This is a genomic window from Martinezella sp. CNPSo 3795 (assembly GCF_057784475.1).
On record NZ_JBXSOQ010000009.1, the window covers coordinates 57,672 to 114,664 of the forward strand.

Sequence of the window (56,993 nt, forward strand, 5' to 3'; positions counted from 1 at the left end):
GGCGTCGTCGGACATGCCCTTCGGCGCTGCCGGAGCAGCAGCGGCAGCCGGCTGAGCAGCCGGTGCTGCTGCAGGCGCAGCTTTGGCCGTGCCGCCGGAAACCGCAGCTTCGATGTCCTTCTTCACCACGCGGCCATGCGGGCCGGTGCCGGAAACGGCCGCCACATCGATGCCGGCTTCCTTGGCAAGACGGCGAGCGAGCGGCGAAGCGAAGGTGCGATGACCGTCGTTCGCTGCCGGAGCCGATGCAACGGGAGCCGGAGCGGGTGCGGCAGGAGCAGAAGCGCTTGCCGGAGCCGGGGCCGCAGCAGGTGCTGCTTCCGCCTTCGGAGCTTCCTTCGCGGCCGGAGCAGCAGCGGCACCAGCGCCGGACGCTGCAGCAGCGACATCTTCGCCATCGGCGGCAAGCACAGCGATCAGGGCGTTTACCTTCACGCCTTCGGTGCCGGCAGGAACGACGATCTTGGCGACGGTGCCCTCATCGACAGCCTCGACTTCCATCGTTGCCTTGTCAGTCTCGATCTCGGCGATGACATCGCCGGACTTGATCTTGTCGCCTTCCTTGACCAGCCACTTGGCGAGGTTGCCCTCTTCCATGGTCGGCGAGAGGGCAGGCATGGTGATGTTGATAGGCATCGATGAGCCCTCCCCTTATTTGTAGCAAACGGCCTTCACCGCATCGACCACTTCGGCGACGCTCGGAAGCGCCAGCTTTTCGAGGTTGGCGGCGTATGGCATGGGTACGTCCTTGCCAGCGATCGTCAGGATCGGCGCATCGAGATAATCGAAAGCCTGCTGCATGACGCGGGTGGCGATTTCCGTGCCGACGGAGGACTGCGGATAGCCTTCCTCGACGGTGACCAGGCGGCCGGTCTTCTTGACCGATTCGATGATCGTCGGAAGATCCATCGGGCGTATGGTGCGCAGATCGATGAGTTCGACATCGATGCCCTGGGCTTCCAGCTCGGCGACGGCCTTGGTGGCATAGGTCATGCCGATGCCGAAGGAGACGACGGTAACATCCTTGCCCGGACGGTGGATGCGGGCCTTGCCGATCGGCAGTACGAAATTATCCAGCTTCGGCACATCGAAATGCTGACCGTAGAGAATTTCGTTTTCAAGGAAGATGACCGGGTTCGGATCGCGGATGGCAGCCTTGAGCAGGCCTTTGGCGTCGGCTGCCGTGTAGGGCATGACGACCTTAAGGCCCGGAATGTGGCTATACCAAGCGGCATAATCCTGGCTGTGCTGAGCGCCGACGCGGGCAGCAGCACCGTTCGGACCGCGGAAGACGATCGGGGCGCCCATCTGGCCACCGGACATGTAGAGCGTCTTGGCGGCGGAGTTGATGATCTGGTCGATCGCCTGCATGGCGAAGTTGAAGGTCATGAACTCGACGATCGGGCGGAGGCCGGCCATCGCAGCACCGACACCGATACCGGCAAAGCCGTGCTCGGTGATCGGGGTGTCGATCACACGGCGTGCGCCGAATTCCTGAAGCAGACCCTGGGTCACCTTGTAGGCGCCCTGATATTCGGCGACTTCTTCACCCATGACGAAGACGTCCGGGTTGGCGCGCATTTCTTCGGCCATGGCATCGCGCAGCGCTTCACGCACCGTCATCGACACCATTTCGGTGCCGGCCGGAATTTCCGGGTCAGCAGGAGCAGCGGTCTTCGGCTGAGCCGGAACCGGTGCAGCAGGTGCCGGAGCAGCAGCGGCAGGCGCCTCGGTCTTTGCCGGTTCGGCGGCAGGTGCAGCCTTGGCGGACGAAATGGCGTCAGCGGATTCGCCGTCCTGCAAGAGGATGGCGATCTTGGTGTTGACCTTGACGCCTTCGGTGCCGGCGTCGATCAGCAGCTTGCCGATCGTGCCTTCGTCGACGGCTTCCACTTCCATGGTGGCCTTGTCGGTTTCGATTTCGGCAATGACGTCACCGGAAACGACCTTATCGCCTTCCTTCTTGAGCCATTTCGAAAGGGTACCCTCTTCCATCGTCGGAGAAAGGGCGGGCATGAGAATGTCGATGGGCATAGTGTCCCTCCCCGATTTAGAGCAGAATGTCGGTGTAGAGCTCGGATGCATCCGGCTCTGGATCGTTCTGGGCGAAATCGGCGCTGTCGGCGACGATGTCGCGGACATCCTTGTCGATATCCTTCAGATCGTCTTCGGTTGCCCAGCCCTTTTCGAGCAGGCGGATACGGACCTGCTCGATCGGGTCGTGCTCGGAGCGCATTTTCTGCACTTCATCCTTGGAACGGTACTTCGCCGGGTCGGACATGGAGTGACCGCGGTAGCGGTAGGTCAGCATTTCCAGAATGATCGGGCCCTTGCCGGAGCGGCAATGCGCAACGGCTTCGTCAGCCGCAGCCTTGACGGCGCGAACATCCATGCCGTCGACCTGGATGCCGGGAATGCCAAAGGACGCACCGCGCTTGGAGAAATCGGCCTGCGCGGTGGCGCGAGCCGTCGAGGTGCCCATGGCGTAGCGGTTGTTTTCGATCACGAAGATCACGGGCAGCTTCCAGAGCTGCGCCATGTTGAAGCTTTCGTAGACCTGGCCCTGGTTGGCGGCGCCGTCACCGAAATAGGCGACGCTGACATTGTCATTGCCGCGGTACCAATTGGCAAAGCCGAGACCGGTGCCAAGCGAAACCTGGGCGCCGACGATGCCGTGGCCGCCGTAGAAATTCTTTTCCTTGGAGAACATGTGCATGGAGCCGCCCTTCCCTCGGGAATAGCCGCCCTGGCGTCCGGTGAGCTCGGCCATGACGCCACGGGCGCTCATGCCGGTCGCCAGCATATGGCCGTGGTCGCGATAGCCGGTGATGACCTGATCGCCATCCTTCAGCGCCATCTGCATGCCGACGACGACAGCTTCCTGGCCGATGTAAAGGTGACAGAAGCCGCCGATGAAGCCCATGCCGTAAAGCTGGCCGGCCTTCTCTTCAAAGCGGCGGATCAGGAGCATCTCACGATAAGCCTTGAGCTCCGCATCACGATCGAAATCTGCGATCGGGCCGCCATTGGTTTCCTTGGCAGGCCTTGATGCTGTCTTACGGCTGGAAACGGTCGCGTTTTTTCGCGGCGCCATTCAACCCTCCCTGTGTGAGTAGCCTCGTTTTATGGTGAGGCGTAACATAGGGAAGATTGCCCGCCACAGCAATGCTATAATTGCATGGCTCATATTCTTCGCAAGTCATTGATATAACTTACAAAAACGCGATTAACCGAAATTCGGTTAATTATGGCTATTTGTTGAAGATGACGATCTCGTTCGCTTTGGAATAGGTCAACTGATAGCGTGCATACTGATCGAGCATATCCTTATCCAGAGAGCCGTCACTCAACAGCGCGACCTCCTTTTCAAGGTGTTCGCGTTTGGCGACGAGATCAGCCAATTCCTTGGCGCGGTCGAGGCGACGCTGCTCGAAAACTTCGGTCGCCTTCAGGCCGTAATCACCATGAATGCAATGATAACCGAAGTAGCTCACGAAAGCGATGGTGATGGCGGGAAGGATGAGACGGCCGAACCTTCTCTTCTTATGATACTTTGTCCACATACTCGCTCGTCACGCTCTGGCTTTACGCGATCTCCCCAAAGCCAATGCGCTTCGAACAAGATCACATCAAATCAAACACCTAGAACTAATTTAACCCGCAGAGATTAACCGTCCGTTGACTCTAACAGTCGGGACCAACAAAAAACCGCGCCCGAAGGCGCGGTTCAATCCAAGTAATAATTTTGCCGTGGATCCGGATGGATCCGACAGGTCAGATATCAGCCACGAAGGATGGAGCGGCCGGCATATTTTGCCTGTGGGCCGAGCGCTTCCTCGATGCGGATGAGCTGGTTGTACTTGGCAAGACGGTCGGAACGCGACAGCGAGCCGGTCTTGATCTGGCCGCAGTTGGTGGCAACGGCGAGATCGGCGATCGTGGAATCTTCCGTTTCGCCCGAGCGGTGCGACATGACGGCGGTGTAGTTGGCCTTGTGTGCGGTTTCGACGGCGTCGAGAGTTTCGGTCAGCGAGCCGATCTGGTTGACCTTGACGAGGATCGAGTTGGCAACGCCCATGCGGATACCGTCGCGCAGGCGAGCGGAGTTGGTGACGAACAGGTCGTCGCCGACGAGCTGGGTCTTCTTGCCGATCAGGTCAGTCAGGGTCTTCCAGCCTTCCCAGTCGTCTTCAGCCATGCCGTCTTCGATCGAAACAATCGGGTACTTGGCTGCGAGTTCTGCGAGGTATTCAGCCATGGCGCCGGATTCCAGCGTGCGGCCTTCGCCTTCGAGAACGTACTTGCCGTCCTTGAAGAATTCGGTCGAGGCGCAATCAAGGCCGAGAGCGATTTCGTCGCCCGGCTTGTAGCCGGCCTTTTCGATTGATTTCATGATGAAGTCGAGAGCTGCCGGCGCGCTGGAAAGGCCGGGTGCGAAACCGCCTTCGTCACCGACGTTGGTGTTATGGCCCTGCGATGCCAGTTCCTTCTTAAGCACATGGAAAACTTCCGAACCCATGCGGACAGCTTCGCGGATCGAGTCAGCGCCGATCGGCAGGATCATGAATTCCTGGAAGTCGATCGGGTTATCGGCATGGGCGCCGCCGTTGATGATGTTCATCATCGGAACCGGCAGCAGGCGGGCATGAGCGCCGCCGACATAGCGGTAGAGCGGCAGGTTGGCGCTCTGGGCAGCAGCCTTGGCGACGGCCAGCGAGACGCCGAGGATAGCGTTTGCACCAAGGCGCGACTTGTTCGGCGTGCCGTCAAGCTCGATCATGATGTTGTCGAGCTGGATCTGGTTTTCGGCGTCCATGCCGCCGATGGCGTCGAAGATTTCCGAATTGACGGCTTCGACGGCCTTCTCGACACCCTTGCCATGGTAGCGCTTGCCGCCGTCGCGAAGCTCGACGGCTTCATGCGCGCCGGTCGATGCGCCCGACGGAACCGCCGCGCGGCCCAAGCTGCCATCTTCGAGGTAGACATCGACTTCGACAGTCGGATTGCCACGGCTGTCGAGTATCTCGCGGGCGATAATGTCGGTGATTGCGGTCATGATAGCTTCCTGCTCGCTGGTTTATAAATCGATTTAAATCGTCTTAATCGAAGGCGCGGAAATTACAATGGCGATCCGCGCCGCGATTTGGCACTCCTGCAGGCCCGTAACGTAAATTCATGTCAGCCTGTTGAATGCCGGCTACGTTTCAAGCCTTGGCGATGGCGTCGAAGGCCAGCAGCTTCTCCAGAAGCCGTGGCATATCCTTCAAATAGACCATGTTTGGGCCGTCGGACGGTGCATTGTCGGGATCCTCATGCGTCTCCACGAAGAGACCGGCAACGCCGACAGCGACGGCCGCGCGCGCCAGCGTCTCGACGAAGCGGCGGTCGCCGCCGGTCGAGCCGCCCTGCCCGCCAGGCTGCTGCACGGAATGGGTCGCATCGAAGATGACGGGCGCGCCCATCGCCGCCATGATCGGCAGCGAGCGCATATCCGAGACCAGCGTGTTGTAGCCGAAGGAGGCACCGCGCTCGCAGAGAAGAATATTCGGGTTGCCGCTGTCGTTCAGCTTGGCAAGCACGTTCTTCATGTCCCACGGCGCCAAGAACTGGCCTTTCTTGACGTTGACCACGCGGCCGGTCTTGGCGGCTGCAACCAAAAGATCGGTCTGGCGCGACAGAAAAGCAGGGATCTGCAGGATATCGACCGTCTTGGAAACGATGGCGCACTGCTCTTCCGTATGGATATCGGTCAGAACCGGAAAGCCATATTCCTTCTTCAGGTCTTCAAAGACTTCCAGCGCCTTTTCCAGGCCGATGCCACGCTTGCCTGACAGCGATGTGCGGTTCGCCTTGTCGAAGGAGGACTTGTAGACAAGGCCGATGCCCAGCTTGCCGCAGAGTTCCTTCAGGACGCCGGCAACCATGAACGCATGGTCGCGGCTTTCCATCTGGCAGGGGCCGGCAATCAGCGACAGCTTTGCAGTATTGGAAAAGAGGACCTTGGAGGCACCCTCGCCGACGGTGACTTCCGAATTCGTGCTCATATTATCTCCTCAAAGGCGAACAATGCGCCCTGACCGGGTGCCAACCTCGCCAATAGACGATTGTTCTTACGCGTATAGGTGACGCCGTTAGCAGTGAAATGCGACGATGTCACGGAAAGATCGCGCGTTTTGAAAAGGATTGCACGTGCTCTGAGCCCCGGATCATTCGTGCGAACAGGTAGATCATAGAATGCCTCCATTCCTTCCGGCGTCAAAATCTCCAGATCGGCATTGGCAGCCTTGATCGTCAGGCCAAAGGAATGCTCCATAATGCGCGGGCCACCGACAAGCTCCTCGAAGAAGCCGCGATAGGCCGCCGGCTTCGGCGCGCAAAGCGCTACCCGCGCGATACCAGTCACGCCGTTTTCGTGACGCTCGAGCACGCTGCGGTCAGCCGGCAGCGGATTGATGCGCTGACAGCAGAAAGCGAGAAAATCCGGCGCGCGCAGATCGGCGGCGAAGGCAAGACGAAAGCCGGCCGTGGTTTCCGTCCCATCCGGCATCTTCATGGGACGGGAGAAATCCAGCATCTGCCCCGCAGAAATCGCAGCTGCTTTGAAGCGCTCGTCATCCGCCACCGCATCATCCGTACCGAATACCACGGCCGAAAAGCCATTTTCGCCGACCCGGAAGCGATAAGCCTGGTCACGAGCAACGAAAACGTTGCCATCTAAGATGCTCTTTTCGCACTGCTCCGTCGATGCCACGCCCAGAGGCTCTAAATAGGTTTTATCGGCAAGAAAGACGCAGGCATTCTGTGTGCCAAAGGGATGGCGCGCATCCGGAGCCACCGTAAAGCCGAGCTTGCCGAGGCGCTCGCGCGCCAAGGCGATGTCGACGGTTGGCAGCACGAGGTGATCCAGCGGATGCGGAGACGAAATCATGGCTTCTCCTGTTTGCTTGCCGAAGCAGATTTGCGCCCATCGCCCGCGCAATTCAAGATGGAAGCATGAACACCCGGAGTACACGACATGGATCGAAGGCAATCTCGCAAACGTGATTGCTGATTCTCTGCCATGGCCGGCTCATGCAGCCGCGCGGCACGTTCATCCAAATGCTCGGCACACGGGCTGAACGACAAAGTCGCGGAAGCGAGTAGAACGACATTTTTCTTATTTTTCTGGAAGTTAACGTAGATATAGCGCGCCGATGTTCCGAGCCGGTCCATTCGTAAATCGTAATTATTTAACTGACCCTACAAGGCTTTACCGAAATTTAAGCACTTGCGGAACACATATGGAACATATAGTGTCCGTTCTGGATTTGTTTCACAGCTTTTCTTGATTCTGGGGTTCCAAGACGATGTTGACGCGCAAGCAGCAGGAACTGCTTCTCTTCATTCACGAACGCATGAAGGAATCCGGTGTTCCGCCATCTTTCGACGAGATGAAGGATGCACTGGATCTGGCATCGAAATCCGGTATTCATCGCCTGATCACGGCGCTGGAGGAGCGGGGCTTCATCCGCCGGCTGCCGAACCGGGCCAGAGCGCTCGAAGTCATCAAGCTTCCCGACGCCTATAATCCCAGCCTGCAGCAGCGCCGCGGCTTTTCGCCGAGCGTTATCGAGGGCAGCCTTGGCAAGCCGCAGCCCGTTGCCCCGCCCGCTCCGTCGAAGGTGGCAAATGACGATCACAATGGCTCGGCGTCGGTGCCCGTAATGGGCCGGATCGCTGCCGGTGTTCCGATCTCGGCCATCCAGAACAATACGCACGACATCACTGTTCCCGCCGACATGCTCGGCTCCGGTGAACATTATGCGCTTGAAGTTCGTGGGGATTCGATGATCGATGCCGGCATCTTCGACGGCGATACGGTCATCATCCGCAATTCGACGACGGCCAATCCAGGCGATATCGTCGTTGCACTCGTCGATGACGAAGAGGCGACACTGAAGCGCTTCCGTCGCAAGGGTGCTTCCATCGCGCTTGAGGCCGCAAACCCGGCATACGAAACCCGCATCTTCGGACCGGATCGCGTGAAGGTCCAAGGCAAGCTCGTTGGCCTTATTCGTCGCTATCACTGAACGGTGAATTGTCGATGGCGGGTGACGTGGGCGCAATTGGCGCGTCGAATTTGCCGGTGCGCCAATCATAGGTTCGATGCCTGGTCCAGGGACGCTGCGGGTTCTCGAATGCGGTTGAGAGGATGGGCTTGTCTCCGGTGAGCACCATTTCGATGGAGCCTGTTTTGCGCAATGTCGCACCGGTTATGAGCATCGCTCCGGAACGGCAATGGTCGAGCCGTAGCCGGATTGGCGTCACGATAATGTTCCCCGTGTCGCAAGCCGCAGGCAGGTAGGCCGCGTTTTCGATAGTGACCAATATCGCGCCGTTTTCAAGCATGGCCGCGCACCATGCTCCTTTCTGGCAGGCAAAACTGCCCTGCATGGTACGGTCCAAGGCCTCCTCCATTGCCGTGCGGACCGCCTTCTGTTCTTCACTGTTCAATCGCTTATAACGATCTGCCTTGCCGATTTGTGGAAGTCGGCTGTCAGCCGGGAGCATGGTCGGAGGCTGATGGTCCGTCGCAACCAGTGCCTTTTGCCATTGTTCGAAAATGAAGGCCTGCGGTTTCTCGCGATTGGTCGCGAGTATATCGTCCTGGCGCAACGCGACCAGGACGCCATCTTCGGAGATCATCAGGTCGGGTTTCGGTACGCCAGATCCGAATGCCGCCAAGCCCATGGACAAGAGCGATAATAGCAGGCCCAGATGGCGAAGCCGGGTTCGCAATATGCTCATGATCAGGAAGCCGATAATGAATGTGGGCATCAGCCAGGCCGGCTGGCGACCGAAGGTAATGTCACCTCCCCAACCAGCTACGGTTCTTGCGATCATGATAACGAGTTCCAGTCCCTCTCCGGTGACTTTCCAGAAAGGCCCGTCGAGACCGAGCGGCATGAGCAGCATCGCCATCATCCCGAACGGCATAACGATGAAAGAAACGACGGGCATTGCCGCAAGGTTGGCGGCGAGCCCATATGTCGCCAACCGGTGAAAATGCTCGATCGAGAAGATAGCGGTCGATGCGCCACCGATGAACGAGGTCGACGTCACGCCTGCGAAGAAACGTGTGACGAACAATAGCGGACTTAGTACACGAAGGCGCGGCAGGATGTTTTCACGATGCCGCCGCCGTTTCCAGAGCGAATAGCCCGACACCAGCGCCAGCGTTGCGGCATAGGACATCTGGAAGCTCGGGCCGAGCACTTGCGACGGCGACAGTACAAGAATGACAATGGCAGAAAGTGCGACGTTGCGCAGACTGATGGATGGTCGATCAAAAAGCACGGCCACGAGCATGATCGCCATCATGATGAAGGCACGCTCGGCGGATACACCGAAGCCGGAGATGAGATAATAGGCCGTTACAGTGAGAAGCGCGCCGAGGGCTGCGAACTTCTTGGTCGGCCAAGCCTGCGCGACACCGGGAAACAGGCTGAACAAGTAGCGTAGGCCGATGTAGAAAATGCCGGCCGACAACGCCATGTTCAGACCGGAAATTGCAATGATATGGGTCAGGCCGGCAATTCTCAGCGCTTCCGTCGTATCCTTGGAGATTGCGCGTCTCTCATCGGTGACAAGGGCGGCGGCAAAGGCGCCGGTATCTCCCGGCAAGGTTTGCCTGATCCGGTCACCTATGCTGTTGCGCAGGCCAGCGAGCCAGATATCGGCCGCATCCAATAACGAGCCGGCAGCATTGTCACCGGACGGCGACAGCAATTCCGGGGTTCCGTAGGCAAAGCCGTTCGCACCGATACCGTTGAAATAAGAACTGAAGGCGAAATCATTGAGACCGGTCAACGCTGGTCCTGCCGGAGGAGTCAGGCGCGCCCTACCCCGGACCCGATCACCCAAATCGAACGGCTCCGCCTGCTTGCGCACGAAAATCGTGACCCGTTGGGGCGCACGGCGAATAGAAGGCTTTTCCGTTGCCTCGACGCGAACGACATAGCGCCAGCGTCCATTGTCATAGGATTCCCGTCGTTCGATCTGACCGGTCACGGTCGTGGTCACGGCCGAATCGAGCATGACGGTAGAAACCCGCCAGCTCTCGCATTGCGCCAGCGCCATGCCCAGGCAAAGGAGCATGCCTGCAAAAAGCAGATGGCGAAACAGCCTGCCTGCTTCCCGCATGAGCGCAAAGCCACAGGTAAAGACCAACAGGCCTGCAAGAACAGCCTGTGGAGGCGGATCGCTGCCAGCCTTGAACCAGAAAATTGCACCAAGGCCCATATAGATCGGCGCAAGCAGGATCGCGCGACCATGGGCCGCCTCCTCTTCGATCAATCTGAAGGTGCCAAGCCGAATGCGGCTTGATATCCGCAGCAGCCGGGATGTCAGCCGCGTCTGGTCCTGCGTCCGTTCCCGTCGCTGCACTTCGGCGGGCAAGATATTCGTGGCAACAACAGGGCGAGGCTGCGAGAGCGCAGCAACGTCCCCACCCTCTTTCCGCTGCTCGGATGCCTCCAAATTAGGCACTCGCCGCCGTCCTCACGCAAAACTACAGCTTTCACGCGATTTTTGCCGTCAGCAGGCGGTGAATTCAACCAAAATCGACGCAAGCAGGGCTCAATTGGGCCGGTTTCGCCGCCTAGCATAATTAAAGGCGCTTCTGCAGTGCCCAAAAGTTGATACTGCATCGCACAATTCAGCGTTAGGATAACTTGGCATTAGGCTCGGGATCATATAGCTAGTCGGTAGTCGCTTAACCTTTTGGCGCTTTTTATGGCGTCAATCCCGCCAAATCTTGGAGGATCAGCATGACGGAACAAAGCGCGAAACTAACTTGGGGTGAAAAGACGGTGGACCTGCCGGTCAAGACCGGAACCATCGGCCCGAGTGTCATTGATATTGGTGCCCTTTATAAGAACACCTCCACTTTCACTTACGATCCTGGTTTCACCTCCACCGCGTCGTGCGAGTCGAGCATTACCTACATCGATGGCGACGAAGGCGTTCTGCTGCACCGCGGCTATCCGATCGATCAGCTGGCCGAACACGGCGATTTCCTCGAAGTTTGCTACCTCCTTCTCTACGGTGAACTGCCGACGGCAGCGCAGAAGAAGGACTTCGACTATCGCGTGACCCACCATACGATGGTGCACGAGCAGATGTCGCGCTTCTTCACCGGCTTCCGCCGCGACGCGCATCCGATGGCCGTCATGTGCGGCTGTGTCGGCGCGCTCTCCGCCTTCTATCACGACTCCACCGATATCACCGATCCGCATCAGCGTATGGTCGCAAGCCTGCGCATGATCGCCAAGATGCCGACGCTCGCCGCCATGGCCTACAAGTACCATATCGGCCAGCCCTTCGTTTATCCAAAGAACGACCTCGACTACGCGTCGAACTTCCTGCGTATGTGCTTTGCGGTTCCGTGCGAAGAATACGTCGTCAATCCGGTGCTGGCCCGCGCCATGGACCGCATCTTTATCCTGCATGCCGATCACGAGCAGAACGCTTCGACGTCGACGGTTCGTCTGGCAGGCTCTTCCGGCGCCAATCCGTTTGCCTGTATCGCTGCAGGCATTGCCTGCCTCTGGGGACCGGCTCACGGTGGCGCCAACGAAGCTGCGTTGAACATGCTGAACGAAATCGGCACGGTCGACCGCATTCCGGAATTCATCGCCCGCGCCAAGGACAAGAACGATCCGTTCCGCCTGATGGGTTTCGGCCACCGCGTCTACAAGAACTACGACCCGCGCGCCAAGATCATGCAGAAGACGGCGCACGAGGTTCTCGGCGAACTCGGCATCAAGGACGATCCGCTGCTCGACATCGCGATCGAACTGGAGCGTATCGCTCTGACCGATGAATATTTCATCGAGAAGAAGCTGTATCCGAACGTCGACTTCTATTCCGGCATCACGCTGAAGGCTCTCGGCTTCCCCACGACCATGTTCACCGTTCTGTTCGCTCTTGCCCGCACCGTCGGCTGGATCGCTCAGTGGAACGAAATGATCGAGGATCCGCATCAGCGCATCGGCCGTCCGCGCCAGCTCTACACCGGCGCTCCGCTGCGCGAATATGTGCCTGTTTCCAAGCGCTAAGCTTCGGTATTGAAACAAAAAAACCGGTCAGAGATGACCGGTTTTTTTATGGGCTAGAACGTCCAGAACAATCTGCGCAGCCTTGTCGCCAGGCGGCTCCTCCGTCTGCATCCGTTCCCAGACCAGATCGTAGCCAGCAAGCATCGCCGCACGCTCCGGTGTGTCGCTCGACAGGCGCTCCATATAACGTGCCAGCATGCCCGGCCGCAGAACATCGTTGATGAGCTCAGGCAGTACAGCATAGTCGGCGATGAGGTTCGGCAAGGCGGCCGTCCAGATCTTGATGCGCGACAGCACGAATTTCGCCAGCCATTCCGTCTTATAGGTCGAGACGACCGGAACGCCCGCAAGCCCCAGCTCCAGGATCACCGTTCCGGAGGCTGCCATGGCGGCATCCGCCTTGGCAAAGGCACTCCATTTGGCATCTTGGCCGACGAGTATATCCGGCTTGACCTGCCAATTGGCGGTCAAAGAGCGAACCACCGCCTCCTGCCGCGGCACGGTCGGCAGCAGAAAACGAACATTATCATTTCTCCGGCTAAGTTCTTCGGTAGCCCGCTCAAAAACCGGAAGGAGTTGCCGGATCTCCGATGCACGCGATCCGGGCAAAAGCAGGATCGTCTTCGCCACATCGGCGCCGGCCAGACCGCGCAAGGCGCGCTGACGTCGCGTCTCCGCAAGATTGGCGTCGACCGTCAGGCGGTGGCCGACATAAGTGGTTGCCGGACCGCCCAGGCGCTTCATGGCAGCAGGCTCGAACGGCAAGACGGCCAGCACATGGTCGACATAGGCAAGCATCTGCTGTGCGCGATATTCTTTCCACGCCCAGACGCTGGGGCAGACGTAATCGATAACAGGCAGATCGGGCAAAGCCTTGCGCACCCGCTTGGCAACGCGATGCGTGAAATCGGGGCTGTCGATGATCACAAGCACGTCCGGCTTTGCAGCAATAATCGCATCCGCCGTCTGCCGGATGCGGGCCAGCAGCTTCGGCAATCGCTTGATGACCTGGATGAAACCCATGATTGAGAGTTCGGAATAATCGAAGAGCGAGCGCAGACCTTGCGCCTCCAGCGCCTCGCCGCCTACCCCGACCAGCTCGACCGGACCATCATGGCGTCGCTTCAGGGCCGCGACGAGATCGCCGCCCAGCAGATCGCCGGAGACTTCGCCGGCAACGACGGCAAGCTTCAAGGGCGCTGCGCTCACATGAAGCCCTCCGCGCTCAGGCCACGATCGATGCCGCAGACAAAAATACCGGCCTCGTCGGCAGCGGCGATCACAGCCTGGCGATCGAGGATCAAAGCTCGGCCAGCTTCGACGGCGACACCAGCTAACCCTGCCTTCTTGGCATTCAACATCGTGGAGACGCCGATTGACGGCAAGTCGGCCCGGATATCCTGCTGCGGCTTGCAGAGCTTGACGAGTACACCGCGCCGACGGGTGGAAATGCGCCCAGCCGCGCGCAGTTCGGCAACCCGCTCGATCATCTTGTCCGTGCCTTCGGCACCTTCAAGCGCAACGACACGGCCGCCGACGCTGACCGCGCCCTGCCCCACATCCAGAAATCCCAGCGCATCGGCCGCCTTCGCACCCTGTGCAATATCGCGCAGATCCTCTTCCGCTGGCGAGAATTTTCCAAGCGGCCCGGTCGTCGCCAAAAGGTCGGGCGCGATTTCATGCGCGCCAACGACGCGAACGCCACCGGCTTCGATCAGGCGAATGACCATCTGCAGGACGGCATTGTCGCCGCCCGAAAGAAGCGTGCGGATGGTCGAGGGCAATTCCCTGATGACGCGCCAGGTCGGATGCACCTGCCGCCAGGAGGGGCGCCGCGCCACGCCGCCCGACATGACGACGCGATCGACGCCATGTCGGCGGAACATTGCTTCGAGACCGGCAAAATTGCCGACACCGAGATTGGCATGATCGAAGGCGGACCAATCGCGGTCCGCCTCGTCAGTCAAAGCGATGATGACGGGGTTTTCACCGGCCTGCCGAGCGGCGTCGGCGACGTAAACCGGCAAAAGCCCGCTGCCTGCGATGATCGCCAGTCTACCCTTGCCGTTTTCGCTGGTCGAAACCACCCTCAGCTCTTGCCGCGATTCGGCGATGAAAGCGCGCGATCGCTATCGGCAGCAATGAAATCGAGAATTTCCATCACTTCCTTGCAATCGGCATATTCCTCGCGGATAGCCGCTGCATTGTCGCGGATGGAACCTTCGCCTTCGAAGATGCTCTTGTAGGCGCGGCGAACGCGGTGGATGACGGCACGATCAATCCCTGCGCGGCTCATCCCGACGACATTCAGCCCGGAGAGCACGCCCGGATTTCCGTTCAGCATGCCATAGGGAATGACATCGTAGCTCGCAGCCGTAAGACCACCAATGAAGGCCTGGCGGCCGATACGGGTGAACTGGTGCACCGCGCAGCCGCCGCCAAGAATGGCGCGATCTTCGATGGTGACATGTCCGGCCAACATGACGTTATTCGACATGATGACATTGTTTCCGACGCGGCAGTCGTGAGCGACATGCGAGTTGGCAAGGAACAGGTTGTTGTTGCCGACAATCGTCCTGCCGCCGTAATCGGCCGTACCGGTATTGATCGTCACGCCTTCGCGGATCGTGCAGTTCTCGCCGACATCAAGCGTCGTTTCCTCGCCGTGATGATGGACGCTCTGCGGATCGCCACCGACAACAGCCATCGGAAAGATCTTCGTTCCCTTGCCGATTGTCGTACGACCGGTCACAACGGCATTATTGAGCAACTGAATATCGTCATGCAGCACGACCTTGGGACCGACATAGCAGAACGGGCCGACAACAACATTCTCGCCGATGACCGCGCCGTCTTCGACAACCGCCAGCTTATGAATGCGGGCGCTCTTTGCGATGCTGCTCATGCCTGTTCCTGATCCTTCCGTACGATCATCGCACCGATATCGGCCTCGGCGACCAGAGAACCGTCGACCTTGGCATCGCAATGGAACTTCCAGATGGTCCCACGCTGCTTCTGCTTGACGACGTGGAATTCGACACGGTCGCCCGGAACGACCGGCCTGCGGAAGCGGGCGTTGTCGATCGTCATGAAGTAAACGAGGTTACCGCCGATGCCGTCCTTGCGGGCGCAGATCGCGCCGGCTGTCTGCGCCATTCCCTCGATGAGCAACACGCCCGGCATGATCGGCGATTCCGGGAAATGTCCGGTGAATTGCGGCTCGTTCGCCGTCACGTTCTTGATGCCGATCGCGGAATTATCGCTATCGATCTCGATGATCTTGTCGACCATCAAGAAGGGGTAGCGATGCGGCAAAAGCTTCATAATTTCAATGATGTCAGCCGACGACAGCGACGTCTTGGCTTCCTCAGTCATGCTCCGCACTCCCGTCTTTCTTGTCTCTGGCTCCTGACCGCTTCGCGATCTCCGCCGATTCCCTTAGAAAATCCCATAGCGGCCGCGCAGGTAGACCCGCATAGCGCTCGCCCGCCGGGATGCTGTTCATCACGCCGCTCTTGGCACCGATCTGCACGCCGTCGCCAATGTGGATATGCCCGTTGAGGCCCGCCTGCCCGCCGATCTGCACGCCATCGCCGATCACCGTGCTGCCGGCAATGCCGACCTGGCTGACGATAGCACAATGGCGACCGATGCGGACGTTATGTCCGATCTGGACCTGATTGTCGATCTTCGTACCTTCGCCGATCACGGTATCATCCATGGTGCCGCGATCGATCGTTGTATTGGCGCCGATCTCGACATTGTCCTGGATGATCACGCGGCCGATCTGCACGATCTTGACCATGCCGCGCGGTCCCGGCGCATAGCCAAAACCGTCCTGGCCGATGCGCGTGCCATTGTGGATGATGACGCCATTGCCGAGATAGGCACAGAGCACACTCGCACCGCCGCCGATGCTGCAATTACGCCCAATCTTGACACCCGGCCCGATGAGGGCATTAGGGCCGATATAGGTCCCCTCGCCGATCTCCGCACCAGGGCCGACGATCGCACCGGGCTCGATGCCGATATTGGCCTCTAGCTTAGCGGTCGCATCGATGGTCGCAGCGGGGGAAATCACGAGCGGATTCGCCGTGAACGTAACCGGCCGCATGGCTTGAGGATGCAGCAGCGCACCGGCAATGGCGAAATCCGTATGCGGCTTCTTCGACAGAAGGACCGGGATGTGATCGGGAACGAAAGACTTCAGTGCCGGAAGGCAAATGATGGCTGAAGCCTTGCAAGTCTCCAGCTCGGCGCGATTCTTTCGGGAAAGGATATAACAAACGTCACCCTCGCCTGCCCGATAGACGGGAGCGATAGATCTGATGACGACCTCGGAAGAGGCCGTATCAGCCAGTTCCGCCCCAAGATGCTCAGCCAGTTGTTTCAAGCTGACGCCACCATGGGGCGGGAAAAAACCAGTATGTTCCATAAGCACCAGCTCCAGAACGGTGTTCAAGCCCGCAGTTCTGGACTGCCGATATCAGAACTGGTTGGCGATGCCAAACCGGAAATTCTCGGTCTTGTCGTAATCTTCCTTCAAGACCGGCACGGCGTAGTCAACACGGATGACACCGAACGGCGACGACCAGATCAGACCGGCACCGAGCGATGCACGGATCGAGCTGTCGTTATGAAGCGTATCGCCAAAGAGATTCGCCTTGTTGCCGTAGAGCGTGCCTGCATCAGCGAAGGCTGCGATACGCAGGCCGATATCCTGGGGAACGCCCGGCATCGGCATGCTCGCTTCAGCCGAAGCGGTGAAGTAGGTCGTACCACCGAGCGGATCGCCATGCGACGAACGCGGACCGATACCAGCATTCTCGAAGCCGCGGATTTCACGGCCGCCGAGCGTAAACTGATCGAAGACGTTCAGCTTGCCATTCGTCGGCATCACGTAGCCGGCACCCACCGTCAGCGAGCCGATGATATCGGCTTCGTCGCTGATCATCTGGTAGTAACGAGCCTTACCGCTCAACTTGTAGAAGTCAGAATCGCCGCCGAGGCCCGCAAATTCATGCGTGAACTTGGCGATGATGCCTTCACGCGGAAGGTTCTGATCATCAAGTGTGTTGTAGGTGAAGGTCTGCGAAACCGTCGACTGTACCCACGGACCGTTCTCAACAAGGTTGAGATACGGAGCCGAAAGGTTGTTCTGCCAATCGTTCGTGCCGTCGTAAGTCAAGCGCTTGTAGTTGTAGCGCAGTGTCGTTGCCAGGTTCTCGGTAATCGGCGCGGTGACGCGCAGCGAGAAGCCTTCTTCCGAATAGTCGTAGTAATCGTCGCTCGACGTCTGGTTCTTGAAGATATCGAAACCGGCAGCCAGACGATAACCGAGGAAATAAGGCTCAGTGAACGAGATGTTGTAGGTACGATTACCTTCCGTACCGGCACCTGCGGCGAGGCGGATATACTGACCGCGACCGAGGAAGTTCTTTTCTTCAACTGAAGCTTCCAGAAGCAAGCCGCCATTGTTGCCAACGGCGTAACCGGCGCCGATACCGAAGGAGCCCGTCGGCTGGTCTTCGACGTTGACGATGACGACGACGCGGTCCGGAGCACTGCCCTGAGCCGTCGAGATATCGACCTTAGTGAAATAGCCGAGCGCGTCGAGGCGGCGCTTCGCGCGCGTGATCATTTCCTGGTTGAAGGCATCGCCTTCGTTCAGGTCGAACTCGCGGCGGATGACGTAGTCGCGCGTGCGTGTGTTGCCGCGGATTTCGATACGCTCAACATAGGCGCGCTCGCCCTGGTCGACCAGATATTCGATGCCGATCGTATGACCGGACAGATCGCGGTTGCCGCGCGGCGTGATGCGGGCGAACGGATAGCCGGCAGCCGCGACACGCTTGGAAATGTTCTCGATCGAGGTCTGGATATCCTTGGCGCTGTAGACATCGCCCTTGTGGGTGATGACAAGGCCCTTCAGCTCGTCGGCATTGATACCTTCGACGGTCGAGATGACGTTGATATCGCCGTAGGTATAACGCGGACCTTCGTCGACGTTGAAATTCAGCGTGTATTCGTTGCTCTGCTCGTTCAGCGTCGCATCGGCACTGACGACGCGGAAGTCGGCATAACCGTGATTGTAGTAGAACTGACGCAGCTGATCCTGGTCAGCCTGCAAACGCTCGGGGCTGTAGACGTCCTTACGCGTCAGGAACGACAGGAAGTTGCTCTTCTTCGTGCCGATGACCGAAGCAAGGCGACCGCTGCCATAGGCCTGGTTGCCCGAGAAATTGATCTTGTCGATCTTGGTACGCTCGCCCTCGTTGATGACGAAAGCCACGTTCAGACGACCCGGCGCGACTTCGGCGGTCTGCGTCGTCACCTGCACATCGTTACGACCGATGGATGCATAGGCATCCTTGATGGTCTTGACGTCAGCCTGAATGGTCGCCTCGTTATACGGGCCGGCAGCGTGCGTCTGGACGATGCCCTGAAGCTTGTCGTCCTTGATCTTGCGGTTGCCGTTGAAGACCACGGCGTTGATGAGCTTGTTTTCGCTGACCGATACAACCAGCGTGCTACCCGAAACGGTAATGTGGACATCGGAGAAATATCCGGTGGCATAGAGCTGCTTCACCGAAGCATCAATGTCACTGGCGGAGAAGCTCTTGCCGGGCTTGATCGTGATATTATCCCGAACGGCTGTCTCGCCGACGCGTCCAGCACCGCGAACGTCAACCCGCTGAATAACAGCTGCTTCAGCGACAGAAGCAGAGGCAAGGGTGATCACACCAGCGCCCGACGCAACAACACCTGCAGACAGCGCTACCGCCGACACTGCGTTCAAAAATTTTGAACCAGCCTTCATTTCACTTCTTACCTTTTTTCAATCGTCCCCAGCCCCGAGCGAACCCGATTCCGGCCACGTGTGTCGTTTTACCCGCTTTTGACATACAAGCAAGGGAGCACGTTAATTTCTGTTTACTTCATTTCAAAGCGTGGCTCATTCGCCACTACGGCTTTGAAACATCGTAAATAAATCGTAATTTTCCTCTCGTCGCCCCACTAGCCTATTCTGGAACTAATATCGTTCCAGGTTGCAAACACCATGAGTGAGAGCACCATCGCAAATCCAATCCGGAAAGCGATATCCTGCGCTCGTGCACCCAGAGGTTTTCCCCTTACGGCTTCAATCGCATAGAACATCAGATGGCCGCCATCAAGTACCGGGACGGGCATCAAATTTAATAACCCTATTGAAACAGAAAGTATGGCGGCGAATTGGAGCACCGCGGCAAAACCCAGAGTTGCCATTTGCCCGGAGAGTTGCGCAACCCGGATCGGCCCGCCGAGCTGATCGGCCTTCATATATCCGCCGATGACGTTGCCGAGATATTCGAAAGTACCGGAAACGATACTGCCGGTCTGCTTCACACCTTCGCTAAGCGCCTGCAGCGGCCCATAAGCCTCGTAACGCAGCCTGATCGGCTTCTGACCATCGCCGATTCCGATCGTGGCAATCTCCGTCCGTGCGCCGAAGACATCGGTCTCCTCCGACTTTCTCGGCGTCACCGATACGTCGCGGGTCTGGCCATTACGCTCGATCGACAGTGCCATGGGCTTGTCGGCATGGGCAGCTGCATAACGCTGCACTTCGCCGATAGAGCCGATCTCCCGTCCATCCACAGAAAGAATGCGGTCACCAAGTTCCAAGCCCGCCGTCTGAGCCGGACTGTCAGCCCCAATCGACGCGATCAACGGATCGATCGGGGCGATGCCGATGCTGCCGACATCCTTCTTGTTTCCGGATGCGTCCGTATCCGTCAATGTTGCGGTCACGATCGGCAAATCGCGGATCACGCCATCGCGCTGGATGGTCAGCACGATGCTCTTGCCGGGGCGCTCGGCGATATAACGGCCGATATCGTAATAAGTAGCGGCATTATTGCCATCGACAGCAATCAGACGGTCTCCCGCCTGCACACCGGCCTTTGCCGCCGGTCCGGCCGGTTCCACCGCAGTCACCAACGGATCGACGAGCGCGATACCGATACGACCCATTTCCATCTTGTTGCCGAACTGATCGGTGTCCTCGACCAGTTTCGGAACGATCCGGAAATCGCGATTCTGGCCGTCGCGGTCGACGGTCAGTACGATAGTGCGGCCCGGGCGCAGGCCGACATAGCGCTGCACTTCATCGAAAGTCGTCACCTTGTTGCCATCGACGGCGATCAGGCGGTCGCCTGGCTCGATGCCAGCCTCCGCGGCAGCACCGTCGCGCGTCACCATGGCCACGACCGGATCGGCAACCGTGCGGCCGTAAACGCTGAAAAGGACTGCGAAGATTACAATGGCGAGCAGGAAATTGGCGATCGGTCCGGCCGCAACGGTTGCAGCCCGCTTCCAGAGCCTGGCTCCGGCGAAGGATTGGGCGCGCTCCTCCTCCGTCATGGCCGAGAGCTGATCCACATCGGCCTTGCTGGAGGCGTCCTCGTCGCCGAAGAATCGCACATAACCGCCGAGCGGAATGAGGGAGAGCTTCCAGCGCGTACCGTGTCTATCGGTAAATCCGGCAATCTCCGGCCCGAAGCCGATCGAAAAAGCCATGATGCGAATGCCCGACCAACGACCGACCAGATAGTGGCCCATCTCGTGCACAAAAACGAGCAACGACAGCACAAAGACAAATGTGATGACGTTGTTCGTCAAGAAACCGATGAAGCCAGCCGCGCTACCCATGCAACGATCCTGTTCGTATTAGAGCGGTTCAGCTTTCACGGAAGCTCCGAACCGTTCCATCTTTCTGTTTTCTCGCAATTCCAGACGGAAAACCGCTGCGCACTTTTCCTGGAATTGCTCCAGTATCAGACCCCGAGCAGAACGCCGCCCAATGAAAAGGTCTCGCCGCTCATTGTCAGCGTTATTACGATAGCCAACAAAAACGCTGCAAAACAAGCAAAAATTAGTCCATCGACCCGATCCATGACGCCGCCATGTCCGGGAATCAGATGGCTCGAGTCTTTCACACCAAACTTGCGCTTGACAAACGATTCGAACAGGTCACCGATCTGGCTGCAGACGGAAAGCACCAGGGCAAGAAGAGGAATCCACAGGTCTTCGGCTGAAAAGAAGCTCCACACGATCGCCGTTCCCGCGATGACGGCCGCGATAGCACCGCCGATGGCGCCCGACCAGGTCTTGCCCGGCGATATGCTCGGCGCGAGCTTCGGCCCCCCGATAGCGCGGCCGACGAAATAGGCAAAGATGTCCGTCGCCCATACCGTGGCAAAGACGAACAGCATCAGCACGAAGCCGCGAAAATCGTCATCGCGGATCTCGGCAAGGGCAATTGCCGTCAATCCGGAATAGAATATGCCGCCCGGCAGCCACCAGCTCTTTCCACGTATGGCGACCATGATCGCGGTGACAGCAACGAAGGCGGCCAGAGCCTCGATGGAGTAGACGGATTCGCTTAAAGCCGTCGCACCGGCGATCAATACGAGCCCAAGCCAGCCGAGCGCGTTTCCCTGAGGATCGCGGCCATGCAGATCCGATATCGTCGACCATTCATAATAGACGAGCAGACCGATCACGGCGGCCAGCAGACGAAAGCCTGAGCCGCCATACCAGGTGGCAGCAAGAACGATGGCGGCGAGAATGATGCCGGAAATAATGCGCAGCCTGAGTTCGCGGCTCATCAGGACCCCACGGCCGCCGCCTGCTTGGCGGAAAGGCCGCCAAAACGCCGGTCGCGCGCAGCATATTTCTCCAACGCCGAGAAGAAGAGCTCGCGGCTGAAATCGGGCCAGTAGTCCGGCACGAACATGAACTCCGAATAAGCGGCCTGCCAGAGCAGAAAATTCGAGAGCCGCTCTTCGCCGCTCGTGCGAATGATGAGATCCGGATCGGGAATACCGGCCGTGTCGAGACGGGCATCGACCAGGTCCGGAGTAACGTCCTGCGGGCGCAGCCTTCCGGCTTCGACATCCTTGGCAAGACTTACGAAGGCACGCGTGATTTCGTCACGCGAGCCATAGTTGAAGGCGATGACCAGCGTCAGGGCCGTGTTGTTCCTGGTGGTCTCCTCTGCCTCGAGCAGCAAGGGCAGGATATCGCCACGCAGACCCGTGCGGTCGCCGATGACGCGGATGCGCACATTCTGGCGATGAAGCTCGGCAAGGTCCCTCCGGATGAAGGCCTTGAGGAGGCCGAGGAGATCGCTCACCTCCGCCTCGGGCCGGCGCCAGTTCTCCGAGGAGAAGGCGAACAGCGTCAGATATTTTATGCCGATATCGCCGGCAGCCCGCACCGTCTCCCGAACCGCCTCCACGCCCTTGCGGTGGCCCATGGTGCGCGGCAGACCGCGCGCATTGGCCCAGCGTCCGTTGCCATCCATAATGATGGCAACGTGTTCGGGTACGACAGAGAACGTAGGAGCTGACATATGGGTCCGGTTTCGTTCGGCGGAAAGATGCTCTGGCCTCATAATCTAGGGCGCAGCCGCCGCTTTCAATATTGCGAAAATCGAAAGCGCGACACTCCCCAGCATGCGATCAGACGTGCATGATTTCCTTTTCTTTGTCGGCTAGCAAGCGGTCGATTTCCGAAATCGTCTCATCCGTCATCTTCTGCACACGTTCAGAGAGAGAGCGGCTCTCATCTTGACCGATTACGCCATCCTTTTCGGCCTTTTTGAGGCCATCCATGCCATCACGGCGCACGTGGCGAATCGCCACCTTCGCCTTTTCGGCATATTCATGCGCGACCTTCACCAGCGAACGGCGACGCTCTTCGTTGAGTTCCGGCAGCGGGATGCGCAGGTTCTGGCCATCGACGATCGGATTGAGACCGAGATTGGATTCGCGGATGGCACGCTCGACAGCGCTGACCATCGATTTGTCCCACACCGACACAGTCAGCATGCGCGGCTCCGGCACGGTGATATTGGCCACCTGGTTCAGCGGCATGCGCGAGCCGTAGGCTTCGATCGTCACAGGATCGAGGATGTTGGCGGATGCGCGCCCGGTGCGCAGTGATGCGATGTCGCTCTTGAATGCCGCAATGGCGCCATCCATGCGGCGCTTCAGTTCCTTGAGATCGCTGGCTTCACTCATGTCTATACTCCCCTGTAATGAGGCGACACCGGGGCTGACCCGGCGTCACAGGAATGTCAGTTGTCTGATACGATGGTCTTGCGGCCGCCGCCGGTCAAGATTTCCGCAAAGCCGCCCTTCTCGTGTATGGAGAAGACGACGATCGGAATGGAATTTTCGCGTGCAAGCGCCACGGCGGCGACGTCCATGACGGCCAGCCCCTTTTCGAGCACCTGACTATGGGTCAGATGATCGAAGCGTTCAGCATCGGGGAACTTCTTCGGATCGGCCGAATAGATGCCATCGACCTGCGTTCCCTTAAAGATCGCTTCGGCGCCCATTTCGGCGGCACGCAGCGCAGCTGCAGAATCCGTCGTGAAGAACGGATTGCCGGTGCCACCAGCGAAGATGACCACGCGGCCGAGCGAGAGGTGGTAGAGCGTGGCGCGTTGCGAGAAGCTTTCGCAGATTTCCGGCATGGAGATGGCCGAGAGCACGACGGTATCGATATTGAGCTTGCGCAGCGAGGTCGCCAGCGCCAGCGCATTGATGACCGTGCCGAGCATGCCCATGTGGTCGCCGGTCACCCGGTCGCCGCCCTTGGAGGCCACGGCTACCCCGCGGAAGATATTGCCGCCGCCAACCACGACGCCGACTTCAACACCCATTTCGCGCGCCTGTGCGATATCACCGGCAATCCGGTCCGCGACCGTGACATCGATACCAAAACCCTGGCTGCCCATCAGAGCTTCACCAGAGGCCTTGAGCAACACGCGCTTGTAGATCGGCTGGGACATCGTAGCTCCTTGAAGTGATCACCGGGGGAATGATTGTGAAAGCCGGATACACGAAGGGCACCGCGTTGTCACGCGATGCCCATACGTTTTCCCTGATATGGTTTCACCAAACCGGAATATGTCCCTTTTCGACCGTGCTTTTCCGCACTTCTTCAAATTGCGGAAAAGCTCTATCGTTTTGTTTCCTTACGCATTCCGAACAGAAAACCGCTACGCACTTTTCCTGGAAATGCTCAGATCAGCCCTTGGCGACAGCCGCAACTTCTGCGGCGAAGTCGCTTTCTTCCTTCTCGACGCCTTCGCCGAGCAGCAGACGGGCCATGCCGGTGATTTCGATCGGGGCACCGGCGGTCTTTTCAGCTTCCTTGAGGGCAGCACCGACCGTCAGGTCCGGATTGATGACGAAAGCCTGCGAGAGAAGAGCGACTTCCTCGAAGAACTTGCGCATGCGGCCTTCGACCATCTTCTCGATGATGGCTTCCGGCTTGCCGGATTCGCGGGACTGTTCGATGAAGACGTTGCGTTCGCGCTCGGCGACGGCTGCGTCGACTTCTTCGGCGCGGATAGCCAGCGGGTTCGTAGCAGCGATGTGCATGGCGATCTGGCGGCCGATCGAGGTCAGAACAGCCTTGTCACCGACCGACTTCAGGGCGACCAGAACGCCGAGCTTGCCGATACCGTCGCCAGCAGCGTTATGGATGTAGGTCGCCACAACGCCATGCTCGACTTCCAGCTTGGCGGCACGACGGAGCGTCATGTTCTCGCCGATGGTAGCAATCGCGTCCTTGATGGCGTCGGCGACCGGCTTGCCGGATGCGGGATAGGTCGCAGCCGAAATGGCTTCAACGGTACCGTCGGTGGACAGCGCAACTTCGGCAATGCCGCGAGCGAGGTCCTGGAAGGCATCGTTACGGGCAACGAAGTCGGTTTCGGAATTGAGCTCGACAACAACGGCCTTGTGACCAGCGCCGGCAATGGCGATCAGGCCTTCAGCGGCGGTGCGGCCGGACTTCTTGTCGGCCTTGGAGATGCCCTTGGCGCGCAGCCAGTCGATCGCGGCTTCGATATCGCCGTTCGTCTCGGTCAGCGCCTTCTTGCAGTCCATCATGCCTGCGCCAGACTTTTCGCGCAGTTCTTTCACCAGTGCAGCCGTAATCTCGGTCATAAGCTTCCTCTTGTCGGTTCATACGGTGCGGCAAACGGCTTGAGCCGAAGCGGCACCGATTTGAGGGACGAAATGTACCCGTAAGTATGACAGCGTTATGAAACCGCGTCATACTGTGGAATTCTTGATTGGAACATGCCTGGATTTTCCGCCCAGGCGAGGCGTTATCAAAAACGCGATAAGGCCGCTCGAACTTCTTGAAGTCGCAAACGGCCTTATCCCGGATATCAATGCGCTTGGGCGGGCAATCTTCTGCCCGCCACTTGGCGCGATCAGGCTTCGGTGCCGTCCGCCAGGGTCGGCTCGACCGGAGCTTCTTCGGAAGCGCCGAGGTCACGGCCCGATGCGCTCTGCTGGCGAGCGATACCGTCGATGGCAGCGCGCGAGATCAGGTCGCAGTAAAGAGCGATGGCGCGCGAGGCGTCGTCGTTGCCCGGGATCGGATAGTCGATCAGGTCCGGATCGCAGTTCGAGTCGATGATGGCGACGACCGGGATGCCGAGGCGCTTGGCTTCGTCGATTGCGATCTTTTCCTTGTTGGTGTCGATGATGAACATCAGGTCCGGCGTGCCGCCCATGTCCTTGATACCGCCGAGGGCCTTGTCGAGCTTTTCGCGCTCGCGCTCGAGGTTCAGACGCTCCTTCTTGGTGAAGCCCTGGGCTTCGCCGGAGAGGATTTCGTCGAGCTTGCGCAGGCGCTGGATCGAGTTGGAGATCGTCTTCCAGTTAGTCATCATGCCGCCGAGCCAGCGGGCGTTGACGTAGTACTGAGCCGAACGCTTCGCGCTGTCGGCGATCAGTTCGGACGCCTGGCGCTTGGTGCCGACGAACAGAACGCGGCCGCCGCGGGCAACGGTGTCGCTGACAACCTGCAGAGCGCGGCTCAGCATCGGAACCGTCTGGGCGAGGTCGATGATGTGGATGTTGTTACGATCGCCGAAAATGTACGGCTTCATCTTCGGGTTCCAGCGGTGCGTCTGGTGGCCGAAGTGAACACCTGCTTCGAGAAGCTGGCGCATAGAAAAATCGGGCAATGCCATGCCTTTGTATCCTTTTCCGGTTGAACCTCCGCAAGGCGAACAGCATCCTCTTCGAGAATGCCACCGGGCGGAAAAATCCGGATTTCTCCCGGACAATCCCATGCCTTACGTGTGGAATGCGGGTGCCCATACCTTCGATTCGCTTGGAATGCAAGGCTTTTGGATCAAAAAAACAATCTCGCCATGCCCTCAGCTGGCCAATTTATCAAGAAGCGCCAGCATGACATTGGCATCCGGCATAGGCAATACGGCATCGATCTCGGCCGGCAGCAGGCCGGCGATGGCATTGTCGGCATCGCCGGTCGCGGTGCCGAGCGGTCCGCGGAAACCGTGCCTGGTCCAGGCGAGCTCCTGCAATCGCGGGCTGATGAGAGCTTCGATCATGCGATCGACCTGTTCGTCGATCGCGATCAACGGATGCGCGGAATAGACGGTTGGATGCGGATAGAGCACGACGGGCTTGGCGCTGTTGCTCGCCTGAACCCTCTTCCAACGCTGCGGATCGGCGATGATCCATTCCACCAGCTGATTCTCATAGCCGACGATCATCGGTTCGCCGCCAATGCCGCCCGCGAGATACTGTTCGAACAACTTGCCCGACGAAGACGACTTGAAACCCATGTTGCGGAAGATCGCCTGGGCCTTGTCCCCGAACTGCGCCAGAGCGTCCGGACTCGCGACGTTGCCGCTCAGGAGGCTCAGTACCAGGCCGGAAAACATGAAGCCGGAATTGGAGCGATTCGGATCGGTCGACACGATTCGGGCCTGGCCATAGAGCGAGTTGACACCGAGCTTCGACCAGTTCGTGCCGGCAAGCACGGCATCCAGCAGCGCCTTGAGATCAAGCTGGTGCTGCCCCTCCGGCGTCGTGTTGACGAGCCCCGCCTTGGTCAATCCATCGACGACCGGCTGCCAGGAATAGACGACGACGGGCGTGTTGAGGATGACGCGGTCGTTGCGGATCTTAATGCTATTCTGCCGGGCGATATCGACCATGATCGACGAGGATGGCCAGAGGAAGGCGGGATTCTGCGACAGAAGCGCCTGCTCCCGCACCATTTCCACGGAGCCTGCGACGCGGCTGTTGATCTCAAGGCCATGACTGTGCAGTGCCGATACCACGTCGGCATCGGCAAGGAATGCCTCCTTCTCGCCGCCGATGAAGCCGAAGAGCTTGGTGCTGTTGCCGAGCAGCCCTTGCAGCTCCGGCCTGTCCTTGACGGCGAAATAGCCTCCGGTCCCTGCGACCCCGGCGGCAAGAAGCCCTACTCCAAAAGCGCGGCGAGAAATGGCCATCAGCGTCCTATATCCTCTTTGAGTGAGGCCTGTATGAGGCGCAGCTCCGTATCAAGCGTATCGAGCCTGTCTTCGATCAGGCTGTCGGAATAGTGTACGAAAGCATCTTCCAGTTTGGTCAGAACGAGACCGACCTCCTGAAGGCGCGCAACATCCGGCTGGCGTTTCGCTTCGATGACGGCAAAGCCCTCCGCCACCTCCGCGGCCCGCGGCAGATAGTAGCTGAGGAACCGCCTGACGGTGCCGGCGCTTTCCGGATTGGCTTCCACCTTCGCAAAGACGTCCGCGGCGATCTCCGCCAGATGCCGCACCCGTTTTGCCACATCCTTGCTGCCGATCTGGTTCGCCGATGCTTCCAGCCTTTCGGCCGCGGGAGCAGCCGTGCTCAACAGGTCGCGGGCGAACTCCAGACGCCCCCTGCCGATCGCCTTCGCATCCAGCCCCTCGAACATGCGCTTAGGTGCAAGGATGAAAATCAGGCCGACGAAGACCAAAAGACCGATGATGGCGGCAATCCATATCGGCATGCCGGCAAGAAAGCTGAGCACGGGAACGACGATCGCGGCAGCAAGCCCCGCCACGATCCAATTCCAGTCATTGCCGAACCAATTGCGCATTATCGTCCTAGAGCAATTCCAGCAAAAGCGCGAAGCGGTTTGGCTGGAATTGCGTGAAAAGAAAGAGATAGAGCATTTCTGTGACTCCGGTCAGAACAGAAATGCTCTAGTTATAGCCGCGCACCGCCCGGAATGCGCTGACCAGATCACCACGGCCGTCGAAGACGCGCGCCGAGGTCTCCTGCGCGAGGGCATCGAGCTGCCGCTTGTCGGCATCGCCGAAGGTGATGCCGAACACTGGCACATGCGGGCTTACAGATGCCCAGCGGCTCATGAAATAGCCATTGCCATCATCGGATTTTCCATCCGTCATGATGACGATCGCGGGCAAGTAGGATGACAGCTCTTGCGTCGACTTCATCCAGTCGAGCGCCTTGCTCGCACAGGCATACATATCAGTACCTCCACCCGCATGCTGACGCGAGACCCTTTCGACCAACATCTTTTGCTGATCGGGCCTCCCGGTCGCCTCGATCGTGGTGCGCACATTGGCGTCAAAGGGAATGACCAGGATGCGATCGGCTGGCGTCCATTGCGCCAGGACCTTGCCTGTTTCTTCCGGGTTGAACAGGAATTGCATGGCCGCCTGAAGCTGTTCTTCGCCCTTGCCCGCCATCGAGCCGGAAAAATCGAGGCAGAGAGCCGTCAGCGAAGGCTTGCGCAGCGCCACCTGATAAAGATCAAGCGCCTGGCGGATCATGGCAGGCTCCGGCATGCGGATGGCCGTCACGATCCGGGTCGGATCGAAATTCCAAGTCAGGTCCGGCTTGGCGGCAATATCGGAGAGCGGGATGCGGCGACCCGTATCGGCAATGCGTTTCTGCACTGGCGCGGAACGCAGATAGTCGACGAGCTGGTTGAAGAAGGTCTCGAGCTCCTGCCCTCGCCCATGATCGACAAAGCCGATAGGCGAATCGGCGACGACGACGCCATCGGCGGGGTAGATGGCATAGAGTGGCTCCTTGCCCATGCCGGCAAGCTTGTCATTGGTTTCCTTCAGAATCGCTTCGTAATTCCACATGGCGTCGTAAAGCACACCCTTGCCGGCGGAGTCGGTATAGAGATCTGCAAGCCAGCCCGACGAGCCCGAAGAACGCTCCACACCGCCAAGCAGCGCGCGAACCGTGCTCTGGACATCCGGCTTGTCGAGATCGCCCGGCTCTATCACCGGTTTGTTGCCGAGCGCACTCGACAGCATGGCAAGATAGGCACTGGCGCCGGAATTGGATTGCGTGGCCGATGTCATGAGAAACTTCAGCGAACCGCTTTTCACTGCCGCCAGTATGTCCTTCATATAGACCGGCTTGCCGACCCAGCCGAGCGCCTCGGCTTTGGATTTGCGCACGCCGAGAATAACAGGCATCTGCGCGACCGATGTCAGCGACTTCACGCGACGCTTGGTGTCGAACATATCGACCCAGACGCTCGACGCCGGCCAGACGGCATCCTGTTCGACGCCCTGTTCGCTCTGGAGTGCCAGACCGATATCCAGCGTACCCTCATAGCTGAAGCTGCAAGTCGCCTTCTTCTCCTTGCAGAACTCTTCGACGATCGGCTGCAGGACGGTGTTTTCAGAACCGGAAATGATCGAGAATTTCGAGACCTGCTCGCCGACATTGCAGCTGCTCAACAGGAGTGTGCCTGCCAGCGTCAGCGCGGTAGCAAAAGTGCGGATTGCCATGGGTTCACCGCGCCTCGATCATCGCCTTCTTGAGCTCAATGGTCATTTTCTGCATTCGCTGCTCGGCCTCGGCCCGCTTGGCGCGGCCATCCTCCTGCACCTTCAGGACGCCACCGATCGTGTCGATCAGATCGCGGTTGGCGGCAGCAAGCGTGTCGATGTCGACGATACCGCGCTGCGATTGCTGTTCTATGGCAATCGCCTGATCCTTCATCATTTTCGATGCCTGGCGGATCATGTCGTTGGTGGCGTCGGTGACGGTCCTCTGCAGTTCGAGCGCGGACTTCTGCTGGGTCAGGCCCAGCAGGATCACCATCTTCTGCTTCCAGGCCGGCACGGTCAGTGCCGACGTCGCCTGCAGGTTCTCGATCAGGGTTTCGTCACCGGCCTGAACGATACGGATCTGCGGCAATTGCTGAATGCCGAGTTGGCGCGCCTGCTGCAGGTAGAAGACCCGCTTTTCCAACCGGTCGAGAGCCTGGAGGCTGTCCTGATAGACCTGCGCTTCCAGCATGCCGCCGCCGGGATTGGCCGAAGCCGCATCAGCGGCACTTTTCAGCCGGGGAAGCTCCGTCGCGCGGAAGCGCTCGGCAAACGTCTTTCCAGCCTGCACATAGGCGTCGAGCTGTACGATGGATTGCTTGGTCTCCTCATGCAGGTCATCGAGGAGAGCGATATCGCGGCGCAGAATGTCTTTGTGGCGATCAAGCTCCAGTCCGATGCGGTCGATCTGGCCAGCCACGTCCTCGAACTGCTCCTTGAAACGCTCCAGCTTCGCCCTGAACGAGGAAAACATCCGCGATAGGAAGCCCTCGTCCTTCAACGAGGCAGGATCGAGCTTCTTCGACTTGACGATGATATCGGTCAGCAACTTGCCGACTTCGCCGAGATCGCGGTTGCGCACCTCGCGCAGGATACGATCGGAATAATCGGAAACGGCCTGCTGGGCACGGTCGCCATAGACGGAAATGCCGGCCCTGTCGGTCAGATCTATGCTGTCGCCGATGCGGGCGATTTCCGCCGGATCGGCCGTGACGACCGGCAGCGTGTTATTGGAACTCGTGGAGATACCGGTATTGCTCATAGGTCGTGCTTTCTCGTCCATAGACTCGGGAGCCGACCGCAAAAATTGCCAATCGCCCCAAGACGATGCCCTCGCGCGCCCCACTACAATTTCAGATCGAAGCAGAGGGAATATGCACTTACTTCTGCGTGTCGATCGTTTCACACAATAGTGAAACTTGGATCACAGTTTTATGACAGAGGTTTTGCACGTTGAACGAGAGTCTATTGGCACGCCTTCGTACCGAGAACTTCAAGCTTGGTGAGCTTGCCGGTCAGCACGAAGTCACCATAATCCATGGTGAGGTCGCGCGTGATACCGTTTTCGTAGAGCTTGAAGGACATCCGGTAGACGGGCATGGCGTCGCCGGTGGACTTTTCGTTGAAATAAGCCACGGTCACCGGCCAAAAAGGCGTCTTGGAGAAGGCGCCAGCCTTGTCGGCATCGGGATCATCGGTCGCCGGCGTCTGTTCCTTGCCGACGACGGTGGTGGCGATCAGCGGCTTGTCCCCATCGTCGGAACCGTCGAAAACCTGCGCCTCGAAAAAGTTCTTGCCGAGCTTGGCGTTGTGGATGATGTCGAGCATGTGCTCCGTCGGGAAACGGCTCTCGATGATCTGGACCTGCTTGTTCTGCGGCTGGGTGAGGTCGACCTTGATGCCCTTCTGGTCGTCGCTTGCGGCGCCGCGCACATCCTTGTCGAGCTGGCTGTCAGTATAGGACTTGGTCTCGAAGCGGAACAGCCGCTTGCCGAGATCCTCGAAGGTCGTCGTCTGCTGGTCGCTGACGCGCGTTGAGTCCCCCGTATCGATCTTCGTCACGAAGCGGAAATTGGTGGTGAATCCGGTGCAATCGGAGCCTTCGAACTCATAGACCATGCGGCCGACCATGCCGGAGATGCCGGAGCGATCGGAGGCATCCTTCAGTTCAAGATCATAGACGGCGCGATGCGCGATCAGCCCGCTCGGACCGGCAGCATGGGCTGCCGAGGTTCCCAGTGACAGAATGCTCAGGCCCGAAACGACGGTAGCAGCAAGACTCGAGCGGAACATTCATTATCTCCTGTTGGACTCGCACGCGATGTTATAAGAACGCTTTCGGCTGAACGAGGCTGCCGATCCTAAGTGACCGAATTTAGTCTTGATGCCGGATTTTTGAAGTTTTTACAACAAAACGGGAGATGAATAATGTCCGACGCTATCGAGGGCCGCCTGAAGGAACTCGGCATCGTTCTGCCGCAAGCTGCAGCACCGGCCGCCAACTACGTTCCCTATGTCATCAGCGGCAATCTTCTCTACCTGTCGGGACAGCTGCCGATGGAAAACGGCAAGATCGGCGTCACGGGTCATCTCGGCAAGGATGTCGATGTTGCCGGCGGGCAGCGGGCGGCCGAGCTTTGTGCCATCAATATTCTCGCCCAGGCGAAAGCTGCCCTCGGCGGCGATCTCGGCCGGATCAAGCGGCTGATCAAGCTCAACGGCTTCGTCGCCTCGACGCCCGATTTCGTCGAACAACACCTTGTGATCAACGGCGCATCCAATCTTCTGGCAAACGTGCTTGGCGAAGCCGGCAAGCATGCCCGCGCCGCCGTCGGCATGGCCGCCCTGCCGCTCAATGCCGCCGTTGAAATCGATGCCATTCTGGAAATTGCATAATGAGCAAGCTTGCCTGGTTGACCGAGCGTCCAGTCGCTCACCGCGGCTATCATGACATGAACAAGGAAGTCTGGGAAAATACACTCTCCGCCTTCAGCCGCGCCATCGAGGCGGGCTTTGCCATCGAGTGCGACCTGCACTACGCCTCCGACGGCGTTCCGGTGGTCTTTCATGACGACGACCTCCAGCGCGTCTGCAATCTGCCGGGCGAAGTGCGCGAACGCACCTCGGCCGAGCTCGGGCTGCTGTCGGTCGGCGGTACCAAGGACAAGATCCCGACGCTGAAGCAGCTCCTGCGGCTCTGCGACGGCAAGGTGCCGCTCGTGCTGGAGCTGAAAGGGCGCGAAGGCGATGACGATGGCTTTGCCGAATCCGTGCTCGAAGTGCTGGAAGGCTACAAGGGGCATGTGGCGCTGATGAGCTTCGATCATTGGCTGCTCAAGGACCTCAAGGCGCTGGAAGCGCCCTACCCTGTCGGACTGACGGCTGAAGGAAACAAGCCTGAGACGTTTTTTCAGCATGACGAAGCCATGCATCTTGGGCTAGACTTCATCTCGTACTTCTACGGCCACCTGCCGAACCCCTTTGTTACGGCGCAACGCCAGCGCGGTATTCCGGTCATCACCTGGACCGTGCGCGACGAAGCGGCCCGCAAACATACATTTGCCAATGCAGACCAGATGACCTTCGAAGGTTTTGATCCGCGCCTGGCCTCGTAAATCGGCATCGATTGAAGAAGAGGCTTTGCGCATACCCAAATTGCCGCTGCGCCGACAGTGCGACCTTCGGGCGGATGGCGCGGCGGTGAGAGCCCCTTCTTTCCTTTCAAGCGCAAGAGTTTGATGACAGACGAATTATCCATTCGAGTCGAACGATCCTTCAAGAATATCGCCCCGGAGAGCTGGTCGAAGCTGGCCGGAGCGTCCAGAACCGGCAGCGTCCTGCCCTACAATCCCTTTGTCTCGCACGCCTTCCTCTCATCGCTTGAGGAGTCCGGTTCCGCCACCGACAAGACCGGCTGGCTCGGCAATCACCTGCTGCTGGAAACCGAAAGCGGCGAATTGCTTGGTGCCGTCGCCGGCTACCTCAAGAGCCATAGCCAGGGCGAATATGTCTTCGACCATGGCTGGGCCGATGCCTTCGAGCGTGCCGGCGGACGCTATTATCCGAAACTGCAATGCTCCATTCCCTTCACGCCCGCCACCGGGCCGCGGCTGCTGGTGGCCGAGGGGCAGGATCGAAACGTGCTGCAGCCGGCGCTCGCCGAAAGCCTGAAGGAAGTCACCCGGCAGCTCGGCGTCTCCTCAGCGCACATCACCTTTCTGCCTGAAGAGGAAGCCTCGGTCTTCGAAGGCGACGGCTATCTGCATCGTACCGATCAGCAATTTCACTTTATCAACGAGGGCTATGCCGATCACGACGCCTTTCTGGAGACGCTGGCATCGCGTAAACGCAAGGCGCTTAAGAAGGAACGGCGCGCGGCGGTCGAGCGTGGTATCACCATCGACTGGCTGACCGGCAGCGACCTGACGGAAGGCATATGGGACCAGTTCTTTGCCTTCTACATGGATACCGGCAGCCGCAAATGGGGCCGCCCCTATCTCACCCGAAAATTCTATTCGCTGATCGGCGAGCGCATGCCCGACGACATTCTGCTCGTCATGGCCAAGCGCGAAGGACGTTATATCGCGGGCGCCATCAACTTCATCGGGGGCGAAACGCTTTACGGCCGCCATTGGGGCTGCATCGAGGATCATCCCTTCCTGCATTTCGAGGTCTGTTATCACCAGGCAATCGATTTTGCGCTGAGCAAGGGGCTGAAGCGGGTGGAAGCCGGGGCGCAGGGCGAGCACAAGCTGGCGCGCGGCTATCTTCCGGTGATCACGCATTCGGCGCATTACATTGGCCATCAGGGCCTGCGGCGCGCCGTTGCGGACTATCTGAAGCATGAGCGGGAACAGGTAGAGGAGATGAGTGAAATTCTCACCGAGCACAGCCCCTTCCGCAAAGGCGAACGGCAAGATATCTAGCCGTATGGGATAACCATAAACGCAAGACGAGGAGATACCGGATGACCATCCCCGCCTATGACGACAATAATATCTTCGCAAAGATCCTGAAGGGCGATATTCCTTCCTATCGCGTCTACGAGGATGAGCACACGGTCGCCTTCATGGATGTGATGCCGCAGTCGCCTGGCCATACGCTTGTCGTGCCGAAGGCACCCTCGCGCAATATTTTTGATGCCGACCCGGCTGCATTGCAGCAGGCAATCACTGTGGTGCAGAAGATCGCTGTCGCCGTTCGGGAAGCCTTTGATGCCGACGGCGTCTATATCGCGCAGTTTAACGAGCCGCCTGCGGGGCAGACCGTTTTCCATCTGCATTTCCACGTTATCCCGCGCCTTGAGGGCGTGGCGTTGAAGCCGCATTCGGGCAAGATGGAAGACGGCGCTGTATTGGCGGAAAACGCTAGAAAGATCATGGAAGCCTTGGCTTGATCCCGGCAACCTCATCTCATTTATGAGGTATTCCTTATAACCATATAAAAACAGCTGCATTGTCTCCAATGCAGCCGTTTCATTTTTCCTCAAATCACCGATCGGTGATTACTTGCGCGGAACCTTCGGAACCGTGCCTCCGCCCTTGCGCGGTGACTTGCCGTCAGACTCGCCGCTTTCGCTCGAAGGCGAGGCCTTGGCCGAGCGGCGGCTGTCGGCTGCCGTCGCAGCCCTGCCGACGCGGCTTCTGGCCTTGACGGTGACGTCGCCGTCATCCTCTTCCACCTCAGCCGGCACATCACCTACTTCGGCTTCCGGCTTCGGCCGGATCGGAGCGGTGTCGGCGATCGCCTCGAGCAAGATGCCGGTCGAGCCGTCCTCCTTCTTGCCGACTGTGACGTTGACCACGCCGCCCTTCTTCAGCTTGCCGAAGAGGATTTCGTTCGCCAGCGGCTTCTTGATGTTTTCCTGGATGACGCGCGCCAGCGGACGGGCGCCCATCTTGTCGTCGTAACCCTTCTCGGACAGCCAGGCGATGGCGTCCTCGTGCAGGTCGAAGGTCACGTTCCGTTCGGAAAGCTGCGCTTCCAGCTGCATGATGAACTTCTGCACGACCTTGTGGATAACGGTCGTCGGCAACGGCGCGAAGGGAATGACCGCATCCAGACGGTTGCGGAATTCCGGTGTGAACAGGCGATTCAGCGCCTCTTCATCCTCGCCCGTACGCTTGGACGAGCCGAAGCCGATGGCGGCCTTGGCCATTTCCGAAGCGCCCGCATTGGTCGTCATGATCAGGATGACGTTGCGGAAATCGATCTTCTTGCCGTTGTGGTCGGTCAGCGCGCCATGGTCCATGACCTGCAGCAGGATATTGAAGATATCCGGATGCGCCTTCTCGATTTCGTCGAGCAGAACCACGCTGTGCGGATGCTGATCGACGCCGTCGGTCAGCAGGCCACCCTGGTCGAAGCCGACATAGCCGGGAGGTGCACCGAGCAGACGGGAAACCGTGTGACGCTCCATATATTCCGACATGTCGAAGCGCAGCAGTTCGACGCCGAGCGACGAGGCAAGCTGCTTGGCGACTTCGGTCTTGCCGACGCCGGTGGGGCCGGAGAAGACGTAGCAGCCGATCGGCTTGTTCGGTTCGCGCAGGCCCGCACGTGCCAGCTTGATCGAGGTCGAAAGTGCTTCGATCGCCGTATCCTGGCCGTAGACGACCGAACGCAGTTCCTGTTCGAGGTTGGCGAGAACCATCTCGTCATCCTTGGACACCGTCTTCGGCGGAATGCGGGCCATGGTCGCAATCGTCGCTTCGATCTCCTTTTCGGTGATCAGCTTGCGGCGCTTGGACGGCGGCAGCAGCATCTGGGCGGCACCCGTCTCGTCGATCACGTCGATCGCCTTATCCGGCAGCTTGCGGTCGGAGATATAGCGAGCCGACAGCTCGACAGCCGTCTTGATGGCGTCGTTCGAGTAGCGCAGGTGGTGATACTCTTCGAAATAGGGCTTCAGGCCCTTCATGATTTCGATGGCATCCTCAATGCTCGGCTCGTTGACGTCGATCTTCTGGAAGCGGCGGACGAGCGCCCGGTCCTTCTCGAAGAACTGGCGGTATTCCTTGTAGGTGGTCGAACCGATGCAACGGATCGCACCCGAGGAAAGGGCCGGCTTCAGCAGGTTCGACGCATCCATCGCGCCGCCGGAGGTGGCGCCCGCACCGATGACGGTGTGGATCTCATCGATGAACAGCACGGCGCCCGGATACTCCTCGAGCTCCTTGACGACCTGCTTCAGGCGTTCCTCGAAGTCGCCGCGATAACGGGTGCCGGCAAGCAGCGTGCCCATATCGAGCGAAAAGATCGTCGCATCGGCCAGCGCTTCGGGAACCTTGCCCTCAACGATGCGCTTGGCAAGACCTTCGGCAATCGCCGTCTTGCCCACGCCAGGGTCGCCGACATAGAGCGGATTGTTCTTCGAGCGGCGGCACAGCACCTGGATGGTGCGATTGACCTCGGAGTTACGACCGATCAACGGATCGATCTTGCCGTTCTTGGCCTTCTCATTGAGGTTGACGCAATAGGCCTTCAGGGCGTCCTGCTGCTTCTTGCCATTACCCTCCTCCTGCTCGCCGCGGGAGGTCGGCTTGCTTTCGGATTCGCTTTCCTCGGCGCCGCGCGGCGTGCGGGTCTGGGAGGAACCCGGGCGCTTGCCGATGCCGTGAGAGATATAGTTGACCGCGTCATAGCGGGTCATTTCCTGCTCCTGCAGGAAGAAGGCAGCATGGCTTTCCCGCTCCGCGAAAATCGCGACGAGGACGTTGGCGCCCGTCACTTCCTCGCGGCCGGAAGATTGCACATGGATCACGGCGCGCTGGATGACACGCTGGAAGCCGGAAGTCGGCTTCGAGTCCTCATCGTAGCCCGTGACCAGGTTGGAGAGTTCATTATCGACGTATTCAGTCAGAGTCTTACGGAGCGCGTCGAGATCAACATTGCACGCGCCCATGACAGCTGCGGCATCGGCGTCGTCTACCAGCGCCAAAAGCAGATGTTCCAGCGTGGCATACTCGTGATGCCGCTCGTTCGCGTAGGTCAGTGCCTGATGCAGCGCCTTCTCAAGACTAGGCGAAAATGTTGGCACGTTCAGATCCTCACTTCTTTTCCATAACACATTGCAGCGGATGCTGGTGCTGCCGGGCAAAGTCCATCACCTGGCTCACCTTCGTTTCGGCTACTTCATATGTATATATCCCGCACTCGCCCACGCCGTGGTTGTGGACATGAAGCATGATGCGGGTGGCACTTTCGAGATCCTTTTGAAAGAAACGCTCCAGGATATGGATCACAAAGTCCATGGGCGTATAGTCATCATTCAGAAGCAGCACGCGGTATAGATTGGGTTTCTTGGTTTTGGGCTTGGTGCGCGTAATCACCGAGGTCCCGCGATTTCCGTTGTCCCCGTTCCTTTCGCTATTGTTTTGCATCCGGATCGGCTCAGCGATCATTTCATTCATTCCTCAAATCATCCGGCAGAAGCTATCGCATTCCGACTTGGCACTGGATTGGATTCTTCACTTGGTCGGGCCGGATATCCGAACCTCTAACTTAGTTCATATTGGCGTGATTTTAAGCCCCTTGCGGGACACTGCAATCACAATTCGCTGACAAAGGGGGCTGCGGTCAAAAAAGTCGCTGCATATCGCCATGTCGGGTCCGGTGCGCCAAAACGCAAAAGACCGGCCGCGCGTCGCGCAGCCGGTCCTTCCGGAAATTTTGCCTTTCGGCGAAAGTTTAAGCGGCGGTCGCCGTTGCCGCTGCCTTGCTGGCAGCCTTCGTTGCAGCCGCGACGGGCGCTTCGTAAGGCTTGTAGGCCACCTTGGCGAGATCGGCATACATTTCGCCGAGCTTAGTGGCTTCGGCAATGAAGTTTTCATAGGAAGACTTCACATAGCTGCTCTGCAGTTCGAAGGCAGCTTCGAAGCTCTTGACGCCGGCGAGCGTTTCGAAGTGTGCAACACCATCCTGGAAAGACTTCTTGGAGTATTCAGCGGCTTCGGCAGCAATCGCCTGAAAGCCCTTGGTGACATCGGAATAGCTCTTCAGCGCCGTGTCCATGGCTTCCTTGCCCTTCTTGTTCGCTTCATCGAAATTGAACATGCTTCTCCGTCCCTTGTTGGCCGGCCGGCGGCCGGTTTACAGGGATAAAGGTTAAATGCGGCGCACAATTAGTCAAGTAGTCTTGTGCGACGCAATATCACCTTTCGGTTGCATTTTGGATGACGGCGCGGTGTCGATAGTGATGAGTGCGCCGCATCATTCTGTTTTTCCTAATATATATCATCCCCCCTGCAACCACAGGCTTTGATTAAAATATTGGCATTTGGACAGAAAGAAGCCGAAAGAGATCAGAACGGCAGCGGAATGATCAAATTGACAAACGTCAAAGAAAAAGGCCGCATTTCAATGAAATACGGCCCAAATATTCGATCACTATACGAGATCGATATAATCAGAGATCGACGTCCAGAATAGCCATCGAGAAATTATAGGAGCGGTCGCCATCTTCGTCGTCGATATAGACGACACCCAGAAACTCTTCGCCGAGGTAGACTTCCGCAGAATCGTTCTTGCGCGGGCGGGCCTTCACCACGACCTGCGGGTTGAACGTGCGCTTGAAATAGGCGTCGAGCTTCTTGATTTCTTCGGGCTTCACAATGCTTCTCCGTGAGGATCTCTGTTGGCCGCTTCTTGCATAGGAAAAGCGGCGGTGTAAAGACCGGAACCGCGCATAGCTATCCGGCGACAGCGCAAGCCTCGGAAAATCGGACTGGAATTTCCTAGATTCCTGCACCCATGATCTGGTCAACGATCAATTGCTCGGCGAGCAGCTGATCCATCGAGCGAGAGGGCTCGGAGCACCCTGCTTCTCCGACCACCTTGGCCGGAACGCCGGCAACGGTCGTCTTGGCGGGCACCTCCTTCAGCACCACGGAGCCGGCGGCAATGCGCGAGCAATGGCCGACCTGGATATTGCCGAGAATCTTGGCCCCCGCACCGATCAGGACGCCGTGGGCGATCTTCGGATGGCGGTCGCTGCCTTCCTTGCCGGTACCGCCGAGCGTGACCCCATGCAGGATGGAGACGTTGTCGCCGATGACGGCCGTCTCGCCCACGACGAGGCCGGTCGCATGATCAAGGAATATGCCCTTGCCGATGCGCGCCGCCGGGTTGATATCGGTCTGGAAGACGCTGGAGGAGCGACTCTGCAGATAAAGCGCGAAATCGCGGCGACCGCGATTATGCAGCCAGTGCGCCAACCGATGTGTCTGTAACGCATGGAAACCCTTGAAATAGAGGACAGGCTCCAGGAACCGCAAGCAAGCGGGATCGCGATCATAGACTGCCTGGATATCGACACGCAGAATCGATCCCCATTCCGGCCAGTCGGCGAGCATTTCCTCAAAAGTCTGCCTCAGGAGAATAGCCTGCATATCCGGATGGTCGAGGCGCTCGCAGATGCGATAGATGACGCATTCTTCCAGCGAACGATGGTTGATGATCGTCGAATAGAGGAAGGCGGCAAGGAGGGGATCCTTTTCGGCAGCGGCGCGTGCTTCCTCGCGCATGCTGTCCCAGATCGGGTCCATGACCTTCACTGCGCCCAAGCCTTCAACCTGGCGAATATCCGTTGCTGCGACCATTGGCGGTCTCCCGATTTTCTGTCAGGGGTGCATTATATAGAATAAAAGCCAGACAAGACAAATGGGTTGATCGCGCATGAATTTCGAGCATGACTTTGCCGGCGGTCTCATTCGCGCGACATGCAGCGACGCGATCGGTACGATCGCCATCGGCAATCCTGGCAGAAAGAATGCCGTGACGGCTGCCATGTGGCGTGCCCTCCCGCAAGCCGTGCGCATCCTGACCGATGAAGCCCATGCGCATGTCATTGTTCTGCACGGCGCGGGCGCGGATTTTTCAGCCGGCGCCGATATCAGCGAATTCGACAGCGTGCGCAAGAATTCCGAGACCGCGGTCGCCTATGAGGCGCTGAACAGCCAGGCTTTCGAGGCTATCCGTCACTGCCGCGTGCCGACAATCGCCGCAATCCGCGGCATTTGCTATGGCGGCGGCTTCGGCTTGGCAGCGGCCTGCGATCTTCGCATAGCCGAACGAGGCGCGCGATTCTGCGTCCCCGCCGTCCGCCTCGGCATCGCCTATCCCGCCGACGCCGTGCAGGACATCGTCAACGCGCTCGGAGCGCAGATGGCCAAGGTCACGCTGTTTACCGGCGCACCCATGTCTGGCGAGAAGATGGTTGCCGCCGGCTTTCTTCTGGAGGAAATCGACGCAGAGGCATTCGATGGCGAAGTCTCCGCCCTCGCCCATGCCATCGCCGCCAATGCACCGATCGCGCTGCATGCCTCGAAACTTGCGATCCGCGCCGTCATCGAGCAGAACGGCGATCTGCTGCGCGAAGCGGAAGTGATCGGCGCCGAGACGTTCGACAGCGCCGATTATGCCGAGGGCCGCGTTGCCTTTGCAGAGCGACGGAAACCACACTTCACCGGCAAGTGACTTAGCGCTGGCCGAGGCGCTGATAGAATTCGAGAACCGCCGCTTTGAAGATCTTGTCGCCGACGGCGAGCATGTGATCGCGGTTCGGTATGTCGATGGCCTCGGCGTTCGGCATCAATGCGGCCAGCTCCTGGCCCGAGCCGGCGATATCGTCCTTGGTGCCGACGGCGATCAGAGTCGGCGCCTCGATCCTTGCCACATCCTCCCTTGACGCCAGATCGCGTGAGCCTTGGATGCAGGCGGCCAGCGCCTGCCGATCGCTTTTCGTCTGTTCGGCAAAGGCGCGGAACATGCGCCCGCGTGCATGGGTGACATCATCGAGCGATGGTGCCACCAGTGCATCCGCAATTGGATCCCAATCGCCGACGCCCTCGACCATGCCGATGCCGAGACCGCCGAGAACCAGCGAGCGGACGCGATCCGGATGAGCGATCGCCATAAAGGTCGAAACACGCGCACCCATGGAATAGCCCATGACATGCGCCTCGGGGATGCCCAGATGATCGAGAAGGGCGACGGCATCCTCTGCCATGATCCACGGATGGTAGACATCGGCATCATAGAGCTTGTCGCTCGAGCCGTGGCCACGGTTGTCGATGGCGATCACGCGATAGCCTGCCTCGCCGAGCGTCTTCAGCCAGCCCGGATTGACCCAGTTGGCAATCGCCGTTGAAGCGAAGCCATGAATCAGCAGCACCGGCGGGCCGCTCGGATCGCCATCATCGAAAAAGGCAAGCTTCAATCCGTCTCTGATAAAATAGGACATCGGGGGAGCATTGAGATTCATGGCGTCGTCTTCACAAACTGGGTCCTGTTGGCGCCGGACCATATTTTATCGGCGATATCAAATGAACCCTATGCCTGCGAAAATCTCTGCCTCAAGCCGGACTTTCGCACTACACAATCGGGAAGAAGGATTATAAAGAGGGGCGACCAAGTCTGGCGCAACCATCATGCCGCTTAAGGCAAGACGCATTCGGAGATCATCATGGCCGGCCACAATATTCCCCATTTCCAAAACGACGGCGGACATCGCGTCATCGAAATCGGCGTGAAGGAATTCATGTGCACTGGCGCTTCGGTTCCCTATGATCATCCGCACATCTTCATCGACCTCGGCGACGAGAGCGAAAAGGTCTGCTCCTACTGCTCGACGCTCTTCCGCTACAATCCTTCGCTGAAGGCGGATCAGACGAATCCGGCCGGCTGCGTCTTCCATTTCAAGGCGGCCTGACGCCATAGCATCCGATCGGACATAAGAAAATGCCGATCAAAGCAGCCGCAATCATCGGCGCCGGAATAGCCGGATTGACTGCGGCTCTGGCGCTGGCGAGACACGGGATTGCCTCCGACATCTTCGAACAAGCAGAGGTGCTGACCGAAGTCGGTGCGGGCCTGCAGATTTCGCCGAATGCCTCCCGCGTCCTCGATGCGCTCGGCGTGCTCGAGGCGCTCAGACCGGTTTGGCTGGAGCCGGAGGAAGTCCGACTCGTATCCGGCTCGTCGCTGCGGCCGGTCGCCTCTATTCCCTGTGGGAAATTTGCCCGAGAGCGATGGGGTGCCCCCTATGGCGCCGCGCATCGCGCGACCCTGCAAAAGGCGCTCCTCAATGCGGTGAAGGCCAATGATTTATGCCGGCTGCACCTCGGCCGGCACATCGATATCAAGGACAAGCAGACACTGGAAGAGCGCGCCGGAAGGAGATACGATCTCGTCATCGGCGCAGACGGCGTATGGTCGAAAGTGCATGCGATGGTGCCCAGTGCGCCCTCGCCGCTCTTCTCCGGGAATATTGCCTGGCGCTTCTCCATTCCGCAGGCGGCGGCTCCGGCCCTGCTGGACAAGGCGAACGTCACGGCATTCCTCGGTCCTTCCAGCCACCTCGTCTGCTATCCCATCCTGGAAAATGCCGCCTTCAATATCGTCGCCATCGTCTCCGGCAGCAGCACCAGCCGCGATTGGGGTGCGACCGGCAGCAAGGCGCAACGCGAGCAGATGCTGCGCGGCTTTTCCGGCTGGAACAGTGCGATCCTGCAAATGCTGGAGGCACAGGAGCAGACAAGCTTCTGGCCGCTCTACGAGATGAAGGACGGTCGGTGGCATAATGGCCGCGATACGATCCTGATCGGAGACGCTGCGCATGCGATGATGCCGTTTGCGGCGCAAGGCGCAGCCATGGCGATCGAGGATGCCTTCGAGCTTGGCGGGCTGCTTTCTGCGCGCTCGCCGGCGGAAGCCTTCGAACTCTATGAAAAGCATCGGGCACCACGAATTGCGCGCCTGAGGCAACGCGCCGCCTTCAATCAGTTCGCCTATCATGCCCGCGGCCCCATCCGGATCGCGCGCGACCTCGTTCTCTCCCTCCGTCCGCCGCAAAGCCTCGCGGCGGACATGGACTGGATTTATGGCTACCGCGCCATCGGTTGATCAAACCTCTTTGGCGGCGACAAAGCCCTTTTCGATATCCGCCTTGAGATCCGGCACGTCTTCGAGACCAACCTGCAGGCGGATGACCGGCCCTTCCGTCGGGACCTTGGTGACGCGCCGGTCGTTGAGGTTGACGTGCAGGGCCAGACTTTCGAAACCGCCCCAGGAATAGCCCAGAGCGAAAATCCGCAAGGCATCGAGGAAGGCATGCGCCTTCGCCTTGAATTTCTGAGGATCGTCGACGGCCAGAACGAAGGAGAAAATCCCGCTCGCACCCTTGAAGTCGCGCTTCCAGAGTTCGTGGCTGGGGAAGCTCGGCAAGGCCGGATGCAAGACTCGCGCGACCTCCTCCCTGCCCTCGAGCCACCGGGCGATCGCAAGCGCGCTTTCCTGATGGCGATCCAGGCGTACGCCCATGGTACGCAGGCCGCGCAGCACCTGATAGGCGTCGTCGGGCGCCCCACAAAGGCCGAGCTGACCGTGAGCGTCCAGCAACCGCTTCCAATGCGTCTCGTTGGCGGAAACCGTGCCCATCAAAATGTCGGAGTGGCCGGCGGGGTATTTCGTCACGGCATGGATGGAAACGTCGACGCCATGGTCGAGCGGCTTGAAATAGAGCGGCGTTGCCCAGGTATTGTCCATGGTCACGACGCAGCCGTGACGATGAGCCGCCGCCGAAATTGCGGGGATATCCTGCACTTCGAAGGTGTTTGAACCCGGCGATTCCGTATGGACCAGCTTGGTGTTCGGCTTCATCAACCGCTCGATATCGGCGCCAATCGACGGATCGTAATAATCGACCTCGACGCCGAGGCGCTTCAGCATGGTATCGCAGAAGAAGCGCGTGGGACCGTAGACCGAATCAACGATCAGTGCGTGATCACCAGCGGAGAGGTAGGCAAGAAGCGGCACGGTGACCGCAGCAAGCCCGGACGGCACGATGATCGTTCCCGCCGAACCTTCCAGCGCGTTCATTGCTTCGCATAGCGCATCCGTCGTCGGCGTGCCGCGCGTGCCGTAGGTATATTTCTGGTCATGCGTCTCCATAACGCGCGCATTGGGAAACAGCACCGTCGAGGCACGCACGACAGGTGGATTGACGAAGCCGTGATAGTCGAACGGCGAATTGCCGATATGGGACAAGCGCGTGTTGATGCCGGCGTTCGGCAGGTTTGTGTCTTTGTCTTTCATGTCAGGATATGCCTTTGGCGCTGTTGGAAGCTGGATTTGTGGCGACCAAGTCCAGTGGGGTCAACCCCGATCATTCCAACGCCACACATTATTAGAAGGCTAAAATAACAAAAATAGCGACCAAAACCGCATTTTCGCGCAGATTTTTGGCAAAATGCCGCTCATTTTGGCGCCAAATGCCCATTTTTCGTCCCCGAAAAGCAAAAATGCCGAATAAAACCGCAATAATTGGGGCGATCTCTTGACCGCTACACCATTTGCGACTGTGATAGCGGCACTCGCACCGAGAAAGGGAAGGAACACGGTTCTCCAGGAACCTGCTTCGGACGCGATACAGTTTAACTATAAAACAAATAGACAAAGGTAGGGAAAATGAAAAAGATTGCTCTCTCCGCATTCCTCGGAGTCGCAGCCTTGGCTTACACCGCGTCCGGCGCTTCGGCTTCGACGCTGAGCGACGTAAAGGCCAAGGGCTTCGTCCAGTGCGGCGTGAATACCGGCCTTCTCGGCTTTGCACAGCCGGACGCATCCGGTAACTGGGCCGGTTTTGACATCGACTTCTGCAAGGCTGTCGCTTCCGCTGTCTTCGGCGATCCGACCAAGGTGAAGTACACGCCTCTCAGCGCCAAGGACCGCTTCACCGCGCTGCAGTCCGGCGAAATCGACGTACTTTCCCGTAACACCACCTGGACCATCAACCGCGACACCGCGCTCGGCCTAAAATTCCGTCCGGTCACCTATTATGACGGCCAGGGCTTCATGGTTCGCAAGGAGCTGAACGTAAAATCGGCACTCGAACTTTCCGGCGCGGCAGTTTGCGTTCAGTCCGGCACGACGACCGAGCTGAACCTTGCCGACTACTTCAAGACCAACAACCTGCAATACAACCCGGTCGTCTTCGACAAGCTCGAAGAAGTCAATACGGCCTATGATTCCGGCCGTTGCGATGTCTACACCACCGACCAGTCGGGTCTCTACGCTCTGCGCCTGACGCTGAAGAACCCGGACGATAACGTCGTTCTGCCCGAAATCATCTCCAAGGAGCCGCTCGGCCCGGCCGTTCGCCAGGGTGACGATCAGTGGTTCAACATCGTCAGCTGGACGGCCTATGCGCTGGTGAACGCCGAAGAATTCGGTATCACCCAGAAGAACGTCGACGAGATGAAGAGCTCGGCCAATCCGGACATCAAGCGCTTCCTCGGCGTAGAACAGGGCTCGACGATCGGCACCGACCTCGGCCTGACCAACGACTGGGCCTATAACATCATCAAGGGCGTCGGCAATTACGGCGAAGTCTTCGACCGCAACATCGGCGCAGGCAGCCCGCTGAAGATCGCTCGTGGTCTCAACGCTCTGTGGAGCAAGGGCGGCATTCAGTACGCACCGCCGGTGCGCTAAGCCGCAAAGAGCCTAGCTTTAAGAGAGAGGCGGCTTCGCCTCTCTCCCCTCAAGAAAACAAGCCTGAAACAGGCACATTGGGGAAAAATTCTATATGGCAATTACTGTAAACTCGCCTGAAGGCGGGCGCTCGGCACTATCGGCGGCGCTATACGACCCCAAAGTTCGGGGTGCCTTCTATCAGGCGCTCACGATCATCATTCTCGCGGGACTTTGCTGGTTTGTTGTCACGAACACCATCGACAATCTGCGCGCATTGAACCGCTCGTTCGGCTTCGGCTTTCTCGAAGGACGCGCTGGCTTTAACCTGGGGCAAGCGCTGATTCCCTACTCCAGCGATTCGACCAATGCGACTGCCCTTCTCGTCGGCGTACTGAACACACTCCTGATTTCGGTGGTCGGCATCGTCGCGGCGACTATCGTTGGCTTCCTCATTGGCATCGGCAGGCTTTCGCATAATTGGCTGATTGCGAAACTTTCCCAGGCCTATGTCGAGATCTTCCGGAACATCCCGCCTCTGCTCGTCATCTTCTTCTGGTATAGCGGCGTTCTGGTGCTGCTGCCGCAGGCGCGCGATGCCGTGCACCTGCCATTCTTCAGCTATCTCAGCAATCGCGGCCTCGCCTTTCCGAGCCCGATCTTCGGCGCGGGCATGTGGGCCGTCGGCATTGCCTTTCTCATCGCCATAGCCGTCGTATTTTTCGTGGCGCGCTGGGCGCACAGGCGTCAGGCGGCAACCGGTCAGCAATTCCATACGATCTGGGTGTCGATCGGCATCCTGATCGGCCTGCCGTTGCTGGTCTTCCTGGTAACGGGCATGCCGCTTTCCTTCGACTATCCCATTGCCGGCAAATTCAACCTGACGGGTGGCACGGTCATAAGTCCGGAGTTCCTTGCGCTTCTGCTTGCACTATCCCTTTATACCGCATCCTACATTGCCGAGATCGTACGCGCCGGTATTCGTGGCGTGCCAAAGGGTCAATCGGAAGCAGCGGGCGCACTTGGCCTTCGGGCGTCGGCCATCAACCGGCTGATCGTCATACCGCAGGCCATGCGCATCATCATTCCGCCGCTGACGAGCCAATATCTCAATCTGATCAAGAACTCGTCGCTTGCCATCGCCATCGGCTATGCCGATCTCGTCGCCGTCGGCGGCGTGATCCTCAATCAGTCCGGCCGAGCCGTCGAAGTCGTCATCATCTGGATGATCATCTATCTCGCCTTGAGCATCGTGACATCGCTGTTCATGAACTGGTTCAACGCCAAGATGGCTCTGGTGGAGAGATAGAATGTCCAGCGTAGATCAACACTTCGTCAGTAAGGCGCTTCTCACAGCGCAGCCGGCACCCGCCAGTGAAAGAGGCGCGTGGCACTGGTTGAAAAAGAACCTGTTTGCCACGCCCAAGGACATTGTCCTCACCGTGCTTGCCATCACCTTCCTTGCCTGGGTGATCCCGCACCTGATCAATTGGCTATTCCTAAATGCGGTCTGGAGCGGGACCGACCGCACCTTCTGCGCTACCACTGTTCAGGGCGGAACGCAGCCGGATGGCTGGAACGCCGCGTGCTGGGCCTTTGTCCGCGCAAAATTCGCCATCTTCATGTTCGGCCTTTATCCGCCGGACGAGCGCTGGCGGCCGATCCTCGTCTGCATCCTGATGATCGCCAGCTTCGTTCCGTTGCTGATACCGTCGGTTCCCCGGAAGGGATTGAACGCAATCCTGGCATTCTTCGTGCTGCCAGTTGTTTCGTTCTTCCTGCTCCACGGAGGCTTCGGCCTTGAGACGGTGGAAACGGAACGATGGGGGGGCCTGCTGGTAACGCTGGTGATCGCTTTCGTCGCCATCGCAGTCTCATTCCCGTTCGGCATCGTGCTTGCGCTGGGACGCCGGTCGAAACTGCCCATCCTTCGCATGCTGTGTGTGACTTTCATCGAAATCATCCGCGGCGTACCGTTGATCACCGTGCTGTTCATGGCGAGCTATATGCTGCCGCTGTTCATGCCGCAGGGCTGGACTGTCGATAAGCTTTTGCGTGCCGTGGTCGGTGTCGCGATCTTCACCTCGGCCTATATGGCCGAAGTCATCCGCGGCGGTCTGCAGGCGATACCGAAGGGCCAGTTCGAGGGCGCCGATTCGCTCGGCCTCGGCTACTGGCAGAAGATGCGGCTGATCATTCTGCCGCAAGCGATCAAGCTGGTCATTCCCGGCATCGTCAACACCTATATCGGCATGTTCAAGGACACGTCGCTGGTTGCGATCATCGGCATGTTCGACTTGCTCGGTATCGTTCGTCAGAACTTTTCGGATGCCTCTTGGGCGACGGCGGTGACCCCCGTAACGGGTCTTGTATTCGCTGGATTCGTTTTTTGGCTGTTCTGCTTTGGCATGTCGCGCTATTCAGGTTTCGTGGAACGCCATCTCGACACCGGCCACAAGCGATAAAATTGAGGGAAATTACAAAATGGCTGAAGCCCAATCGAAGAAAATGACCGTCTCCGAGACCGAGGTCGCGGTCGACATGATCAACATGAACAAGTGGTATGGCGATTTCCATGTGCTGCGCGATATCAACCTGAAGGTCATGCGCGGCGAGCGCATCGTCATTGCCGGCCCATCCGGCTCGGGCAAATCGACGATGATCCGCTGCATCAACCGCCTGGAAGAACACCAGAAGGGCCAGATCATCGTCGACGGGGTCGAACTCACCAACGATCTGAAGAAGATCGACGAGGTGCGCCGCGAAGTCGGCATGGTGTTCCAGCACTTCAACCTCTTCCCGCACCTGACCATTCTGGAAAACTGCACGCTGGCGCCGATCTGGGTGCGCAAGATGCCGAAGAAGCAGGCGGAAGAGATCGCCATGCACTTCCTCAAGCGCGTCAAGATCCCCGAACAGGCCAAGAAATATCCCGGCCAGCTTTCCGGCGGTCAGCAGCAGCGTGTGGCAATCGCCCGCTCGCTCTGCATGAACCCGAAGATCATGCTGTTCGACGAGCCAACCTCAGCGCTCGATCCGGAAATGATCAAGGAAGTGCTCGACACCATGGTGGGCCTTGCTGAAGAAGGCATGACCATGCTGTGCGTGACCCACGAAATGGGCTTTGCCCGTCAGGTCGCCAACCGCGTGATCTTCATGGACCAGGGCCAGATCGTCGAACAGAATTCGCCGAAGGAATTCTTCGACAATCCGCAGCATGAGCGCACGAAGCTGTTCCTCAGCCAGATCCTGCACTGATACGGATCGATTGAATGAACAAGACCCGCCGCTGCATCGCTGCCGGCGGGTTTTTTATGTGCGGCCGGGTTCAGCAGTCGTAATCGGCGTCAGGACGCGGATCTCGCAGGCCGTCTCCTCCTGATTGCTGCCTGACAATTTTGGCAGCGTTAGCAAGCCCTATAGCGCTTCGCAAAAAACGAGATATATTCTTTATCACCGCGAATAATGCGGAATTCACGAGACGTCGGGGAAGCGGGCCGTGAAAAAAAGCGACAGGATCATCGGCGGATTAGCTCTTCTGAGCGTCGCTATCATCGTCATCAAGTTGGCCGGAGCAATGTACGGCTACGACCTTATCCAGATGGCGGTCGACGCTACGCGGCCAAAAGCTGCCGGCGGCTGGCCGATGGCGGCGAACTGAATGCTGATAGCCAGAATGAAGTCTGCATGACGGAAAGCGGCGCCGCGCACGCGAAATCAGATCTCTCCTTCTCGGGAAAATGGCGACCCCTGCAGGATTCGAACCTGCGACCACATGCTTAGAAGGCAAGTGCTCTATCCAGCTGAGCTAAGGGGCCATGAGCCTTGCCGCGCTTTGCGCGGCGGGCAACACATGCCTGAAACCGCCGCCAAACTCAATGGCCGGCGTTCAATAAGTGCCTGGTTTCAGTGCGTCCAGGGCTGGATGCGGTTGAAGCGGAAGTTGTCGGAATAGGATACCGTCTGCCGGATGGGATCCTTCGGCGGGATGACGCGGTAGTCGATGCCGTTGCGCTTGGCGTAATCTTCCGCCTGTTCCTGCGTCTCAAAGGTCAGCTTGAGCTGCTGGCGCATATCGCCCGACGAGGTATAGCCCATGATCGGATCGATCTTGCGCGGCATTTCCTGATCGAACTCCAGAACCCAGATATTGGTTTTGGCCTTGCCGGATTGCATGGCGGTTTTTGCAGGACGATAAATCTTGGCAGGCATTGCTGCAGCGCCTCCGAATCAAGCGGGAATGATCCGCTTACTTGCTTCTCTTGCCGCGACGCGATCCTCTGCGGGCCGCGCGAACACGACTTTTGCTTAGCTGCGAATCCCTTTGTTTTCAAGCAAAAAGGCAGCCGCCACCAGGACGAATTCAACGACATCAATGAGGGGATTTTAAATGGTCGGAGTGGAGAGATTCGAACTCCCGACCCTCTGGTCCCAAACCAGATGCGCTACCAGACTGCGCTACACTCCGTACCCGTCAGCATGACCAAAATGCGGTCATGAGCTGATTTTGCGTACCGCCGAACGCTTAGTCCTGCGGAACGAGTGGGGAGATACACGGTTCATCTGCCCGCTGCAACAGATAAAATCCTGCTTAGCACATCTTCCCCGATGAAAATTTACTTGCCGAGCTTTGCCGAAATGGTGGCGCTCGTCACCGTATCGCCGACGGCAAGGCCGAGTTTGCGAACAATACCGGCGTTCAGCTCGATGACATAGGCAACCGGCCCGCCGGAGCTGATGATCGCTTCGGAATAGGGCACGGCGTTTTCCTGAATATGGGTAACGACACCCTTCTGATCCAGAAAGAGCATGTCGAGCGGCAGCTCGGTGTTCTTCATCCACATCATGACGGGCCGTGTCGTGCCGAAGTCAAACAGCATGCCATGATCGGCGGGCATCTTGTCGCGGTACATAAGGCCGAATTCGAGCTGTGCCGGCGTCAAAGCCAGTTCCACGGTGAATTTATGCGTCTGGCCTTTGGACGATGCGATCGAAAGCGGTTCGGAATCGAAAGCCATCGACTGTTGCCCTGCGGTCTGTGCCGCGAAAGACGATGGGGCGATGGCCCCAACGAGAAAAAGCGCCAAAATGGCGCTTTTCAAAATTTCAAGAAATCCGGCTTTGTTCATATCAGTGCGGCCGTGTCGCTGGGCTCGGCGCATCCGGGTGAATTTCCGCTGCCATCAGGCCCTTTTCGCCAGGCCCGAAGCGGACGAGCACCACCTGCCCCGGCCGCAGCTCGGCCAGACCGAAGCGACGCAGCGTTTCCATATGCACGAAGATATCCTCGGTGCCTTCTCCACGTGTCAGGAAGCCGAAGCCCTTGGTGCGGTTGAACCACTTGACCAGCGCGCGCTCCAGGCCGCTCGTCGCAGTCACCTGCACATGCGTGCGCACGGGCGGCATCTGCGAGGGATGCACGGCCGTCGATTGATCCATGGAGAGGATCTTGAAAGCCTGGTAGCCGCGCTCCCGGCGCTGGATCAGCGCGACGATGCGGGTTCCTTCGAGAATCGTCTGATAACCGTCACGGCGCAGACACGTCACATGCAGCAATACGTCCTGCATGCCATTGTCAGGCACGATAAAACCGAAGCCCTTGGCGACATCGAACCACTTGACGACGCCTGAGATTTCGATGAGCTCGACGGTATCGCCCGACATCTCCTCGAAGTCGACAACTCCCTTCGATGAAATTCTGTCACCCATCCTAGCCAGCCCTCGATTACGCGTCACACTGTTACGGTTAACTGATTCCCTGATATCAAGATTAACATCTTGGTAACGGAAAAGCGCAAGTCCTAGTTTTCGTTTATTCCCACCCTAAGATTATTGCTCCAATGACTTGCGCGAAGCTGGTGCCCCGACCAAAGATCCGCCCAGCTCAACATTAAGAGAGGAAATAGAATGCGTTATCTCCATACGATGGTCCGTGTCACCGATCTCGACGCCTCGTTGCATTTTTATAGCACCCTATTCGGGCTTACCGAAACCCGTCGCTACGAAAACGAAAAAGGCCGCTATACGCTCGTTTTCCTGGCGGCCGACGAGGATGCCGAATCGTCCCGCAGCAACGGTGCCCCCAGCCTGGAGCTGACCTACAACTGGGACCCGGAAGAATATAGCGGAGGACGCAATTTCGGCCACCTCGCCTATGAGGTCGACGATATCTATGCGACCTGCCAAAAGCTGATGGACAACGACATCACGATCAACCGCCCGCCCCGCGATGGTCACATGGCTTTCGTGCGTTCTCCGGACGGCATCTCCATCGAAATCCTGCAGAAGGGCGCCAATCTTTCTTCGGCCGAGCCCTGGGCTTCCATGGCCAACACCGGCTCCTGGTAGGAGCCAAGCTTTCGCGAGGCTTACGGCACGCGCGGAGCCATCCGTTTCGCGCTTGCCGCCCATGCCCATCCTCCGGCATGCTTGGACGACTCGAAGCATCATGCATCGGATATCGCGGTCATCGTTCCCAGTCGGCGCGCGGTATCGTCGTCCCTCGCAGGAGGCCGTTCCGATGCAAGCCTTTTTTGCAGGGAACGTCCTATGTGCGATCAAGAGATTTTATACGGCAGGAAGAAGCTAGCAAGCACAATTGCCGTTCTTGCCTCATTTGTGATGATTGCGGGCTGCACGACCACGGCCAAAAAGCCGATCGAGACCTCGCAGGCTGCCCCTGTCGTGCCATTGACCGTGGCAGAACAGCTGGCAGCCGATATGAACAGCAAGGCCGATGCCCGGCGCCGCAAAGCCGATGTCGCCTATCGTGATCCGATGGTCCACAGCGTCAATGGCACACGTCAGCAGATCGTCGCCCAGCAGAACCAGGCACTCTATCCTGCGCCTACGGCAGCCCCGACCGCGGACGGGCAGACCGGCATCGGCGGCCTGGTCACGCAGCCGACGGCCGTCAATGCGAACAGAAGCAGCATCTTCTCCGCTCCGCCGCCGATCGCCGTCAATCCGGACGGGACGCTTGCCAAAACCCAAGCTGATGGCGGCCAGGCGATCACGCCGATGATGCGCAGCGTTTACAGCGCGCCACCAGCGACTATGCAGACGACGGCACCGCAAACGATGGACACCGCCGCCGTGCCGAACGGCCGCACATCGGCCGACATGCTGCCACCACCCGTCATTCGCAATGCAACCTCGCCGGCTTCGGGTTCGCCGCAGCCGATTGCCCAGGTGACCGCGTCGGGTGTTGCGGCAACGCCGAATCCGAATGTCCACGAATTGAACGGCAGACAGGCCGCCGCTCTGGCGCAGTTCATCGCATCGAAGAACCAGCCGCAGAACGACAAGCTGCTGGTGCAGCCCGTGCCGGGTGCAAATGGGCAATAAAAACGCCCGCGTTTCCAGAGAATCTTCGATATCGCCAGCAAGAGCCTGTTAAGTCTCACTTATTCAGCACCGGCGGCGGTTTCACCCATTTGTCATTTTTTCCACAAAAAAGCAAAATTGCCGCTTGCGGGAATGAAATCGCCCCGCTATAAGCGCGCCACACAACAGCTGAACGCGCCCTTCGTCTATCGGTTAGGACGACAGATTTTCATTCTGTAAAGAGGGGTTCGACTCCCCTAGGGCGTGCCACTGTTGTTCTTTCTTCCACTACAATTCATTTAAGCTACCGCTTGCGGACGCAATAGGCTATTCCTATTTACACCGCGCAGCATGCGCCCTTCGTCTATCGGTTAGGACGACAGATTCTCATTCTGTAAAGAGGGGTTCGACTCCCCTAGGGCGTACCAAAAGCGTGTCCCGAAGTTTTCCACAAGCACCTCGAAAAATCTTTGCTTAATCATCGATTTTTCTGCGATTTTTCTCGTTTTTCCGCTTGCGGGAATGAAAGGTGCTGACTATAAGGGCGCCACAGCACGCGCCCTTCGTCTATCGGTTAGGACGACAGATTTTCATTCTGTAAAGAGGGGTTCGACTCCCCTAGGGCGTGCCACTGCCCCTTCCCCTTAAATTGATGTTTTGGCTCGCTAAACACTGTTATGCAGACGCGTATCGGGCGTAATCTGCGTTACGGAGCTTTCGCCGCGTCTGTAACCCGCAGCTGCACGCGCCGGCTGCCCTGCCAGTGATCGGCGCCAAGCGTGCCGGCGACATGGATCTGCGCCCCGCGCGACGACATCAGCAGCGCGCCCAAAGGCGTCTCCGCCGCGCGGAAGGCAATGCCATCCACCCGGCCGCCGTCCTGCGCCTCCAGCGTGATCTTGATGTGCGACTGGCCGACAAGGCGGGAATCGCGCAGGCGGTGGCTCGGAAGCGCGAAGACGGGCTGTGGATGGCCCGAACCATAGGGACCGGCCGTCTCGAGCCTGTCGATCAGCTCCACGGTCGCGCCGCTTGCGCCGAGCGCGCCGTCGATCTTCAAGGTTTCGTTGGCAACGAGCCCGGCTACCTGCTTCTCCGCCTTCTCCGTGAAGAAAGCCCGCAGCTTTCCGAGGTTGCTTCTCTCCACCGTCAGGCCGGCGGCCATGGCATGGCCGCCGCCCTTGACGAGCAAGCCAGCATCGACGGCCGCGCGTACCATGCGACCCATGTCGAAACCGTTGATCGAGCGGCCGGAGCCGGTGCCCTTGCCCATCGGATCGAAGGCAATGGCGAAGGCTGGTCGGCGGAACTTGTCCTTGAGACGCGATGCAATGAGGCCGACGATTCCCGGATGCCAGTTCTCGCGCGCCGTGACGATGACGGAGGCGCCGTCGCCATTGCCGTACTCCGCCAGGGCCTCGGCCTCGGCCTCCTGCAGCATGGCGGCCTCCATGGCCTGTCTCTCGCGATTGAGCTCATCGAGCTTCGCGGCGATGGCTTCCGCTTCGCCGCCGTCGTCCAGCGTCAGCAGGCGTGCGCCAAGGGCCGCATCGCCGATGCGGCCACCGGCATTGATGCGCGGACCAATTAGGAAGCCGAAATGATAGGGCGTGACAGGACCGTTAAGGCCGGCCTTGCGAAAGAGGGCAGCAAGCCCGAGATTGCCCTGGTGGCGGGCGGCAATAAGCCCCTTAACCACATAGGCGCGGTTGAGGCCCTTCAGCGGCACGACATCGCAAACGGTCGCGAGCGCAACGATATCGAGCCAGGCAAGCAGGTCGATGGAACGCACGCGGGAATCGCCGGCCTCGCGAAGGAGACGCAGCGCCGCGACCAGAACCATGAAGACCACACCAGCGGCACAGAGGTGGCCCTGCCCCGAAAGATCATCCTCACGGTTCGGATTGACCAAGGCATGACAATGCGGCAGCTCGTGCGCCACCTGGTGGTGATCGATGACGACGACGTCGATATTGCGCGCCCTCGCCGCTTCAAGCGATTCGAAGCTGGTGGAACCGCAATCGACGGTCACGATCAGCGTCGCGCCATTGTCGATAAGCTGATTGATGGCTGTGGGATTGGGGCCATAGCCCTCGAAGATGCGATCGGGAATATAGATGCTGGCCGGAACGCCGAAATGGGTGAGAAAGCGATAGAGCAGCGCCGAGGAGGCCGCGCCGTCGACGTCATAGTCGCCGAAGATCGCGACTGTCTCGCCCTTCCTGATGGCGTGCAGGAGGCGCTGTGCGGCCTTTTCGCAATCGGTCAGCAGATGCGGGTCCGGCATCAGGCCGCGGATCGTCGGGTCGAGGAAAGCCATGGCTTCGTCCTGCCCGACGCCGCGCCCGGCAAGCACGCGGGCAATCAGCTCCGGCAGGCCATGGGTCTGCGCAATGGCGAGCGCCCTGTTCTGGCCGGCCTGATCGAGCCTGGATATCCAGCGATTGCCGGATACCGAGCGCTCGACACCTAGAAATGCCCGCTGAACTGGATCGACCGGTTGCTCCACCATCTCTCCCGGAATTTAAGAGCGGCATCCCTTTGATGCACGCCGTCGCTGGTCAGACTATTCTTTCGGCCGCTCGATGCGGATGACCTGCGGTTCGCCGACGAGATAGCCTTCGTTCTTGATTGCCGCAACCGCCTTGCGCACCGAATCTTCCGTCGTCGCATGGGTGACGAGGATGATCGTCTGGTGGTCGGAGGGTGCCAGATGCTGCTTGGAACGCTGGACGATCGATTCGAGCGAAATGTGGTTTTCCGCCATGCGGGTCGCGACACTCGCAAAAACGCCGGTGCGGTCGAGAACCGTGAGGCGGATGAAATAGCCACCTTCGTGGCTCTGCATCTGCGCTTTGCGGTAGGGCTCCAGCGCCTTGGCCGGATGACCGAGCACCGGCACGCGCTGCTCGCCCGGGCGGCTCTTGGCGATATCGGCGATATCTCCGAGCACAGAGGAAGCCGTCGCGTTGCCGCCGGCTCCGGGGCCGACCATCAGCAATTCGCCGAGAATATCGGATTCGATCGCCACGGCATTGGTGACGCCATCGACCTGGGCGATGACCGAATCGAGCGGCACCATGGTTGGGTGCACTCGCTGTTCGATGCCGCTTTCGGTGCGCTGGGCGACACCGAGCAGCTTGATGCGGTATCCGAGATCGGCAGCAGCGCGTATATCCTCGATGGAGACGTTGGTGATCCCTTCGAGATAGATGTCGTCGGCCGCGATGCGGTTGCCAAAGGCGAGCGTCGTCAGGATGGCAAGCTTGTGCGCCGTGTCATTGCCTTCAATATCGAAGGCCGGGTCGGCCTCGGCATAGCCGAGACGCTGTGCTTCCTTGAGGCAATCGGCGAAAGACAGGCCTTCCTTCTCCATCCGGGTCAGGATGTAGTTGCAGGTGCCGTTCATGATGCCATAGACGCGAGAAATCGTATTGCCCGTCAGAGATTCGCGCAGGGCCTTGATGACCGGAATGCCGCCGGCAACGGCCGCTTCGAAGTTGAGCAGGACGCCCTTTTCTTCGGCGATTTGTGCGAGCTCGACACCGTGATAGGCGAGCAGCGCCTTATTGGCGGTGACGACGTGCAGGCCGCGGGCAAGCGCTGCGCGCACCGCTGCGTTGGCCGCGCCTTCG

At 59.0% G+C, this 56,993-nt stretch carries 54 protein-coding genes and 5 tRNA genes (2 of these 59 cut by a window edge); 19 read left to right on the forward strand and 40 right to left on the reverse strand.

Translation table 11 applies throughout. The features are described from left to right. From AC13QY_RS22805 to AC13QY_RS22835, 7 genes are all read right to left on the reverse strand, one after another. Positions 1-636, reverse strand: the 5' portion of a protein-coding gene (locus tag AC13QY_RS22805; protein ID WP_113352582.1) for a pyruvate dehydrogenase complex dihydrolipoamide acetyltransferase. Its footprint begins 726 nt before the window's first position; 636 of the gene's 1,362 nt are visible here — the first part of the coding sequence; it begins with the start codon at positions 634-636; the stop codon falls past the left edge of the window. A 15-nt stretch (positions 637-651) separates the two neighbouring features. Continuing rightward, complete coding sequence (locus AC13QY_RS22810; RefSeq protein ID WP_113333725.1) at positions 652-2,034, reverse strand: pyruvate dehydrogenase complex E1 component subunit beta; 1,383 nt, start codon at positions 2,032-2,034, stop codon at positions 652-654. Between the two features lie 16 nt (positions 2,035-2,050). Beyond that, a complete protein-coding gene (pdhA, locus tag AC13QY_RS22815) occupies positions 2,051-3,094 on the reverse strand; it encodes a pyruvate dehydrogenase (acetyl-transferring) E1 component subunit alpha (RefSeq protein WP_113333724.1) in 1,044 nt (347 codons plus the stop codon). A 157-nt stretch (positions 3,095-3,251) separates the two neighbouring features. Then, positions 3,252-3,563 carry an FtsB family cell division protein gene (locus AC13QY_RS22820; protein WP_113333723.1) on the reverse strand — a complete coding sequence of 104 codons (312 nt, stop codon included), beginning with the start codon at positions 3,561-3,563 and terminating at the stop codon, positions 3,252-3,254. A gap of 218 nt (positions 3,564-3,781) precedes the next feature. Further along, the gene (eno, locus tag AC13QY_RS22825; RefSeq protein ID WP_095434816.1) at positions 3,782-5,056 is read right to left on the reverse strand and encodes a phosphopyruvate hydratase; all 1,275 of its coding nucleotides are present in this window, start codon (positions 5,054-5,056) and stop codon (positions 3,782-3,784) included. 148 nt (positions 5,057-5,204) lie between these two features. Then, positions 5,205-6,044, reverse strand: coding sequence for a 3-deoxy-8-phosphooctulonate synthase (kdsA, locus tag AC13QY_RS22830; RefSeq protein WP_113352583.1), 840 nt, complete (start codon positions 6,042-6,044; stop codon positions 5,205-5,207). Continuing rightward, positions 6,041-6,928 (reverse strand): VOC family protein, encoded by an 888-nt coding sequence (locus tag AC13QY_RS22835; RefSeq protein WP_152094203.1) that lies wholly within the window; start codon positions 6,926-6,928, stop codon positions 6,041-6,043. The genes kdsA and AC13QY_RS22835 overlap by 4 nt, the downstream gene beginning before the upstream one ends. A 418-nt stretch (positions 6,929-7,346) precedes the next feature. Between AC13QY_RS22835 and lexA the strand changes: the two genes are divergently transcribed. Further along, positions 7,347-8,069: a transcriptional repressor LexA gene (lexA, locus tag AC13QY_RS22840; protein WP_112338327.1), complete on the forward strand. Its 723-nt coding sequence runs from the start codon at positions 7,347-7,349 to the stop codon at positions 8,067-8,069. Here lexA and AC13QY_RS22845 read toward each other — a convergent pair. Then, positions 8,050-10,527 (reverse strand): ComEC/Rec2 family competence protein, encoded by a 2,478-nt coding sequence (locus tag AC13QY_RS22845; RefSeq protein ID WP_488493945.1) that lies wholly within the window; start codon positions 10,525-10,527, stop codon positions 8,050-8,052. The two genes, lexA and AC13QY_RS22845, sit on opposite strands and share 20 nt — an antisense overlap. A gap of 281 nt (positions 10,528-10,808) precedes the next feature. Between AC13QY_RS22845 and gltA the strand changes: the two genes are divergently transcribed. Beyond that, the gene (gltA, locus tag AC13QY_RS22850) at positions 10,809-12,098 is read left to right on the forward strand and encodes a citrate synthase (RefSeq protein ID WP_015339806.1); all 1,290 of its coding nucleotides are present in this window, start codon (positions 10,809-10,811) and stop codon (positions 12,096-12,098) included. 27 nt (positions 12,099-12,125) lie between these two features. Here gltA and lpxB read toward each other — a convergent pair whose 3' ends face one another. The 18 genes from lpxB to AC13QY_RS22940 all read right to left on the reverse strand — a co-directional run bounded on the left by lpxB (position 12,126) and on the right by AC13QY_RS22940 (position 31,854). Beyond that, complete coding sequence (gene lpxB, locus AC13QY_RS22855) at positions 12,126-13,307, reverse strand: lipid-A-disaccharide synthase (protein WP_113352587.1); 1,182 nt, start codon at positions 13,305-13,307, stop codon at positions 12,126-12,128. Beyond that, complete coding sequence (locus tag AC13QY_RS22860) at positions 13,304-14,185, reverse strand: LpxI family protein (RefSeq protein ID WP_113352588.1); 882 nt, start codon at positions 14,183-14,185, stop codon at positions 13,304-13,306. The genes lpxB and AC13QY_RS22860 overlap by 4 nt, the downstream gene beginning before the upstream one ends. A gap of 2 nt (positions 14,186-14,187) precedes the next feature. Beyond that, entirely contained in the window at positions 14,188-15,003 is an 816-nt protein-coding gene (gene lpxA / locus AC13QY_RS22865) for an acyl-ACP--UDP-N-acetylglucosamine O-acyltransferase (protein ID WP_113352589.1), read from the reverse strand. Continuing rightward, entirely contained in the window at positions 15,000-15,473 is a 474-nt protein-coding gene (gene fabZ, locus AC13QY_RS22870) for a 3-hydroxyacyl-ACP dehydratase FabZ (RefSeq protein WP_069612095.1), read from the reverse strand. Before fabZ ends, lpxA begins: the two co-directional genes overlap by 4 nt. Beyond that, the gene (gene lpxD, locus AC13QY_RS22875) at positions 15,466-16,533 is read right to left on the reverse strand and encodes a UDP-3-O-(3-hydroxymyristoyl)glucosamine N-acyltransferase (protein ID WP_183812137.1); all 1,068 of its coding nucleotides are present in this window, start codon (positions 16,531-16,533) and stop codon (positions 15,466-15,468) included. Before lpxD ends, fabZ begins: the two co-directional genes overlap by 8 nt. A gap of 51 nt (positions 16,534-16,584) precedes the next feature. After that, positions 16,585-18,918, reverse strand: a complete 2,334-nt coding sequence (bamA, locus tag AC13QY_RS22880) for an outer membrane protein assembly factor BamA (protein ID WP_113352591.1) — start codon at positions 18,916-18,918, stop codon at positions 16,585-16,587. 197 nt (positions 18,919-19,115) lie between these two features. Next, positions 19,116-20,789: an RIP metalloprotease RseP gene (rseP, locus tag AC13QY_RS22885; protein WP_488493946.1), complete on the reverse strand. Its 1,674-nt coding sequence runs from the start codon at positions 20,787-20,789 to the stop codon at positions 19,116-19,118. 125 nt (positions 20,790-20,914) lie between these two features. Then, the gene (locus AC13QY_RS22890) at positions 20,915-21,748 is read right to left on the reverse strand and encodes a phosphatidate cytidylyltransferase (protein WP_488493947.1); all 834 of its coding nucleotides are present in this window, start codon (positions 21,746-21,748) and stop codon (positions 20,915-20,917) included. After that, on the reverse strand, positions 21,748-22,536 hold the full coding sequence (locus tag AC13QY_RS22895; RefSeq protein ID WP_488493948.1) for an isoprenyl transferase: 789 nt from the start codon (positions 22,534-22,536) through the stop codon (positions 21,748-21,750). Before AC13QY_RS22895 ends, AC13QY_RS22890 begins: the two co-directional genes overlap by 1 nt. A 67-nt stretch (positions 22,537-22,603) precedes the next feature. Beyond that, positions 22,604-23,164 (reverse strand): ribosome recycling factor, encoded by a 561-nt coding sequence (gene frr, locus AC13QY_RS22900; protein ID WP_095434804.1) that lies wholly within the window; start codon positions 23,162-23,164, stop codon positions 22,604-22,606. 56 nt (positions 23,165-23,220) lie between these two features. Beyond that, positions 23,221-23,940, reverse strand: a complete 720-nt coding sequence (gene pyrH / locus AC13QY_RS22905) for a UMP kinase (RefSeq protein WP_113333713.1) — start codon at positions 23,938-23,940, stop codon at positions 23,221-23,223. Between the two features lie 238 nt (positions 23,941-24,178). Further along, positions 24,179-25,105, reverse strand: coding sequence for a translation elongation factor Ts (gene tsf / locus AC13QY_RS22910; protein ID WP_069612087.1), 927 nt, complete (start codon positions 25,103-25,105; stop codon positions 24,179-24,181). A gap of 272 nt (positions 25,106-25,377) precedes the next feature. Continuing rightward, positions 25,378-26,145, reverse strand: a complete 768-nt coding sequence (rpsB, locus tag AC13QY_RS22915) for a 30S ribosomal protein S2 (protein WP_047633284.1) — start codon at positions 26,143-26,145, stop codon at positions 25,378-25,380. A 189-nt stretch (positions 26,146-26,334) separates the two neighbouring features. Beyond that, complete coding sequence (locus AC13QY_RS22920) at positions 26,335-27,441, reverse strand: hypothetical protein (RefSeq protein ID WP_488493949.1); 1,107 nt, start codon at positions 27,439-27,441, stop codon at positions 26,335-26,337. After that, positions 27,441-28,058 (reverse strand): 5-bromo-4-chloroindolyl phosphate hydrolysis family protein, encoded by a 618-nt coding sequence (locus tag AC13QY_RS22925; protein WP_152094207.1) that lies wholly within the window; start codon positions 28,056-28,058, stop codon positions 27,441-27,443. Before AC13QY_RS22925 ends, AC13QY_RS22920 begins: the two co-directional genes overlap by 1 nt. 106 nt (positions 28,059-28,164) lie before the next feature. After that, positions 28,165-29,739, reverse strand: a complete 1,575-nt coding sequence (locus AC13QY_RS22930) for a VWA domain-containing protein (protein WP_113352597.1) — start codon at positions 29,737-29,739, stop codon at positions 28,165-28,167. A gap of 4 nt (positions 29,740-29,743) precedes the next feature. Beyond that, positions 29,744-30,823, reverse strand: a complete 1,080-nt coding sequence (locus AC13QY_RS22935) for a toxic anion resistance protein (RefSeq protein WP_113352598.1) — start codon at positions 30,821-30,823, stop codon at positions 29,744-29,746. A gap of 203 nt (positions 30,824-31,026) precedes the next feature. Continuing rightward, positions 31,027-31,854 carry a cell envelope integrity EipB family protein gene (locus tag AC13QY_RS22940; protein WP_113333708.1) on the reverse strand — a complete coding sequence of 276 codons (828 nt, stop codon included), beginning with the start codon at positions 31,852-31,854 and terminating at the stop codon, positions 31,027-31,029. A 135-nt stretch (positions 31,855-31,989) separates the two neighbouring features. Here AC13QY_RS22940 and AC13QY_RS22945 point away from each other — a divergent pair, with 135 nt between their 5' ends. From AC13QY_RS22945 to AC13QY_RS22960, 4 genes are all read left to right on the forward strand, one after another. Then, the gene (locus tag AC13QY_RS22945; protein WP_092715564.1) at positions 31,990-32,457 is read left to right on the forward strand and encodes a RidA family protein; all 468 of its coding nucleotides are present in this window, start codon (positions 31,990-31,992) and stop codon (positions 32,455-32,457) included. Further along, positions 32,457-33,176 (forward strand): glycerophosphodiester phosphodiesterase, encoded by a 720-nt coding sequence (locus tag AC13QY_RS22950; protein WP_112721370.1) that lies wholly within the window; start codon positions 32,457-32,459, stop codon positions 33,174-33,176. The genes AC13QY_RS22945 and AC13QY_RS22950 overlap by 1 nt, the downstream gene beginning before the upstream one ends. 123 nt (positions 33,177-33,299) lie before the next feature. Then, the gene (locus AC13QY_RS22955; protein WP_113352599.1) at positions 33,300-34,487 is read left to right on the forward strand and encodes a GNAT family N-acetyltransferase; all 1,188 of its coding nucleotides are present in this window, start codon (positions 33,300-33,302) and stop codon (positions 34,485-34,487) included. Positions 34,488-34,528: 41 nt separating this feature from the next. After that, positions 34,529-34,957: an HIT family protein gene (locus AC13QY_RS22960; protein WP_113352600.1), complete on the forward strand. Its 429-nt coding sequence runs from the start codon at positions 34,529-34,531 to the stop codon at positions 34,955-34,957. Positions 34,958-35,065: 108 nt separating this feature from the next. Here the strand turns inward: AC13QY_RS22960 and clpA are convergent, their stop codons facing one another. From clpA to cysE, 5 genes are all read right to left on the reverse strand, one after another. Further along, positions 35,066-37,600 carry an ATP-dependent Clp protease ATP-binding subunit ClpA gene (gene clpA, locus AC13QY_RS22965; protein WP_113352601.1) on the reverse strand — a complete coding sequence of 845 codons (2,535 nt, stop codon included), beginning with the start codon at positions 37,598-37,600 and terminating at the stop codon, positions 35,066-35,068. A gap of 10 nt (positions 37,601-37,610) precedes the next feature. Then, entirely contained in the window at positions 37,611-37,964 is a 354-nt protein-coding gene (gene clpS, locus AC13QY_RS22970; RefSeq protein WP_069612294.1) for an ATP-dependent Clp protease adapter ClpS, read from the reverse strand. A 286-nt stretch (positions 37,965-38,250) separates the two neighbouring features. Beyond that, positions 38,251-38,616, reverse strand: coding sequence for a phasin family protein (locus AC13QY_RS22975; RefSeq protein ID WP_069612075.1), 366 nt, complete (start codon positions 38,614-38,616; stop codon positions 38,251-38,253). Positions 38,617-38,968: 352 nt separating this feature from the next. Beyond that, entirely contained in the window at positions 38,969-39,172 is a 204-nt protein-coding gene (locus AC13QY_RS22980; RefSeq protein ID WP_015339784.1) for a DUF3126 family protein, read from the reverse strand. A gap of 124 nt (positions 39,173-39,296) precedes the next feature. Continuing rightward, positions 39,297-40,160: a serine O-acetyltransferase gene (gene cysE / locus AC13QY_RS22985; RefSeq protein WP_113333704.1), complete on the reverse strand. Its 864-nt coding sequence runs from the start codon at positions 40,158-40,160 to the stop codon at positions 39,297-39,299. Between the two features lie 76 nt (positions 40,161-40,236). On the opposite strand from cysE, the gene AC13QY_RS22990 reads away from it, so the two are divergent. After that, a complete protein-coding gene (locus AC13QY_RS22990) occupies positions 40,237-41,037 on the forward strand; it encodes an enoyl-CoA hydratase-related protein (RefSeq protein ID WP_145631286.1) in 801 nt (266 codons plus the stop codon). A gap of 1 nt (position 41,038) precedes the next feature. Here the strand turns inward: AC13QY_RS22990 and AC13QY_RS22995 are convergent, their stop codons facing one another. Beyond that, on the reverse strand, positions 41,039-41,824 hold the full coding sequence (locus AC13QY_RS22995; RefSeq protein ID WP_113352603.1) for an alpha/beta fold hydrolase: 786 nt from the start codon (positions 41,822-41,824) through the stop codon (positions 41,039-41,041). A gap of 201 nt (positions 41,825-42,025) precedes the next feature. On the opposite strand from AC13QY_RS22995, the gene AC13QY_RS23000 reads away from it, so the two are divergent. Together AC13QY_RS23000 and AC13QY_RS23005 are read left to right on the forward strand one after the other, a co-directional pair. Next, positions 42,026-42,271, forward strand: coding sequence for a zinc-finger domain-containing protein (locus AC13QY_RS23000; protein WP_069612293.1), 246 nt, complete (start codon positions 42,026-42,028; stop codon positions 42,269-42,271). A 29-nt stretch (positions 42,272-42,300) separates the two neighbouring features. Continuing rightward, positions 42,301-43,464: an FAD-dependent monooxygenase gene (locus tag AC13QY_RS23005; RefSeq protein ID WP_113333701.1), complete on the forward strand. Its 1,164-nt coding sequence runs from the start codon at positions 42,301-42,303 to the stop codon at positions 43,462-43,464. Here the strand turns inward: AC13QY_RS23005 and AC13QY_RS23010 are convergent, their stop codons facing one another. Further along, the gene (locus AC13QY_RS23010) at positions 43,465-44,655 is read right to left on the reverse strand and encodes a cystathionine beta-lyase (RefSeq protein WP_113333700.1); all 1,191 of its coding nucleotides are present in this window, start codon (positions 44,653-44,655) and stop codon (positions 43,465-43,467) included. A gap of 372 nt (positions 44,656-45,027) precedes the next feature. Between AC13QY_RS23010 and AC13QY_RS23015 the strand changes: the two genes are divergently transcribed. From AC13QY_RS23015 to AC13QY_RS23035, 5 genes are all read left to right on the forward strand, one after another. Beyond that, positions 45,028-46,053 (forward strand): amino acid ABC transporter substrate-binding protein, encoded by a 1,026-nt coding sequence (locus AC13QY_RS23015; RefSeq protein WP_112721375.1) that lies wholly within the window; start codon positions 45,028-45,030, stop codon positions 46,051-46,053. A 94-nt stretch (positions 46,054-46,147) separates the two neighbouring features. Further along, positions 46,148-47,341 (forward strand): amino acid ABC transporter permease, encoded by a 1,194-nt coding sequence (locus AC13QY_RS23020; RefSeq protein WP_069612068.1) that lies wholly within the window; start codon positions 46,148-46,150, stop codon positions 47,339-47,341. Between the two features lies 1 nt (position 47,342). Then, a complete protein-coding gene (locus AC13QY_RS23025) occupies positions 47,343-48,497 on the forward strand; it encodes an amino acid ABC transporter permease (protein WP_113333698.1) in 1,155 nt (384 codons plus the stop codon). Positions 48,498-48,516: 19 nt separating this feature from the next. Then, positions 48,517-49,290, forward strand: a complete 774-nt coding sequence (locus AC13QY_RS23030) for an amino acid ABC transporter ATP-binding protein (RefSeq protein ID WP_095434785.1) — start codon at positions 48,517-48,519, stop codon at positions 49,288-49,290. Between the two features lie 241 nt (positions 49,291-49,531). Beyond that, on the forward strand, positions 49,532-49,693 hold the full coding sequence (locus tag AC13QY_RS23035) for a hypothetical protein (protein ID WP_173002538.1): 162 nt from the start codon (positions 49,532-49,534) through the stop codon (positions 49,691-49,693). An 80-nt stretch (positions 49,694-49,773) separates the two neighbouring features. Here AC13QY_RS23035 and AC13QY_RS23040 read toward each other — a convergent pair. The 5 genes from AC13QY_RS23040 to AC13QY_RS23060 form a co-directional block, all read right to left on the reverse strand. Then, positions 49,774-49,850: transfer RNA gene (locus tag AC13QY_RS23040), tRNA-Arg, on the reverse strand. An 88-nt stretch (positions 49,851-49,938) separates the two neighbouring features. Beyond that, the gene (locus AC13QY_RS23045; RefSeq protein WP_069612065.1) at positions 49,939-50,244 is read right to left on the reverse strand and encodes an ETC complex I subunit; all 306 of its coding nucleotides are present in this window, start codon (positions 50,242-50,244) and stop codon (positions 49,939-49,941) included. 179 nt (positions 50,245-50,423) lie between these two features. Continuing rightward, positions 50,424-50,500 (reverse strand) — tRNA-Pro (locus tag AC13QY_RS23050). A gap of 148 nt (positions 50,501-50,648) precedes the next feature. After that, positions 50,649-51,161 carry a DUF192 domain-containing protein gene (locus AC13QY_RS23055; RefSeq protein ID WP_113352606.1) on the reverse strand — a complete coding sequence of 171 codons (513 nt, stop codon included), beginning with the start codon at positions 51,159-51,161 and terminating at the stop codon, positions 50,649-50,651. 1 nt (position 51,162) lies between these two features. Further along, positions 51,163-51,741 (reverse strand): cold-shock protein, encoded by a 579-nt coding sequence (locus AC13QY_RS23060; RefSeq protein ID WP_112721378.1) that lies wholly within the window; start codon positions 51,739-51,741, stop codon positions 51,163-51,165. Between the two features lie 198 nt (positions 51,742-51,939). Between AC13QY_RS23060 and AC13QY_RS23065 the strand changes: the two genes are divergently transcribed. From AC13QY_RS23065 to AC13QY_RS23085, 5 genes are all read left to right on the forward strand, one after another. Further along, positions 51,940-52,380 (forward strand): VOC family protein, encoded by a 441-nt coding sequence (locus tag AC13QY_RS23065; protein ID WP_488493950.1) that lies wholly within the window; start codon positions 51,940-51,942, stop codon positions 52,378-52,380. Positions 52,381-52,581: 201 nt separating this feature from the next. Next, on the forward strand, positions 52,582-53,379 hold the full coding sequence (locus AC13QY_RS23070) for a hypothetical protein (RefSeq protein WP_113352607.1): 798 nt from the start codon (positions 52,582-52,584) through the stop codon (positions 53,377-53,379). A 174-nt stretch (positions 53,380-53,553) separates the two neighbouring features. Then, positions 53,554-53,628 (forward strand) — tRNA-Glu (locus AC13QY_RS23075). Between the two features lie 83 nt (positions 53,629-53,711). Further along, positions 53,712-53,786: transfer RNA gene (locus tag AC13QY_RS23080), tRNA-Glu, on the forward strand. A gap of 128 nt (positions 53,787-53,914) precedes the next feature. Further along, positions 53,915-53,989: transfer RNA gene (locus tag AC13QY_RS23085), tRNA-Glu, on the forward strand. Between the two features lie 75 nt (positions 53,990-54,064). Here the strand turns inward: AC13QY_RS23085 and recJ are convergent. Beyond that, entirely contained in the window at positions 54,065-55,870 is a 1,806-nt protein-coding gene (gene recJ, locus AC13QY_RS23090; protein WP_488493951.1) for a single-stranded-DNA-specific exonuclease RecJ, read from the reverse strand. 54 nt (positions 55,871-55,924) lie between these two features. After that, positions 55,925-56,993 carry the 3' portion of a homoserine dehydrogenase gene (locus AC13QY_RS23095; protein ID WP_113333694.1) on the reverse strand. It continues 251 nt past the right edge of the window, so only the last 1,069 of its 1,320 coding nucleotides appear in the window; its start codon lies beyond the right edge, outside the window — the gene reads right to left on this strand; it ends in the stop codon at positions 55,925-55,927.

Bases quoted from the DNA above. Each gene is read 5' to 3' on its own strand.
- AC13QY_RS23055 (WP_113352606.1), bottom strand. From the start codon at position 51,161: ATGAACAAAGCCGGATTTCTTGAAATTTTGAAAAGCGCCATTTTGGCG.
- AC13QY_RS23000 (WP_069612293.1), top strand. From the start codon at position 42,026: ATGGCCGGCCACAATATTCCCCATTTCCAAAACGACGGCGGACATCGC.
- lpxA (WP_113352589.1), bottom strand. From the start codon at position 15,003: ATGAGCAGCATCGCAAAGAGCGCCCGCATTCATAAGCTGGCGGTTGTC.
- AC13QY_RS22935 (WP_113352598.1), bottom strand. From the start codon at position 30,823: ATGAGCAATACCGGTATCTCCACGAGTTCCAATAACACGCTGCCGGTC.
- AC13QY_RS23070 (WP_113352607.1), top strand. From the start codon at position 52,582: ATGTGCGATCAAGAGATTTTATACGGCAGGAAGAAGCTAGCAAGCACA.
- AC13QY_RS22950 (WP_112721370.1), top strand. From the start codon at position 32,457: ATGAGCAAGCTTGCCTGGTTGACCGAGCGTCCAGTCGCTCACCGCGGC.
- AC13QY_RS22945 (WP_092715564.1), top strand. From the start codon at position 31,990: ATGTCCGACGCTATCGAGGGCCGCCTGAAGGAACTCGGCATCGTTCTG.
- AC13QY_RS22955 (WP_113352599.1), top strand. From the start codon at position 33,300: ATGACAGACGAATTATCCATTCGAGTCGAACGATCCTTCAAGAATATC.
- AC13QY_RS22975 (WP_069612075.1), bottom strand. From the start codon at position 38,616: ATGTTCAATTTCGATGAAGCGAACAAGAAGGGCAAGGAAGCCATGGAC.
- AC13QY_RS22995 (WP_113352603.1), bottom strand. From the start codon at position 41,824: ATGAATCTCAATGCTCCCCCGATGTCCTATTTTATCAGAGACGGATTG.
- pdhA (WP_113333724.1), bottom strand. From the start codon at position 3,094: ATGGCGCCGCGAAAAAACGCGACCGTTTCCAGCCGTAAGACAGCATCA.
- AC13QY_RS22835 (WP_152094203.1), bottom strand. From the start codon at position 6,928: ATGATTTCGTCTCCGCATCCGCTGGATCACCTCGTGCTGCCAACCGTC.
- pyrH (WP_113333713.1), bottom strand. From the start codon at position 23,940: ATGTCCCAGCCGATCTACAAGCGCGTGTTGCTCAAGGCCTCTGGTGAA.
- recJ (WP_488493951.1), bottom strand. From the start codon at position 55,870: ATGGTGGAGCAACCGGTCGATCCAGTTCAGCGGGCATTTCTAGGTGTC.
- AC13QY_RS22820 (WP_113333723.1), bottom strand. From the start codon at position 3,563: ATGTGGACAAAGTATCATAAGAAGAGAAGGTTCGGCCGTCTCATCCTT.
- AC13QY_RS23005 (WP_113333701.1), top strand. From the start codon at position 42,301: ATGCCGATCAAAGCAGCCGCAATCATCGGCGCCGGAATAGCCGGATTG.
- gltA (WP_015339806.1), top strand. From the start codon at position 10,809: ATGACGGAACAAAGCGCGAAACTAACTTGGGGTGAAAAGACGGTGGAC.
- rseP (WP_488493946.1), bottom strand. From the start codon at position 20,789: ATGGGTAGCGCGGCTGGCTTCATCGGTTTCTTGACGAACAACGTCATC.
- AC13QY_RS23020 (WP_069612068.1), top strand. From the start codon at position 46,148: ATGGCAATTACTGTAAACTCGCCTGAAGGCGGGCGCTCGGCACTATCG.
- AC13QY_RS22890 (WP_488493947.1), bottom strand. From the start codon at position 21,748: ATGAGCCGCGAACTCAGGCTGCGCATTATTTCCGGCATCATTCTCGCC.
- bamA (WP_113352591.1), bottom strand. From the start codon at position 18,918: ATGAAGGCTGGTTCAAAATTTTTGAACGCAGTGTCGGCGGTAGCGCTG.
- AC13QY_RS23030 (WP_095434785.1), top strand. From the start codon at position 48,517: ATGGCTGAAGCCCAATCGAAGAAAATGACCGTCTCCGAGACCGAGGTC.
- AC13QY_RS23015 (WP_112721375.1), top strand. From the start codon at position 45,028: ATGAAAAAGATTGCTCTCTCCGCATTCCTCGGAGTCGCAGCCTTGGCT.
- AC13QY_RS22810 (WP_113333725.1), bottom strand. From the start codon at position 2,034: ATGCCCATCGACATTCTCATGCCCGCCCTTTCTCCGACGATGGAAGAG.
- AC13QY_RS23010 (WP_113333700.1), bottom strand. From the start codon at position 44,655: ATGAAAGACAAAGACACAAACCTGCCGAACGCCGGCATCAACACGCGC.
- AC13QY_RS22940 (WP_113333708.1), bottom strand. From the start codon at position 31,854: ATGTTCCGCTCGAGTCTTGCTGCTACCGTCGTTTCGGGCCTGAGCATT.
- AC13QY_RS22930 (WP_113352597.1), bottom strand. From the start codon at position 29,739: ATGGCAATCCGCACTTTTGCTACCGCGCTGACGCTGGCAGGCACACTC.
- lexA (WP_112338327.1), top strand. From the start codon at position 7,347: ATGTTGACGCGCAAGCAGCAGGAACTGCTTCTCTTCATTCACGAACGC.
- AC13QY_RS22925 (WP_152094207.1), bottom strand. From the start codon at position 28,058: ATGCGCAATTGGTTCGGCAATGACTGGAATTGGATCGTGGCGGGGCTT.
- frr (WP_095434804.1), bottom strand. From the start codon at position 23,164: ATGAGTGAAGCCAGCGATCTCAAGGAACTGAAGCGCCGCATGGATGGC.
- eno (WP_095434816.1), bottom strand. From the start codon at position 5,056: ATGACCGCAATCACCGACATTATCGCCCGCGAGATACTCGACAGCCGT.
- AC13QY_RS22990 (WP_145631286.1), top strand. From the start codon at position 40,237: ATGAATTTCGAGCATGACTTTGCCGGCGGTCTCATTCGCGCGACATGC.
- AC13QY_RS22920 (WP_488493949.1), bottom strand. From the start codon at position 27,441: ATGGCCATTTCTCGCCGCGCTTTTGGAGTAGGGCTTCTTGCCGCCGGG.
- AC13QY_RS23060 (WP_112721378.1), bottom strand. From the start codon at position 51,741: ATGGGTGACAGAATTTCATCGAAGGGAGTTGTCGACTTCGAGGAGATG.
- fabZ (WP_069612095.1), bottom strand. From the start codon at position 15,473: ATGACTGAGGAAGCCAAGACGTCGCTGTCGTCGGCTGACATCATTGAA.
- AC13QY_RS22895 (WP_488493948.1), bottom strand. From the start codon at position 22,536: ATGAGGCCAGAGCATCTTTCCGCCGAACGAAACCGGACCCATATGTCA.
- kdsA (WP_113352583.1), bottom strand. From the start codon at position 6,044: ATGAGCACGAATTCGGAAGTCACCGTCGGCGAGGGTGCCTCCAAGGTC.
- tsf (WP_069612087.1), bottom strand. From the start codon at position 25,105: ATGACCGAGATTACGGCTGCACTGGTGAAAGAACTGCGCGAAAAGTCT.
- AC13QY_RS22960 (WP_113352600.1), top strand. From the start codon at position 34,529: ATGACCATCCCCGCCTATGACGACAATAATATCTTCGCAAAGATCCTG.
- clpS (WP_069612294.1), bottom strand. From the start codon at position 37,964: ATGATCGCTGAGCCGATCCGGATGCAAAACAATAGCGAAAGGAACGGG.
- AC13QY_RS23045 (WP_069612065.1), bottom strand. From the start codon at position 50,244: ATGCCTGCCAAGATTTATCGTCCTGCAAAAACCGCCATGCAATCCGGC.
- cysE (WP_113333704.1), bottom strand. From the start codon at position 40,160: ATGGTCGCAGCAACGGATATTCGCCAGGTTGAAGGCTTGGGCGCAGTG.
- lpxD (WP_183812137.1), bottom strand. From the start codon at position 16,533: ATGGAACATACTGGTTTTTTCCCGCCCCATGGTGGCGTCAGCTTGAAA.
- AC13QY_RS23025 (WP_113333698.1), top strand. From the start codon at position 47,343: ATGTCCAGCGTAGATCAACACTTCGTCAGTAAGGCGCTTCTCACAGCG.
- AC13QY_RS23065 (WP_488493950.1), top strand. From the start codon at position 51,940: ATGCGTTATCTCCATACGATGGTCCGTGTCACCGATCTCGACGCCTCG.
- rpsB (WP_047633284.1), bottom strand. From the start codon at position 26,145: ATGGCATTGCCCGATTTTTCTATGCGCCAGCTTCTCGAAGCAGGTGTT.